Raw genomic sequence first — 57,671 nt, forward strand, 5'->3', positions numbered from 1 at the left:
TCGGCAGGAGCTATAAAACGCTGTGCGAGGGCGGGCGGCCGAAGTTCGCCATCGGCCAGGTCTCGTTCGAGAACCAGGGCCGCAGCCGCGTCATGTTGCAAAACAAGGGGATGCTGCGCGTGTACGCCGAATACGGCAGCTGCCGTTTCCTCGGTGCCGAGATGATCGGCCCGCGCGGCGAGCACCTCGCCCACCTGCTGGCCTGGGCCGTGCAGGCGAACCTGACGGTCCCGCAGCTGCTCGACATGCCGTTTTATCATCCGGTGATCGAGGAAGGCGTGCGCACCGCGCTGCGCGACCTGGCCGCCAACCTGGCCAAGGGCGCGAACCACACCGACCCGGCCGATTCCGAGCCGGGAACCTGAAAACGAACTTGTAGGGTGGGCGCCCCGGGTCCACGCGGTATCGCCGCTCGCGCAGAGGTATGGCGGGACAACGCGACCTTGAATGTGCTGCAAGAAAGCAGCCAATGAAACGCGTATTCCGGGTCCGCGTGGGCTCGGGGCGCCCACCCTTCCACAGCACGGTTCCGCTTCCGTCCACGCGTTCGACGCACCTCAGCGCACCTCAGCGCACCCGAGCCGTTCAGTTCAGATAACTCGCATCGAGCTTTCCGGCCGCCGCCATCTGGCGCAGGATGCGCACCGTGTCGAGGTCCGCTTCCTGGTAGGCTGATTTCTTGAATTCGTCGTACATCTTGTTGGCGGCGTCGACATGTTCGCCGGTGCCGTCGTCGTAGCTGAAGCGCACGTAGAGGCGGCCTTCGGCGGGGCACTCGATCGTCATGGTGAGGAGGGATGCCTGGATCTCGCCCTGGGCCGGCACCTCGTAGCGCACTTCCTGCAGCGGCGTGAGCAGGACCGTGTCGAGCACCACCAAATCGCCGTAGCGCAGGCGGCGCTGGAAACTGCCCGACTCGCGCTCGCCGATTTCGCATTCGTCAAGGTGCGGCACGAACAGCTTCGGCGATTCCGCGCGGATGACCAGGCCGCGCCACAGTTGCTCGCGGGTGATGGTGTCCATCAGCGGGTTGAGTGGGTCGTTAATTTCAATCAGGTGTTCAAATTTCATTGTTCGTGCTCGTGTTCGTGGGCGCGTGGCCGAAGGGGCGATGGTAACCGATCGAATCGGTGGGGGAAGTCTAGTTCGATAGCAGGATCGCGTTCTGCCGTCGTTGCAGGAAGGCGATCCCGACCAGTATGGCGAAGGAAATCGCCAGCAATACCAATGCATATGCGTGCGCAGCGCCATAATTCAACTTCTGCGCTTCATCGTAGAGCGCAATCGAGGCCACCCGCGTCTGGCCCGGGATATTCCCACCCAACATCAGCACGACGCCGAATTCGCCCATCGTGTGCGCAAAGCTGAGCGAGACGCCGGTGAGAATGCCGTGCTTCGACAGCGGCAGCACGATGGACCAGAAGGCCTGCCGGCGCGTCAGGCCCAGCGCCAGCGCCGACTGCACCATCTCGCGCCCGACGCCGCGAAACGCCGCCTGGAAGGGTTGCACCGCGAAGGGCAGGCTGTAGAGCACGGAGCCCGCCACCAGGCCGGCAAACGAAAACGGCAACGGATGGCCGAAGGCCTTCAGCCAGGCCGCACCGACGGGTTGCGTCGGCGCCATCAAGGTCAGCAAATAAAAGCCGATGACGGTGGGCGGCAGCACGATGGGCAGGCTGACCAGGGTTTCAATGAAGATGATCCCGCGCATCCGGCTGTTGTTGAGCCAATTGGCCAGCGGAATGCCAATCACCAGCAGCACAATGGAGGTAACGGCCGCCAGGCGCAGCGTCAGGCCAATCGCGTCCCACAGCTCGGGCGGGAACTGCCAGTCGGTCATTCGCGCGTGCCCGTCGACAAGGCGAAACCGTTGCGCGCCAGGATGGCACGTGCCGCGGGGGACCCGAGAAAGCGCACGAAGCCGAGCGCATGCGGATTGCCGGCGCCGGCCCGGGTGACGATGGCGCCTTGCTCGAGCGGGGCCAGGCCGTCTTGCGGCATCAGCGCAAAGCGGCCGACGCCCTTCAGTTTGGTGGCGTGCAGGGTGGCGTACGAGACGATGCCCACCTGCGCATTCCCCGTCTGGACGAACTGGGCCGTTTGCGCGATGTTTTCGCCAATCACGAGTTTCGGCTGCACCTTGTCCCAGAGGCCATCGAGCTCCAGTAAGGCCTTGGCGGCGCGGCCATACGGTGCCGTGGCAGGGTTGGCAATCGCAACGCGTTTTACACGGGCATCCGCCACCAGGGCGGCCAGGCCGCGGTGCGGGTCGACTTGCGGGTCGAGCGACCACAGTGCCAGGCGGCCGATCGCATAGGGGGTCAGCGTGGCGCCATCGGCGGCGCCGAGCTTGGCCAGTTCGCGCGGATAGTCCATGTCGGCCGAGAGCAAGACGTCGAACGGGGCACCGTTGCGAATTTGTGCAAAAAAGTTGCCAGACGCACCAAGCGATACCTTCGGCTCGACGTCGGGCGCGGTTTTGCGGTACGCGGCGACGAGTTCATCGATACAATAGCCGAGATCGCTGGCGGCAGCGACCAGTAGCGGGCGCGCCAGCGCCGGCAGGGTCAGCATGCTTGCAAGCAACAGAATAAGCACTTTTTTCATGCCGAACATTGTAGCGCGCAGCCCTGGCGGCTTCGCTACAATGCTCGGCTGCCTTCAAGAATATTTCCCATGTCCAATGCACCAAAGTTCGGCCTGAACGGGCCGCAAAGCGAAGCCGTGCTCTACCTCGACGGCCCCTGCCTGGTGCTGGCCGGTGCCGGCTCGGGCAAGACGCGGGTGATCACGCAAAAGATCGCGTACATGATCGAGCACTGCGGCTACGATCCGCGCACCATCGCCGCGCTGACGTTTACGAACAAAGCCGCGCTCGAGATGCAGGAGCGCATCGCCAAGCTGCTCAAGCAGCCCAAGCAGGCCAAGCAGTTGACGGTGTCCACCTTCCACTCGCTGGGCGTGAAAATCCTGCGCCAAGAAGCGGCTGGCGTCGGCCTGAAGGACAAGTTCTCCATCATGGACAGCGACGATTGCTACACCATCGTCTCCGACCTCGCGCTCACGACCGACAAGCAGGAAGTGCGCCGCATCCAGAATGCGATTTCGCTGTGGAAGAACGGCCTGGTGGATCCGGACGACGCGATCAAGCAGGCCAAGGACGAGGACGAAGCCCAGGCCGGGCGCGTCTACCGCAGCTATGTCGCCACCCTGCAGGCCTACCAGGCGGTCGACTTCGACGACTTGATCCGCCTGCCGGTGGAACTGTTCCGCAACAATGACCCGATCCGCGACCGCTGGCAGAGACGTTTGCGCTACCTGTTGATGGACGAGTACCAGGACACGAATACCTGCCAATATGAACTGGTGAAACTGCTGGTGACGGGCATCGGCAAGAAGCCGATGTTCACGGCCGTCGGCGACGACGACCAGGCCATCTACGCCTGGCGCGGCGCCTCTGTCGAAAACCTGAAAACGCTGCAGACCGATTTCCCCGACCTGCGCGTGATCAAACTCGAGCAGAATTATCGGTCGACCACGCGCATCCTGCAGGCGGCCAACGCCGTCATCGGCAACAACCCGAAGCTGTTCGAGAAGTCGCTCTGGTCCGAGCATGGCCTGGGCGAGCCGATCAAGGTACTCGGCATGCAGAACGACGACCAGGAAGCCGAGCAGGTTGCGATCATGATCTCGGCGGACCATTTCCAGCGCAAGAACAAGTGGTCGGACTACGCGATTCTTTATCGCGGCAACCACCAGGCACGCGTGATGGAGCAGGCCTTGCGCAAGGAGCGCATTCCCTACACCATGTCCGGCGGCCAGAGCTTTTTCGACAAGGCCGAAATCAAGGACATCATTGCCTACCTGCGCCTGATTGCGAACCAGGACGACGATCCTGCCTTCATCCGCGCCGTCACCACGCCCAAGCGCGGCGTCGGCATGGCGACCCTGGAAGTGCTGGGCGAAGTGTCGAAGCAGTGGAACTGTTCGCTGTTCGCCGCCGCCAGCAAGGGTGGCCTGGAAGCGCGATTGCAGGACCGACAATTGCACCCGCTGCGCGACTTCTGCCGCTTCATCGACGACCTGGAAAGCCGTGCCACGCGTCCCGGCCCGTCCGGCAGCGGCGACCATGCCGCCGAAGTGCTCGACGACATGATGAAAGAAATCAATTACGAGCACTACCTGTACGAGGGCTTCGATGACCGCGCGGCGCAAGCCAAGTGGCAGAACGTGATGGAGTTCACCAACTGGCTGAAGGAGCGCGGCCGCGGCGGGCGCGAGCGCGACGGCGAAGAGAAAAACCTGCTGGAACTGACGCAGATGGTGGCATTGATGTCGATGCTCGAGGGCCAGGACGAGGAGCAGGATGCGGTGCGCATGTCGACCCTGCACGCCTCGAAAGGGCTGGAATATCCGCACGTGTTCCTGGTGGGCGTGGAAGAGGGCATCCTGCCGCACAAGGGCGACCCGGACGATGCGGTCGAAAAGATCGCCGCGCGCATCCAGGAAGAGCGGCGCCTGATGTACGTCGGCATTACGCGCGCCCAGCGCACGCTGCAGATCACCTGGTGCAAGAAGCGGAAGCGCGCCGGCGAACTGGTGCACTGCGACCCTTCCCGCTTCATCAAGGAGATGGCCCTCGACGAGGGCATCGCCGCGCCCCAGGAATCGGAAATCATCAGCCCGAAGGACCGCCTGGCGAGTTTGAAGGCGCTGCTCAACACGCCGAAGCCGGACGCCACCAAGCTGATGTCATAATGCGGCCCACCTATTTGCCAGACATCTCAACAGGAAGCGCCGTGGAACACGAAGACCGTTTTGTCGATATCGAAATCAAGCTGGCGCACATGGAAGACCTGGTCGACACCTTGAACACCACCGTCTACCAGCAGGCGCGCCGCATCGACCAGCTCGAGGGCATCGTGCAGCAGCTGGCCGAGCATGTGCGCACCTTGCGCGAAGCGGGGCAGCAGATGCCGGTGAACGAAAGGCCGCCGCATTATTGATGGGGTTGTAGGGTGGGTGCGGCCGGCGAGGCACTCGTGCCCACGCTGTCGTACCGTCGTGCGCCGCATGGATAACCCAGGATCGGTGCGTCCGCGTTCAATGTTTCAATCGTTCCGATCCGCACGCGCTGTACCGCGTGGGCTCAAGAGCCCACCCTACCTAACCACCTGGCACCGTAGGGTGGAGTCCTGACTCCACGCGGTCGTACCGTAACGGGCCGCACCGTTAATTGACATCGGCACGTCTCCATCTCGATGCTTTTTATATGCATCGATACGCACGCCCCGTACCGCGTGGAGTCAGGAGCCTAGGCGGCCCCCTCCGCCCTACGTGTAGCGGCTAGCGAGCTTCCTAGCCGCTTGCCCAGGCACAGCAACGTGAGGGTGGGCGGCAAGCCCCAGGGCTCCGGAATCACGGACGCGTCGCACACGTACAGCCCGGGCGTGGACGTCTGCAAATCGGCGTCGACGCCTTCCCCGATGCGCACGCTGCCGCCCGGGTGTGCCGCGAAATGCCAGGATTTGAAGATGTGATGCGCGCCCGCTTCGCGCAGGATCGCCTTCGCCATGCCGACGCCATGGGCCAGCTTCTTGCGGTCGCTGTCCGCCAGGGTCTTGTCCGCCCAGCGCGGCCCGACGCCACCGCCGATCTCGTCGCGGATCTTGACCATCATCGACAGCGTCCGCTTGTGCGCGAACAGGCGGTCAACGCGGCCGACCTGCGCCGCGAAGGCCGCGTACATCGGTTGCGGCAAGGTCAGGTCGGCCAGCGCGATGCCTTCCTCATGCAGGGACAGGCCGGCCGCCATCGGCACTTCGGCACCGCCGTCGATGTCGTCGACGCTGCCCATCACCGCCACCACCGGGTCGCTGAAAAAGGGAGAGCAGCGCGGCCCCAGGCCGGAGGCATGCAGCAGGCGCGGGCTGCCCAGGCCACCTGCCGCAAGCACGACGACCGGCGCCCGCACCGCATGGACCTTCCCCTGCACCTCCACCTCGACGCCGGCCGCGCGGCCATTCTCCACCAGCACGCGCAGTACCCGCGCACGGTCGGCCAGATGCGCGCCATCGCGGCAGGCTTCAATGATGAAGTCGCGCGCCGTCCACTTGGCGCCGTACGGGCAGCCGTACAGCACAGCGCCAGCAGCCGGCGCGGCAGGACGCGGGCCGGATCATCTTGTCGAGCTTGCGCCACGCCAGGCCGAGCGCGCGGGCCGCCGCCATCATGCGCGCCGCCATCGGGCCGACCAGCTCGTCGGGCAGGGGCGCCAGCGGCAGGTCGGCGCGCAGTGCCGCCAGCGCCGGTTCCAGGTCGATGCCATGGCGGGCGAACAGCGCCTGCGGCGGTGGCGCGGCGGTGGCGAAGTTGATCGCCGAGCTGCCGCCCAGCGTGATGCCGGCCACCAGCAGCGAGGCATCGCGGTGCAGGTAGGCGCCCTTGCCGGGTACGGCGGACCATGGCCGCCATCTGCGTCACCGTGCCCGTCAAGGGGGCTCGGCGCCGCCACGCTCGAGCACCAGCACGCGCAGGCCGCCCCGTGCCAGTTCGCGCGCGGTGCTGGCGCCGCCCGGGCCGCTGCCGACGACGATGGCGTCACACGAGAGGGGGAGGGCGGCGGGCATGGCTGGTCACTTCTTCGAAGGCAGGACCGAACGCAGGCCGTGCGTCACCACGAGCGGGAACACGCTGGCATGGTCCTCGTCGGCAAACACCTTCATCTGCATGCGCAGGCCGGGATAGCGGTGCGATTTCAAGGTGCCGTGCAGGTCCTGCAGGTCGGCCACCATGTCGGCCTCTTCCTCGGCGCGCGAGCGCTTCTTGCCGGGCGCAAGCCGTTCGAGGCCGCCGATGCCGAAGAAGACGCTGGCCGGCAGGTCGCGGTGCCGCTCCGAATAGACGTTTTCGCGGTCGAACATCACGCCGCCGTCGTACCACAGCGAGGGGCTGCCGAGAATGTAGTGTTCGAAGGTGCGCGGCTCGGTGAGCAGGATCTGCAGGCCGAGCAGGCTGCCGTAGGAATGCCCGACGAAGAATTTGCGGCCCATGTCGGCGCGGTAGTGTTTCGCCACCAGCGGCAGGACCTGGTCCTTGAGGAAGCGCGCATAGGCGGCCGCTTCGCCCAGCGCGACTGGCCGGCCGGGCATGTCGGAGCGGTAGTCGTGCTTGCGCGGCACCGACGGCGTGTAGTCGCGGCGGCGGCTGTACACGCCGGTATCGCCCTGGGCATACGACAGGCCCACCACGATGGTCTCTTCCATGCCCGCGTGTTTGGTCAGGCGCTGGGCGATGCCGCGCACGATGGGAAACGCATAATTGGCGTCGGTGACGAAGACGACCGGATAGCGGCGCGTGGTATCGCGGTAGGAATCGGGCAACGCAACAAACACCTGGTAGTCGCGCTTGAGCGCCGGCGCGCGCACGTCGCGCACTTCCGTGTTCTCCGGGACGTAGGGGCCGGGGCGCGGCCGGGGCTGGCGGTGCGGATGCCGCGGCCGCCGCGCTACCAGCCCAGGACAAGACGATGGCAAAGCAAAGCGTTTTCAATGGTGACTCCGTGGTGGCGGCAAACCATGCCCGGAGCGTGGAACGGGGCTGGCGCACTGCGCCCGATTATAGCTTCGGGCTTCCTGTCCCTTCGTTCCGGAGGGTAGCCGTGCGTGCGGCCAGGCTGGTATGCGTGGCGCATCGGCGCAGATGACAGCATTGGCAGGAATTGACCGTTTTATGTCATTTCGCCACGCCTGCCGGCCCGGATAATCCCGATACGTCAACCCGAGGATCATCCCATGCGCCATCTGCTGTTCGTCCTGTTGCTATGTTGTCAGTTCGCCGCCGCCGCGGTCATTGCCCCCTACGAGGCGCGCCCGGGGCGCGAGCAACCCGTGGTCGCCGTCGTCGGTTTCAATGGCGGCACCGAGCTGACCGATTTCGTCGTCCCGTATGGCGTGCTGGCGTGGGCCGGGGTGGCGCAGGTGCTGGCCGTCGCCACCGGACCCGGCCCCCTCATGATGCGGCCGGCCTTGCGGCTCCAGCCCGACCTGACGACCGCGCAGTTCGACACCCGCTTTGCCGACGGTGCCGACTACGTGATCGTGCCCGCGGTGGTCAAGCCTGCGGACACGGTGCTGGTGGCCTGGATCGCGGCGCAGGCGGCCAAAGGCGCCACGGTGGTCAGCATTTGCGACGGCGCGCTGGTCGTGGCCAACGCCGGCCTGTTCAAGGGGCGCCATGCCACGGCCCACTGGGCGACCGCCTCCTACCGCAGGCAGCACTATCCGGATACGCACTGGGACGAGAATGTGCGCTATGTCGCCGACGGCAAACTCGTGTCCAGCGCCGGCATCAGCGCCGCGCTGCCAACGGCGCTGGCGCTGGTCGAAGCGATCGCCGGGCATGAACGCGCGGCCGGGTTGGCGCGCGAAATCGGCGCCGGCGACTGGAGTCCGGCGCACGACAGCGGCGTGTTCCGCCCGCGCTTCGGCGTCAATCTGAGCGCCTACCTGACCGGTTATGCCAACGGCTGGTTCCATACGCCCGAGCGGGTCGGCATCCGGGTGGCGGACGGCGTCGACGAAATCACGCTCGCCTTTACCGCCGATGCCCTGGGCGCGCTCGAAGCGTAGTCGGGTGCTGGCGGTGGCGAGCGCAAATGCGCCGCTGCGCTCACGTCATGGCTTGACGATCCTGCCCGACCTGGAGGCGGGGGCGGCGGACGCGCCGGAGATGCTGGACGCGAGCGCGTTGGCAGTTTCTCCAGGCCAGGCCCCGGCACGCGCCCTCGATGCGCTGGCCGGGCGCTATGGCCGGCAGACGGCGCGGCTGGTCGCGCTAGAATTCGAGTATCCACAATATCGCTAATGCGCCGCTGATGCGCCGGGCCTGCCTCATGTCATCGAAACCCACCCTGCGTGTCGTCCTGCTGGCCACGACGACATGAACCTGCTCGACCTCTGCGGCCCCCTGCAGGCGCTGGCCACCGCCAGCCGCCGCCATGCGGGAAGTGGCAAGCCGCTCTACGAGACGGTCGTCGCCTCCGCCGCCGGTGGCCTGATCACGACCAGCGCCGGCCTGCCACTGATGACGGCTGCCATAGCGGACCTGGATCACCTGGCCATCGACACCCTGATCGCGCCAGGAGGCTGCAAGGGCCGGGACTTCTATGCGCCGCCGGCGCTGGTCGACTGGATTGCCCGCCGTGCACCCGACGTGCGGCGCATCTGCTCGGTCTGCACCGGCGCCTTCCTGCTGGCCGCGGCCGGGCAGTTGCAGGGCCGGCGCGCCGCCACCCACTGGGAATGGGCCGAGCGCCTGCGCCGGCGCCATCCGCAGGTCGAGGTCGACGCCGACCGGATTTTCGTGCGCGATGGCGCAGTATGGACCTCCGCCGGCGTCAGCGCCGGCATCGACCTGACGCTGGCGCTGATCGAGGAGGACTACGGGCACCAGGTCGCCATCGAAACGGCGCGCCAGCTCGTCATGTTCGTCAAGCGCAGCGGCGGCCAGTCGCAGTTCAGCGTGCCGCTGGCGGCGCAGGCGCGCGAAGGCGGACGCTTCGACGCGCTGCACGCCTGGGTGGCCGCCAACCTGCGCGAACAGCTGACCGTGGAGCGCCTGGCCGAGCAGGCGGGCATGGGGGCGCGGACCTTTGCGCGCAGCTATGCCAGCCAGCTGGGACGCACCCCGGCCAAGATGGTGGAAGCGATGCGCCTGGAAGCGGCCTGCCGCGCACTCGAGAACACCGCGCTGCCGCTGAAAACGGTGGCTGCCAGTAGCGGCTACGGCAGCGAGCAGAACCTGCGGCGCGTGTTCCAGCGCCAGCTCGGCGTCAGCCCGGGGCAGTACCGCAGCCGCTTTTCCGGCCATGCCGGCACTGCCTAGCATCCGCCGCCCGCCCGCTGCGACAGACAGCAGGAGCCCCCGAGCAGGCGCGCCGGAGCTGTCTATACACTTTTGTATGCAGATTGTTTCATGGTGATTGCACGACAATAAAGCCTGCTATGATCTGGCGCGCACCTGTCGGCGGCGATCGTCGCGGACAGCCTTTTCGAGTTCGTGAGAGAGACCATGAAACGACCACAAATGCTCATCATCGCAGCCAGCCTGGCGTTCGCCGGCGCGGCCTTTGCGGCTACCCCCGCGGCACCTGCCGGCGCCACGCTGGACGCGTCCAACCCGTTCGCCAAGCCGAGCGCGCTGCCGTTCAACTACCCGGCCTTCGACAAGATCAAGGACGAGCACTTCCTGCCGGCCTATGCCGCGGGCATGCGCGAGCAGCTGCGCGAAGTGGCAGGCATTGCCAATAACCCGAAGGCGCCGACGTTCGACAACACCATCGTCGCGCTGGAGCGTTCGGGCCAGATGCTGTCGCGCGTGGGCGCCGTGTTCTCGAACCTGCAGACCGCCAACACGAATGACCGCCTGAATGCCATCGACAGCGAAATGTCGCCGAAACTGGCCGCCCACAACGACGCCATCTACCTGAACCCGAAACTGTTCAAGCGCGTCGAAACGCTGCACGCCAAGCGCGCCAAGCTGGGCCTGGACGCCGAGTCGACCTTCCTGCTCGAGCGCTACTACAAGGAATTCGTGCGCGCCGGTGCCAGGCTGTCGAACGCCGACAAGGAAAAGCTGAAAGCCTATAACGGCCAGATCGCCAGCCTGCAGTCGGAGTTCTCGCAGCGGGTGCTGAAGGAAGCGAATGCCTCGGCACTGGTGATCAACACCCGCGAAGAGCTGGCCGGCCTGTCGGACGCGGAAATCACGGCTGCCGCCACGGAAGCGAAGAAGCGTGGTTTGGACGGCAAGTACGTCCTGACGATCGCCAACACCACCATCCAGGCGCCGCTCGCGCAGCTGACCAATCGCGCCGTGCGCGAACGCCTGCAGGCGGCCTCGATGAACCGCGGCTCGCGCGGCGGCGAATTCGACACGCGCGAACTGGTGCTCAAGCTGGCCAAGCTGCGCGCCGAACGCGCCACCCTGCTCGGCTACCCGAACTACGCCGCCTATTCGCAGGAACTGGAAACGGCGAAGAACCCGGCCGCCGTCAACAAGCTGCTGGCCGAACTGGCCAAGCCCGCGATCGGCAACGCGAAAAAAGAAGCTGCCGAGATGCAGAAGATCGTCGATGCCGAGAAGGGAGGCTTCCAGATCGCCGCCCATGACTGGGCCTTCTACACCGACAAGGTGCGCGCGGCCCGCTACAACTTCGACGAAAACCAGCTGCGTCCGTATTTCGAACTGAATAACGTGCTGCTCAACGGCGTGTTCTTCGCGGCGAACAAGGAATTCGGCCTGTCGTTCAAGGAGCGCAAGGATCTGCCGGTCTACGACCCGGACGTGCGCACTTTCGATGTGATCGATGCCGACGGCAAGCAGCTGGCGATCTTCATCTTCGACCCGTATGCCCGCGCCAACAAGCAGGGCGGCGCCTGGATGAACGAATACGTGTCGCAGTCGCACCTGCTGGGCAAACACCCGGTGGTGGCCAACCACCTGAACATCCCGAAGCCGCCCGCTGGCGAGCCGACCCTGATGACCTATGACGAAGTGCGCACCGCCTTCCACGAATTCGGTCACGCGCTGCACGGCATGTTCTCGAACGTGAAGTATCCGCACTTCTCGGGTACGAACGTGCCGCGCGACTTCGTCGAGTACCCGTCGCAGGTCAACGAGATGTGGGCGATCTGGCCCGAGGTGCTGTCGAACTACGCCAAGCACCACAAGACCGGCGCGCCGATGCCGAAGGAATTGCTGGACAAGGTCGTCGCTTCCAAAAAATTCAACCAGGGCTTCATGACCAGCGAATACCTGGCCGCCTCGCTGCTCGACCAGCGCTGGCACCAGCTGACCCCGGCGCAGGTGCCGACCGACGTGCTGGCCTTCGAGGCGCAGGCGCTGAAGGAAGCCGGCGTCGACTACGCTCCGGTGCCGCCGCGCTACCGCACGACCTATTTCTCGCACTCGATGAACGGCGGCTACTCGGCCGGCTACTACGCCTACCTGTGGAGCGAAAAGCTCGACGCCGACACGGTCGAGTGGTTCAAGGAAAACGGCGGCCTGTCGCGCAAGAACGGCGACCACTTCCGCAAGACCCTGCTCTCGCGCGGTGGTACCACCGAGGCGATGAACCTGTTCCGCGATTTCCGCGGCCGCGATCCGATCATCGAGCCGCTGCTGGAACGGCGCGGGTTGACCGGGCAGTGATTGCCGGCGCGGGCTGCGGCCTGCGCCAACAATGATCATCGTTCCGCGTGGGGCGGAGCTGGGAATTCGGGCAGCATGCTGCCCGCCAGCGAAGCGCCCTGCCCGACAGGGCAGGGCCCGGAGTGCCCACCCTACAAATGCGACCGTAGGGTGCGCACCCCGTGCGCACGCGGAAGCCGGCATCATGCTGGCGCCTTTAGACACCGAAAACGGTCGCGCCTCGTTGGCGCTTCAAGAAGTGCACCCACGCCTCCGTAAGACATTCACTCTTCTGCAACATAAAACCACACGAGACACCATGAACCGTCCCCACATCCTCCTGATCGCCGCGGCCAGCGCCGCTGTCGCCAATTTCGCCGTCGCCGCCCCCACGGCCCCGGCCTCGCAACTGGAAGCCTCGAACCCCTTCGCCAAGGAGAGCGCGCTGCCTTTCCACTACCCGGCCTGGGACAAGATCAAGAACGAGCATTTCGCCCCGGCCTATGCCGAAGGCATGCGCCAGCAGGCCGCCGAGATCGAGAAGATCGCCGCTAACCGCGCCGCGCCAACCTTCGACAACACCATCGTCGCGATGGAGCGTTCCGGCCAGCTGCTCAACCGCGTCGGCAGCGTGTTCAACACGCTCACCGGTTCGTACACCAACGACACCCTGATCGCCCTCGACAAGGAACTGGCGCCGAAGCTGTCGGCCCACAGCGATGCGATCCGCCTGAACCCGAAACTGTACGCGCGCGTGAAAGCCCTGTACGACAAGCGCAACAAGTTGGGCCTGGACGCCGAATCGAAGTACCTGATCGAGCGCTACCACACCGATTTCGTGCGCGCCGGCGCCAAACTCTCAAGCGACGACAAGCAGAAGCTGAAAGCGATGAACGGTGAACTGGCCGCGCTGTCGACCCAGTTCGCGCAGAACGTGCTGAAGGAAGCGAATGCGTCGGCACTGGTCGTCGACACCCGCGCCGAGCTGGCCGGCATGTCGGACAAGCAGATCGACGTCGCCGCCCTTGAGGCAAAGAAGCGTGGCCTGGACGGCAAGTTCGTGCTGCCGGTCGTGAACACCACCCAGCAGGCGGCCCTGTCGGTATTGACCAACCGCGCCACCCGCGAAAAGCTGCTGGCTGCATCGCTGGCGCGCGGCTCGCGCGGCGGTGAATTCGACAACCGCGAGGTCGTGCTGAAAATCGCCCGCCTGCGCGCCGAACGCGCCACGCTGCTGGGCTACCCGAACCACGCCGCCTACAACCTGGAAGACCAGACCGCGAAGACCACTGGCGCCGTCAACAGCCTGCTGGCCGAATTCGCCAAGCCGGCCGTGAACAACGCGCGCAAGGAAGCGGCCGAAATCCAGAAAGTGATCGACGCCGAGAAGGGTGGCTTCCAGGCCGCCGCCCATGACTGGGCCTTTTACAGCGACAAGGTGCGCCAGCAGCGCTATGCCTTCGACGCCAGCCAGCTGCGTCCGTATTTCGAACTGAACCGCGTGCTGCAGGACGGCGTCTTCTTCGCCGCCAACAAGGAATTCGGCATCAGCTTCAAGGAACGCAAGGACTTGCCGACCTATGACGCCGATGTGCGCGTCTTCGACGTGTTCGACACCGACGGCAAACAGCTGGCGATCTTCACCTTCGACCCCTACGCGCGCCCGATCAAGCGCGGCGGCGCCTGGGCCAATGCCTGGGTGGCGCAATCGAAACTGCTGGGCACGAAGCCGGTCATCGCGAATAACCTGAATATTCCGAAGCCGGCCGCGGGCGAGCCGACCCTGCTGACCTACGACGAAGTGCGCACGATGTTCCACGAGTTCGGCCACGCCCTGCACGGCATGTTCTCGGACGTGAAATACCCGCGCTTCTCGGGCTCGCGCGTGCCACGCGACTACGTCGAATTCCCCTCGCAGGTGAACGAGATGTGGATGGCCTGGCCGGAAGTGCTGGCCAATTATGCGAAGCACTACCAGACCGGCGAGGCGATGCCGAAGGAGCTGCTCGACAAGGTGCAAGCCTCGCAGCAGTTCAACGAAGGCTTCCGCACCACCGAGTACCTGGCGGCGTCGCTGCTGGACCAGGCCTGGCACCAGCTGTCCCCTAACCAGATCCCGACCGACGTGCTGGCCTTCGAGGCTGAGGCACTGAAGAAGGCGGGTGTCGACTTCGCGCTGGTACCGCCGCGCTACCGCACCACCTACTTCTCGCACACCTTCTCGGGCGGCTACTCGGCCGGCTACTACGGCTACCTGTGGGCCGAGAAGCTCGACGCCGATACCGTGAACTGGTTCAAGGAACATGGCGGCCTGACCCGCAAGAATGGCGATCACTTCCGCAAGAGCCTGCTCTCGCGCGGCGGCACGCTCGATGCGATGCAGATGTACCGCAATTTCAGCGGGCGCGATGCGCAAGTGCAGCCGTTGCTGGAGCGTCGTGGGTTGACTGGTCAGTAATAGTTGCATGACGGTGGCGGATTGTTTGCCACCGTCGCGAATGCATTGATGTTGTACCGCGTGGGCACGGGTGCCCACCCTACGTTACGCGACGGCCAGTGGCTGCGGCATAACGTAGGGTGGGCTCTTGAGCCCACGCGTTTTTTCGTGTGCACGCATACCCCCACGAATCCGGTGTATAAATCACCGGGTTCCCACCATGAAAAACAAAGCCCAGCGATGAGTGTTCAATCCCTCCACGGTATTACCTTAGAATCCCTGTTAACCCGCCTGGTCGAGCACTATGGCTGGGAGGGACTCGGCCGCCGGATCGACATCAATTGCTTCCAGAAAGACCCGAGCATCAAGTCGAGCCTGAAGTTCCTGCGCCGCACGCCGTGGGCGCGCGAGCAGGTCGAGCAGCTGTACCTCGAGACCCGCTTCACCAACTAGAGCGAGAACGCCATGCTGAACGAGAACGATTCGAACCTGAAAGCGCACCTGAAAACCCTGCACCGCAGCCTGTCCGAGACCGACGAGGTCGACGAGGAGTTGCAGATGCTGCTGCGCCAGCTCGATGGCGATATCAAGCACGTGCTCGAGCGCCGCGCAGATGCCGACCTCGACGCCAACACCTATGGCCTCGGCACCCGCACCCAGGAACTGAGCGCCCGCTTCGCCGCGCGCCACCCGACCGTGTCCTCGGCCCTGAGCGAGCTTGGCAACATCCTGTCGAGCATGGGTATCTAGCCAACCGGCAAGGCAGCGCCACAACGCTGCTGCTGAGATGGCTTCTCAGCCACAAGTCATTGATATTCAAGCCATTTTTCGGACGGGAATGAGCCGGTAAAGCGGTTTTCCGGTAAAATACCGGCCAATGAACTCCCCAACCAATCTTTTCGCGAGCGTCCCGAAGCGCTCCAGCCGCGCACCTGCCGCGCCTTTCCTGCCGATGACCCGCGCCGAAATGGACGCGCTCGGCTGGGATTCGTGCGACGTGATCCTCGTCACCGGCGACGCCTACATCGACCATCCGAGCTTCGGCATGGCCCTCGTCGGCCGCCTGCTGGAAGCGCAGGGCTACCGGGTCGGCATCATCAGCCAGCCGGACTGGACCTCTGCCGAGCCCTTCCGCGCGCTGGGCAAGCCGAACCTGTACTGGGGCATTACCGCCGGCAACATGGATTCGATGGTCAACCGCTACACGGCCGACCGCAAGATCCGTTCCGACGATGCCTACACCCCGAACGCCGAACCGAACAAACGCCCGGACCGCGCGGTGACGGTGTACGCCCAGCGCGTGCGCGAGGCCTATCCGGGCGTGCCGGTCGTGATCGGCTCGATCGAAGCCTCGCTGCGCCGCATCGCCCACTACGATTACTGGTCGGACAAGGTGCGCCGCTCGGTGCTGTTCGAATCGAAGGCGGATCTGCTGATCTTCGGTAACGCCGAACGCGCACTGGTCGACGTCACGCGCCGCATCGCCGCCGGCGAAAGCATCAAATCCATCCGCGACATCCGCGGCACGGCCTTCCTGGTGCCGCAGGGCTGGCTGCCGGACGAAGAATGGAGCGTGCACAATTCCACTCGCGTGGATGTGCCGGGCCGCATCGACAAGCAGCCGAATCCGTATGCGATGGCGCTGGAAGACCCGAAAGCCTGCGCGCTCGACAACGCCGGGCCGGAGCCGGAAGTCAAGCCGATCATGATCATGACGCGCGAACAGCGGCAAGCCGCAGCGCGTGAAAAGGCGCTGAAGACGGTCGTGCGTTTGCCCTCATTCGACACCGTCAGCGAAGACCCGGTGATGTATGCGCACGCCTCGCGCGTGTTCCACCTGGAATCGAACCCGGGCAATGCACGGGCGCTGGTGCAGGCCCATGGCGACCGCGATGTCTGGCTGAACGCGCCGCCGCTGCCGCTGGCCATGGACGAGATGGACAATGTCTACGACCTGCCCTACGCACGCGCCCCGCACCCGAGCTACGGCAAGGCCCATATCCCGGCCTGGGAAATGATCCGCTATTCGGTCAACATCATGCGCGGGTGTTTTGGGGGCTGCACCTTCTGCTCGATCACCGAGCACGAGGGCCGCATCATCCAGAGCCGCTCGGAGCCGTCGATCCTGCGCGAGATCGAACTGATCCGCGACACGACCAAGAACTTCTCCGGCACGATTACCGACCTCGGCGGCCCGACGGCGAACATGTACCGCCTGGCCTGCAAAGAAAAAAGCATCGAGGAATCCTGCCGCCGCCTTTCCTGCGTGTACCCGACGATCTGCAGCAACCTCGGTACCGACCACAGCAAGCTGATCTCGCTGTACCGCAAGGCACGCGCGATTCCCGGCATCAAGAAGATCCTGATCGGTTCGGGCTTGCGCTACGACCTGGCAGTGCGCTCGCCGGAATACGTGAAGGAACTGGTGACCCACCACGTGGGCGGCCTGCTGAAAATCGCACCGGAGCACACCGAGCAGGGCACCCTGTCGAAGATGATGAAGCCGGGCATCGGCGCCTACGACGAATTCAAGCGCATGTTCGAGAAGTATTCGATCGAGGCCGGCAAGAAGCAGTACCTGATTCCATATTTTATTGCCGCGCACCCGGGCAGCACGGACGAAGACATGCTGAACCTGGCGCTGTGGCTGAAGAAAAACAACTTCAAGCTGGACCAGGTGCAGACCTTCACGCCGACGCCGATGGCGATGGCGACGACCATGTACCACAGCCGCAAGAATCCGCTGAAGAAAGTCACGGAGGATTCCGAAGTCGTGGAAACGGCGAAGAGCGGCAAGATGAGGAAAGCCCATAAAGCATTCCTGCGCTACCACCACCCGGAGAACTGGCCGATCCTGCGCGAGACCCTGGTCAAGATGGGCCGTGGCGACCTGATCGGCAATGGCGAGCGCCACCTGGTGCCCGCCTGGCATCCGTCGGAAGAGGGCGCCGCCCCCGCGGTGCGCGAAACCGGCGCACGCCAGGCACGCCAGCCGGGCGCGCCCGCCAAGCGCGGCAACGCCATGCCGGCGCCGGCGCCGGCGCCGCACCAGATCGCAGCCAACGCCCGCCGCCAGCCCGAGCGTGCGCCGGCAGGCCGCGCCCTGCCTGGCGCGCGCGTGGCCGCTCCCGTGGAAAAGACCCGGCCGTCGATCTTGGGAACCATCAAGACCAAGCCGAAAGCGGGACGCAAGTAAGCGGAGTCAAAGGGCGCGCTTCGCAGCGTCGCCCAAGCTGCGATCGATACGAAACCAGTGCCTGCGTTCACGCAGGCGCTGGTTTTTTTATGTCCGTTGCAGATTGACTACGTAACATTATCAAGCTTGCACCGTCGTGCTGCGATGCGGCTGAGGACCTCTTCTAAAGCCGCCAATCGTGCATACCTGATTCGTGAAACGGTGTAACATAATTCTTTTGGGAAACAAGAGTTACATTCCTGGCATGCATGCCAGGTGGATGGAGCAGTTGCAGTAGTCGCTCTGCCGTAACCTGCCCATGAGGATTCCAGTGATCGATCATCAAACTTATATGTTGGCAGTTGGCATCGGCAACCTGTCGTTTGCCCTGCTGTTGGCCGCCTATATACGCTGCACCGCCAATAGTCCGGCCCTGCCGGTATGGATGTGGGCACGCATGGCCTTCGGCCTGACCCAGCTGCTTGCCTATGCGCGTCCGCTGGAAGGCTCGCCCCTGCTGGCAGCAATGGAATCGGCCGGCTGGGTTGCCGGCCTGACCCTCGAGTCGACTGCCTATGCGATTTTCTTCGGCTACAAAAACTGGCGCCGTACCCTGGTACCGGTCTGGGGACTATGCCTGCTGCTGGCCTGTGCGGCGACACTGAACGGTTTCGCCTACGCGCAGCTGATCGGCGCCGTGTCGCTCGTCATGGGATGCGGCACCCTGCTGGCCGGCATGATGCTGGTGCATCCGCACCTGCATGGCATCACTCCACTGAAACGCCTGATCGGCGCGAGCGACCTCGTCTCCGGTGCCGGCCTTGCGTTGTGGGGCTGCATCGTCGCCGCCGGCATGCCCGAACCGGAGTGGGGCCGTACCGTGGCCTATATCTCGGGCTACCTGCTCATGCTGGTGAACGGCTTTGGTTTCATGTTGATGAGCAAGCAGCGCGACGATGCACGCATGGAGCGCCTGGCCACCACCGACGACCTGACCGGTTTACTGAACCGGCGCGCCTTCTATGCGCAGACCGAAGCGGCGCGCATGCTGGCGCTGCGCCAGGCCCAGCCGATGGCCCTGCTGATGCTCGACATCGACCATTTCAAGCAACTGAACGACCGCTTCGGCCACGCTACCGGCGACGAGGCCCTGGTCAAGTTCGCCGCCACTTGCCATGCCGCCTTGCGCGAGCACGACATCCTGGGTCGCATGGGCGGCGAGGAATTCGCGCTGGCACTGCCCGGCACCGACCTGGCGGGCGCCGTCAACGCGGCCGAGCGCCTGCGCCAGGCCGTGGTCGACACGCGCCTGCTCACCTGCGGCAACCAGTACACGATGACGGTCAGTATCGGCCTGGTCGTGATCGAGCCGGACGAAGCCCTGTCGGCGGCATTGGCGCGCGCCGACCAGGCCCTGTATGCGGCCAAGCGCGGCGGGCGCAACCGGGTGGAAGTCGGCCCGACGCGCCGCTGCGCTTAAGCTGATCCAGGCCCGTCGCTTGCCAGTGCAGCGAGCAGCTCCTGCACCACCTTCACCTGCACCGGCTTCGTGAGATGGTGATCGAAACCGGCCTCGGCTGAACGGAGGCGGTCGCTTTCGGTTCCCCATCCTGTCAGCGCCACCAGCGTCATGCCCGCCAGCCCGGGCGTGCGGCGAATGGCGCTGGCTGTCTGGTAGCCGTTCATGCCGGGCATGCCGATGTCGAGAAAGGCTACCTGCGGCAGGAATTCGCGGGCGGCGGCCAGGGCTTCGATGCCGTCGTGGGCGATGCGCGTCGTGTGCCCGCTGACCTCGAGGATCATCGACAGCGTCAGCGCGGCGTCGACGTTGTCGTCCACCACCAGCACGCGCACCGGTCCGGCGCCGGCGGCGGGCGTGTCAACCGTGTCCGGTGCACCTGCGCGTCTCCCCTGCCAGCGGCAGCCTGACGATAAACGTGCTGCCGCGGCCGGCGCCGGGGCTTCTTGCGCTGACACTGCCGCCGTGCATGTCGACGAGGCGGCGTACCAGCGACAAGCCGATGCCCAGGCCGCCCGGGCATGCTCGGCATGGTGGTCGACCTGCTTGAACATGTCGAAGACGCTGGCCAGGGCGTCAGGCGGGATGCCGACGCCGCTGTCGCTGACCTCGATGACGGCGGTGTCGCCGTCCCGGCTCACTTTCAGGTCGATGCGCCCACCCCCGGGCGTGTACTTGGCCGCGTTGTTGAGCAGGTTGGCCACCACCTGGGCGATGCGGGTGACGTCGGCATCGACCATCAGCGGGGCCTCGGGGAGGTCGACATGCAGGCGGTGGCGGCTGGCCTCGATCAGGGACAGGCTCGTTTCCAGCGCGCTCGACAGGATGTGCTGCAGTTCCGCCCGTTCGCGCTTGAGTTCCAGCTTGCCACCGCTGATGCGGGCGACGTCGAGCAGGTCGTCGATCAGGTGCACCATGTGGCCGACCTGGCGTTCCATCATTTCCCTGACCTTGCGCACGGCCGCGGCATCGTCGCCAGTGAGGCGCAGCACGCCCAGCCCGCTGCGGATCGGTGCCAGCGGGTTGCGCAGCTCATGGGCCAGCGTCGCCGGGGAATTCGGTCTTGCGGCGATCGGCATCGGACAGGTCGTCGGCCAGCTGGCGCAGCCGGGCTTCCGAGCGCTTGCGCTCGGTGATGTCGGAAAACAGGATCGCGACCTTGCGGCTGTCGGCATCGCCCATCCGTGTGGCGTACACGTCGAACCAGCGCCCGACCGCGGGCGCCTCGCGTTCGAAGCGTACCGCCTCGCCCGTCAGCCCCACGCGGCCATAGGTGTCGAACCAGAAGGGGTCGAGTTCCGGCACGAGTTCCCTGGCGGTCTTGCCGGTCGCCCCGGTCACGCCGGTATGGCGCGCAAACATCGCGTTCATTTCGAGGAAACGGTAGTCGGCCGGCTGCCCGCCGGCATCGAAGATGAGGTCGAGGATGGCGAAGCCCTGGTCGACCGATTCGAACAGGGTGCGGTAGCGTTCCTCGCTGGCGCGCAGCTTTTCCGCCGCCCGGCGGCTCTCGGTGGTATCGAGCACGATCGCCACGAAGCCCTGGAATTCGCCCTCGGCGCTGCGCAGCGCGCTGACGCTGCTGGTGGCCGGCTGCAGCGAGCCGTCCTTGCGCAGGTAGTGTTTGTCGATGACGAAATCCGGACCGCCTGCGACCAGCTTCTCTATCGCCGCCAAGGTCGCCGCCAGCGAGTCGGGCGCCGTCACGTTGGCCGCGCTTTTGCCGAGCAGCTCGGTCTCGGTGTATCCCAGCATGCCGCAATACTTCTGGTTCGCCAGCGTGATGCGGCCCTGCTGGTCCATCTGCACCACGCCGGTCGCGGCCTGGTGGACGATCTTCGCGAAGCGCTCGCGGCTTTCCAGCAGCGCGCTTTCGGCACGCTTGCGGTGGGTCTGGTCGACGCCATGGACGAGCAGTCCAGTGATGCGGCCGTCCCCATTGCGCAGGGCAGTGAAGACCAGGTCGATGAAGCGCTGCTCGAGCGGGGCACCGGGCTGGCGCTGCAGCATGACGGGCAGGTCGGTACCGAAGAAGGGTTCCCCGGTCAGGTAGACCTGGTCGAGCAGTTCCAGGTAGCCTTGCGCGGCGATTTCCGGCAGCGCGTCGCGCATTGCCTGGCCCGCCAGGTTGCGGTTGCCAACCAGTTGCAGGTAGTGTTCGTTGATGAGTTCGAAGACATGGTCCGGCCCGGCCAGCACGCACATGAAGGCCGGGGTCTGGCGAAAGATGTCTTCCATGCGCGCATTGGCGGCCTGCACTTCGCGCAGCAGGCGTTCGCGTTCGGCCTCGGCCTCGACCTGGCCGGTGACATTGCGCGAGACTGCCAGCAGGTGACGCAGCTGGCCATCGTCTCCATGCACCGGCGTCACCATCACTTCCCACCAGCGCGGCGCGCCTTTGGCGGTCGGGCAGAAGGCCTTGAAATGGCCGGTCGTGCCGATCCTGGCCTGGGCCATGGCGGCATGGAGCTGTCCCTGGCTGTCGCGCGGCCAGAGCGATTCCCAGCGCGCACCGGCAACGATGCCGAAGTCGTCGATCTCCATGGCGCACATCCCGTTGCGGTTCATCGCCAGGAGGTGCCCTTCATTGCTGAGCAACTTCACGCAATCCGGGCTGCTTTCGAAAAGCTGCAGGCCCAGGGCGTTCGTGTCGAGAGGGGAGGAGTGGTGGCTGTCGTCCTGCATTCGCTGGTTCCAGTGTGCATTCGCTCATGGGGAAAACGCCGTGGCGCAGGGGCTATCTATAGCACGGGCGGAAGAGCGGAACTGTTCGTTCGATAACCCATGGCGGGTATGGGAAGAGTCTGCAGGAAGATAAAAGCAGGATGAAAATGAAACCGTCGCGTAAACGAAAAAAGGAACCTTGCGGTTCCCTTTTTCTTGATGCTGGCGGAGCGGACGGGGCTCGAACCCGCGACCCCCGGCGTGACAGGCCGGTATTCTAACCAACTGAACTACCGCTCCGTTTTTACTGATCGGTTCCTCGTTGAAACGATATCTGGTGGGCGCTGAGAGGCTCGAACTCCCGACCTAATCCTTGTAAGGGATCCGCTCTACCAACTGAGCTAAGCGCCCCGCTCACCGTATTCGTTTCGTCTGACACTTGTCATCGCGTCTGAAGAGGCCCGAATCATAGCGTATGGGTTCGCGAATGTGCAAGGGTTTTTCCGAAAAAATGTCGAGGCAGCGTTTTTCGATGGCGGACGCGTGCCGGCCGCTTCGTACCAGTTTCATGCCAAACTGGGTCGCATTTCACGCAACGAGGAGCACACATGCCCGTCCCCGATCCCCGCCAGTTCCTGACCCGGCTGTTCGACAGCGCGCTCGTGGCGGTCGACGCCGGCGCCCCGGTGGCGCGCCACCTGCCGCCGCCGCCACGGGGACGCACGGTCGTGGTCGGCGCCGGCAAGGCGGCCGCGCGCATGGCAGAGGGCGTCGAGCGTGCGTGGCGGGGGGCGCCGTCGGCGCTGTCGGGCCTGGTGGTGACGCGCTACGGACACGGCGCGCCGACGCGGCATATCGAGGTGGTCGAGGCCGGCCATCCGGTGCCGGACGAGAACCGGGCTGGCGGCAGCCGAGCGCATGCTGGCGCTGGTGTCCAGCCTAAGCGCGGACGACCTGGTGCTGTGCCTGGTTTCCGGCGGCGGCTCGGCCCTGCTGTCGCTGCCCGCGCCCGGCATCACGGTCGAGGAGAAGCGCGCGATCCACCGGGCCCTGCTGCGTAGCGGCGCGCCCATCGGCGAGATGAATTGCGTGCGCCGGCACCTGTCCGCCATCAAGGGCGGGCGCCTGGCGCTGGCTTGCCACCCGGCGCGCGTCGTCACCCTGATCGTGTCGGACGTGCCTGGCGACGATCCGGCAACGGTCGCCTCCGGCCCGACCGTACCCGACAGCAGCCGTCCGGCCGATGCGCTGGCCATCCTCGAACGCTACGCTATCGCGGTGCCCGACGCGGGTGCGCGCACCTGGCGAACCCGTCCCACGCCGCCCCCCTGCCGGACGATCCTCGCCTGGCAGGCAACGAAGTGCGCGTCATCGCCACCCCAGGACGCGCTGGAAGCGGCGGCGGCCACGGCGCGTGCCGCCGGCGTCACGCCGCTGATCCTGTCGAACAGCGTCGAAGGGGAAGCGCGCGATGTCGCCAGCATGCACGCGGCGATCGCCAGGCAGGTGCTGGAGCACGGGCAGCCGCTGGCCGCGCCCTGCGTGCTGCTGTCCGGCGGCGAAACCTCGGTTACCGTGCGCGGCAGCGGACGGGGCGGGCGCAATGCGGAGTTCCTGCTGGCGCTGGCGCTCGCGCTGGGCGGCCGCCCCGGCATCCACGCGCTGGCGGTCGACACCGACGGCATCGACGGCACCGAAGACAATGCCGGCGCCATCGTGACCCCCGATACGCTCGCACGCGCCGCGGCCGCCGGCCTCGATGCCCGTGCCCTGCTGGCGAACAACGATGGCTACAGCCTGTTCGCGGCTCTGGGCGACCTGGTCGTGACCGGGCCAACCCGCACCAACGTCAACGATTTACGGGCCATCCTGATCGGCGCCTAGACCCTGCCCTGTTGTTAGTCAGTCCCGCCATCGATGTCCCCTTGCGATCGACCATGGCATCGCCAACAATATCGCCTTGCAAGGACGGCAACCTTGAGACATCGTCAAGATGCGGGTGCCGGGCGACATGTGCCCACGCCGCTCGCGGCGCAGGAGGAGAGGTAACGGCTTTTCGACCTCAAGGAAAAACTCATGGCCAAGATGTCCAGGATGCACCGCCGCGTCCTGCAGGCAGAGCTGGCGGCGCTCGCGCTGGCGGCCCTGCCCGCCGTGCCGGCCCTGGCCCAGAGCAGCGATGGCGCCGCGCTGCAGACCGTCACCGTGACGGCCCAGCGCCGCACCGAAAACATCCGCGACGTGCCGCTGGCCGTCAGCGCGCTGCGCGGCGAAAAGCTCGACGTGCTCACGTCCGGTGGCCAGGGCATCCGCCTGCTGGCCGGCAAACTGCCGAGCCTGAATGTCGAATCCTCGAATGGCCGCACCTTCCCGCGCTTCTATATTCGCGGCTACGGCAATACCGATTTCAATACCTTCGCTTCGCAGCCGGTCTCGCTGATCCATGACGAAGTGGTGCAGGAAAACCCGATCCTGAAAGGCTTCCCGATCTTCGACGTCGCCAACGTCGAGGTGCTGCGCGGCCCGCAGGGCACCCTGTTCGGCCGCAATACCCCGGCCGGCGTGGTGAAGTTCGAGTCGGAAAAGCCGAACACGAGCAAGGTCGAGGGTAACTGCAATGCCTCGGTCGCCACCCACAACACGATCAAGGTCGAAGGCGCGGTCAACGTGCCGCTGTCGCAGGACTGGGCGATGCGCGTGTCGACCCTGCGCCAGCACCGCGACGACTACGTTGAGAACTACAGCGACCTGGCCATGACCCAGCGCCGTGGCGACCTCGACGGCGTACCCCGGCCGGTCCCGGCTTCATTCGACAAGAAGCATTTCAATCCCGTCATCGCCGAGAACGTGACCCAGATCGGCAACCCGTCGGTCGACACCAGCAAGGCCAAGTTCAGCTGGGACCTGAGCGGCACCTATAAGCTCACCCCGAGCGCCAACCTGTACGGCCGCGTGGCAACGGGTTTCCGCGCGCCGAGCATCGCGGCTGCCTCGGCTTCGGTGCCGATCACCGTGGCCGACGCCGAGACCATCACCTCGTATGAGGCCTGCATCAAGGCCGACCTGTTCGAACGCCGCGGCCGGGTTGCCTTCTCGGTCTATGACTACACGGTGAAGGACCAGCAGCTGAAGCGGCGGATTCACCGGCAAGCCGCTGACGGAAGGTGGCCTGCGCCTGGGCTACACCTGGGCCGACGGCAGGTACGAAGCGGCCCTGTTCGGCCGCAACATCCTCGACGAGCGCCGCATTACCGGTGCCATCGACTTCAACAACTGACGGGATTTACCAACGAACCGCGTACCTGGGGTGTGCAGTTCAAGGGCAATTTCTGATGACAGCGTGATGACAATTCACACAACTGAACGCTAGTTTGTGTGAGTTTTCTCGAAAGGCCGTGCTCTGCACGGCCTTTTTGCATGGATTCGCATCACACAAACTCTCATTCATTGCAGTCGAGAATTGGTTTTGTGATGAAAGTAACGAATTTCCACCGTATGTTATTTGGCACACATTATGTATTGGCAAATAAATCATGTTTTTGTTAATTCAAGCGTGTAAACCGTTGCGAAAGTGCCGCACGCGCTTCGAAATTCCCGGCGCACATGTTTACTCCGCAGTACATTTCTTGAGCCGCCAGCAGAGGGCACTTCGGAATCAACGCCGGAGATCATAAAACAGGGCATTTTGCCTTGACGGAAAACTACACATCAAAGGACTCAACATGAAGTCGACGCATTCGATTTACCCGTTGTTGAAGGTCGCTGTAGCTGTCTCCATCGCCACCGGTTCGCTGTGCGCCGGTTCGGCCATCGCCGCTGTGAACCTGGACGCCCAGGCCGCCGGCACCACGCAATACATCACGAACACCGATCGCCTGATCGTGAAATACAAGGCTGCCCAGGGCGGCAGTGTCGCTGCCCAACTCGGCGCCAACATGAGCACTGCGCGCCAGGCAGTGGCCGACCGTGCCGGCCAGCAGTTCGGCATGAAGCTGCAAGCCCTGCGCACGACCGCCAACGGTGCCCACGTGTTCAAGATCGACCGCAAGGTCTCGCTGAAAGAAGCCGACGCGCTGGCCAAGGAAATGATGGCGCGCGACAGCTCGATCGAGTACGCGGAACCAGACCGCATCATGACCAAGATGGCCACCGCCAGCGATCCGCGCTACTCGGAGCAGTGGGACTTCTTCGACACCACCGGCGGCCTGCGCGTGCCTGGCGCCTGGGACCTGTCGACCGGTACCGGCGTGCGCGTTGCCGTCATCGACACCGGTATCCGTCCTCACGCCGACCTCTCCGGCCAGTATGTCGGCGGCTACGACTTCATTTCCGACGCGACGATGGGCAACGACGGCAACGGCCGCGATAGCGACCCGTCCGATCCGGGCGACTGGATCGTTGCCAACGAGTGCTACGCCGGCAGCCCGGCATCGAACTCGAGCTGGCACGGTACCCACGTGGCCGGCACCATCGCCGCCAAGACCAACAACGGTGTCGGCGTCGCCGGCGTCGCCTACAACGCGCGTGTCGTGCCTGTCCGCGTGCTCGGCAAATGCGGTGGCTACACCTCCGACATCGCCGACGCCATCATCTGGGCTTCGGGCGGCACCGTGAGCGGCGTGCCGGCAAATGCCTATCCTGCCAAGGTCATCAACATGTCGCTCGGCGGCGGTGGCGCTTGCGACACCACGACCCAGAACGCGATCAACAGCGCCCGTTCGCGCGGCACCGTGGTCGTCGTCGCGGCCGGTAACGAAAACCAGAACGCCAGCAACTCGAATCCGGCCAACTGCGCCGGCGTCGTGACCGTGGCGGCAACCGGCAAGACCGGCGCCCGCGCTTCGTACTCGAACTACGGCACCGTGGTCGACGTCGCTGCACCAGGCGGCGACGGTTCCTACGGCATCCTGTCGACGCTCAACAGCGGCACCCGTGCTCCAGGCTCGGACAGCTACGCCGCCTACCAGGGCACCTCGATGGCGACCCCGCACGTCGCCGCCGTCGCTGCGCTGATGCTGGCGAAGAACTCGGCCCTGACGCCTGACCAGATCGAAGCCAAGCTCAAGAGCACCGCACGCGCCTTCCCGGGCACCTGCTCGGGCTGCGGCACCGGCATCGTCGACGCGGCAGCAGCCGTGGTCTCGGCCGGCGGCGGTACCACCGGCACGACGATCAACGAAACCGAGTCGAACGGCTCGATCTCGACCGCGAACGCCGTCAGCACCAGCGGCACCACCGTCAACGGCACCATGGGCAGCTCGACCGACAGCGACTACTTCGTGGTCCAGCTGCCGGCCGGTAAGTCCCTGTCGGCATCGCTGAGCATGGGTTCGACCGCGGACTACGACCTGTATGTCTACAACTCGTCGGGCACCCAGCTGGCCGCCAGCGAGAACGGCGCCGGCGCAACCGACAGCACCTCGGTGTCGAACACGGGCACGTCGACCGTGGCACGTTATGTGCGCGTGAAGTACTACAGCGGCCCAACCGGCAGCACCGGCACCTACTCGCTGAAACTGACCTGGTAAGCGCTGGTTAGTCAGCAAGGCAAAAAACGCGCGGCTTGCCGCGCGTTTTTTTTGCCTGCAGGCGGCGTCATTCTAAGTGCCCGCCCTACGGGCCCTTGCAACTCTCCTCAATTGACGAGATACTGTACAGAATTACAGTAGTGGCCCTGTCGCCCGAGTGAACGCCCCCGCCCGTAAAATCATCCATTGCGATTGCGACTGCTTCTATGCGTCGGTCGAGATGCGCGACGATCCGTCCCTGCGCGGGCGTCCGCTCGCCGTCGGCGGCCGTCCTGACCAGCGCGGCGTGGTGGCGACCTGCAACTACGAGGCCCGGCGCTTCGGCATCCATTCGGCCATGGCCACGGCCCAGGCGATGAAACTGTGCCCGGACTTGCTCGTCATTCCGCCGGCGATGGAAAAATACCGCATTGCCTCGCGCCAGATCATGGAGATCTACAGCGACTACACCGACCTGGTCGAACCGCTGTCGCTCGACGAAGCCTATCTGGATGTCTCGAATTCACCGCACTGCAAGGGCAGTGCGACCCTGATCGCGCAGGAAATCAGGCGCCGCATCTTCGAGACTGTCGGCATCACCGCCTCGGCGGGCGTCGCACCGAATAAATTCGTGGCGAAGATCGCCAGCGACTGGAACAAGCCCGACGGCCTGTTCCTCGTGCGTCCCGAAGAGGTCGATGCTTTCGTCGCGGCCCTGCCTGTGAAAAAACTGCACGGGGTCGGGAAAGTGACCGCCGCCAAGCTGAACAAACTCGGCGTGCAGACCTGCCTCGACATGCGCGGCTGGACGCTGCAGGAGCTGCAGCATCATTTCGGCAGTTTTGGCGCGCGCCTGTACGACCTGTGCCGCGGCATCGATTACCGCGAAGTCAGCCCCGAGCGCGAGCGCAAGTCGATCAGCACCGAGGAAACCTATACGCCGGACGTGCCCGACCTGCCAGCCTGCCTGGCGCTGCTGCCGGATTTATACGAGCACCTGCTGGGGCGCATCAAGCGCAACGCTGCCGAAAAATTCATCAACAAGCTATTTGTAAAAATCAAATTCTCCGACTTCCAGCAGACCACGGTCGAGTGCGTGGGCTTTTCGCCACACCTGCCCACCTTCGCCCGCCTGATGGAAATCGGCTGGCAACGCGCCAGCCGCCCTGTGCGCCTGCTGGGTGTCGGGGTGCGCCTGGGCGAGACCGAAAACGTCGAGCAGCTCAGTCTGTTTGACGAACGCACAACACATTAAAACGATATTGTTGCCCGCTGAAAATACGCGGACATCAGCGTGTAAAATGTCGTTCCCCTGAAATACTGAGACAACAGAAAGCAACTATGTGGTTCAAGAATCTTCAGATTTACCGTCTTCCCGCCAACTGGGCGTTTGCCCCCGAGCAGATGGAAGAGGCGCTGCAGACGCAGGCATTCTCGCCGGCCAGCAGCAACGAATTGCTGCGCCAGGGCTGGGATTCGCCACGCGGCAATGGCAAGCTGGTCCACGTCGTCAACAAGCAGATGCTGATGATGCTGGGCACCGAAAAGAAGCTGCTGCCGAGCTCGGTCATCAACCAGGTCGCCAAGGCCAAGGCGGCCGAACTGGAAGAGCAGCAGGGCTTCCCGCCAGGCAAGAAGGCGATGAAGGAACTGAAGGAACGTGTGGCCGACGAACTGCTGCCGCGCGCATTCACGATCCGCAGCAACACCTGGACCTGGATCGACCCGGTCAACGGCTGGCTGGTCGTCGATGCCGCCAGCCCGGCGAAAGCCGATGACGTCATCAAGCTGCTGCTCAAAGCCGTCGACCGCCTGCCGCTCGAATCGCTGCGCGTGCAGCGCTCGCCGGTGGCCGTGATGACGGGCTGGCTGGAATCGGACGAAGCGCCATACAACTTCACGATCGACCAGGACACGGAACTGCGTGCCACCGGCGAAAGCCGCGCCGCCGTGCGTTACGTGAAGCATTCGCTCGACCCGGAAGACATCCGCCGCCACATCGCGTCGGGTAAACAGTGCACGCGCCTGGCCATGACCTGGAACAGCCGCGTGTCGTTTGTCCTGACCGAAGCGCTGGCCATCAAGGGCGTGAAACCGCTGGACGTGATCAAGGAAGGCGAAACCGTCACCTACAGCGACGACGAGCGCTTTGACAACGACATCATGCTGATGACGGGCGAGCTGTCCAAGATGCTGACCGACGTGGTGGAAGCGCTGGGCGGTGAAGCGAAGGCGTAAGCGTTTGTAGGATGGGCACTCCGTGCCCACGCGAAAGCGTGAATAGTGTTAACGCTAACCACATGCATTTGTTGGCCAGTTGCTCCCTCGGTTAACTCTGCGCAGCAATGCCGCCAACAATGATCACAGTTCCGCGTGGGCACGAGTGCCCACCCTACGTTAAAACGGACCCATTTGGGTCCGTTTTGCTTTGCTGCTTACTTCGCCCCCGCCACCTCGTCGCTCGTCGCCGGCTCGGCACTTGTCCCATCCGTCAACGTCGCTCCCTGGCGATTCGCGTGCGGCATCGGCTTGCCCGGCAACGGCGCCAGCGCCTTGGCCTTCTCGAGGTCGATGCCGGCCACTTGCGCCACGCGGCGGCCGTAGTCCTCGTCGCAATGCCACAGGTGCCACACCATGCGCAGCTGTACCGGCTCCGGGCAGGCTTTCAAGTCGCCGCCAACATTGTTCACCAGCTCGTCACGCTCCCAGTCCGCGAACGTGCGGTAGCGGTCGCCCGCCTGTTTGTAGTCGCTGCGGGTATTCGTGGTCTGGTAGCGGCCGAGATACCCTTCCACGTGCTGGTGGTACTCGCGCTGCGGCTTGGGCGCTTCCTGGGTGCCGCCCAGCAGGCTCGGCTCGTAGTTGATGTGCTTGTTCGCGCCGCTGTCGTCGACGACATAGGTCATCTGGCCGTCGCGCTGGTTGGTGCGCGGGCGTGCCCGCTCCTGGGGTGCGTTGATTGGCAGTTGCAGGTAGTTGGGCCCGACGCGGTAGCGCTGCGTGTCGGAATAGGAGAGGGTGCGGCCCTGCAGCATCTTGTCGTCCGAAAAGTCGATGCCGTCGACCAGCACGCCGGTGCCGAAGGCGGACTGTTCAGTCTCGGCAAAGACATTCTCGGGATTACGGTCGAGCACCATGCGGCCGACCGGCAACAGCGGGAACTGGTCTTCCGGCCAGCGCTTGGTATCGTCCAGCGGGTCGAAGTCGAGTTCGGGATGCTCGCCGTCGGCCATGATCTGTACGCAGAATTCCCATTCCGGATAGTCGCCGCGTTCGATCGCCTGATACAGGTCGCGGGTGGCGTGGCTGGTGTCGTGCGCCTGGATCTCGGCGGCCTGGGCCGCGGTCAGGTTGCGCACGCCCTGCCGTGGCTGCCAGTGGAATTTCACCAGGTGGGCCACGCCCTGGTCATTCACCAGCTTATAGGTGTTGACGCCCGAACCTTCCATCTCGCGGTAGTTCGCCGGGATGCCCCATGGACTCTTGACCCAGGTGACCATGTGCAGGGCTTCGGGAGAATTGGCGACGAAGTCGTAGAAGCGCCAGGCTTCCTGCTGGTTGGTGACGGGGTCGGGTTTAAAAGCGTGGATCATGTCCGGGAACTTGATGGCATCGCGGATGAAGAAGACCTTCAGGTTATTGCCGACCAGGTCCCAGTTGCCCTCGACTGTTTTCAGTTTGACCGCAAAGCCGCGCGGGTCGCGGGCCGTTTCCGGTGAATCCTTGCCGCCGATAACGGTCGAGAAGCGCACGAAGACGGGCGTCTGCACCCCGGTTTCATTCAGTACGCGCGCGCGCGTGTACTTGCTGGCGGGCTCGTCGCCGATCTTGCCGTAGGCTTCGAAATAGCCGTGGGCACCGGTGCCGCGTGCATGCACGACGCGCTCGGGGATGCGTTCGCGGTCGAAATGGGTGATCTTTTCAATGAACTGGTAGTTCTCGAGCGTCGCCGGACCGCGCTCGCCGACGGAACGCAGCGACTGGTTGTCGCGCACGGGGTGGCCCTGGCGCGTGGTCAGGATGGGACGGTCGGACATGGCACTCTCCTCGCGGTTCATAGGAGAGAAAAGTATAGGAAGTTTGCCGATGGGGCAGCGCTCTGCTGCCCCGTGGAATATCTATTTGTGTGTTTGAGTCCGCTTGCTAGAGCGGCTGGAAGACGCCGGCCGCACGGTTCTTCGTCACGTTGTCCCAAGTAAACACCTGGCCGTTCATGCCGACGTATACACCCGGCGGCAGGGTCTGGGCGACGCCGCAGGCGAAACCGAGGTTGAAGAGGGCGTCGGAATTGGCGATTTCATAGGGAATCATGGCGCCGGTCAGCACGATCGTCTTGCCGAGGCTGGCAGCGCCGAGCACGGCGGCCGTTTGCGGCATGGTGTCGGTGCCGTGCACGATGACGATGGCTTTTTCGGTTGCCGCCTGGCAGGCTGCCAGTACGCGCTCGCGGTCGGCATCCTGCATGTCGAGCGAATCGAGCAGGGGCAGCACTTCCAGCGCGACAGGAATCGTCATGCGCGCACGCTGCAGGACGGCCGGCATGTGGCTGTCTGCAAAGCCGAGCACACCGTTGAGTTCATTGTAGTGTTTGTCGAACGTGCCGCCGGTGGCGATGAGTCGCAAAGTCATATCGGTTTATAAACGCAGTAAAAAAAGGTGGGTAATGATAGCCGCAAATGGGTGTGTATCCATATGTGACTAGGCTAGAATCAACCGGATCGGATGAGTAGACTCCTCTTTTCTCCAGGCATTGCCCTACCTAATTTCCCATGAAAGCCGTTGCTCCAGGTACCGTTATTTTCCACCGACATCGCGGGTATGGCGTGATCACCCACGTCAACCTGCTGACCGGCTGGATCTCCGCACGCTTCGGCAACGAAGCGCGTGCGCTCGATTTGAACCTGTCGACCGATGAAGTCCAGCACGCCGACGGCGAAGCGATCCTGTTCCGCCGTACGCCGCCGGACCGCATGCCCCATGCGCGCCTGATGGCTGTCGTGCGCGAACTGCACAAGGCTGGCTACCAGAAGCTGTACCTGTATTCCTGGCCCAAACCGTCGGGCCTGCACTGGCGCTGGCATCTGTTTACCGGGCAGCGCAACTGGATGCAGCGTTCCTGGCGCGAAGGCTGGTACGGTTCCGGCGCCGAATACAACAATAACCCGGTGATGGGCTGGGGCGATTTGCCCGGCGCCAGCACCGATGAACTGATCCATGCACTGGCGAAGTTCGACCCGCAGGGTCTGGCCCAGGCCCTGGGCCGCGACGAAGACCACACTGCCTGGTTTGCCGATGTTTGCGAGCAACTGCTGCCGGGCTACATGTATAGCCTGAACATGGAAAGGCCACCTGGTGGCGGCCTGATCGAGGCGCCACCGGTGCCGGTGGTGCCGGTACGCGCCGGCGTGAAGCCGTATGCCGGTCCCGCCATCGGTTGGCCGCCAGGCTGGGCGGGGCTGTGGACGGGTACCCACGTGATGCCGGCGCGGCGCATCAACCTGACGGGCGAGCCGGAGCTGCGCTGAACCGTAGGGTAGGCGGGGAGAACAGTCCAGCGGACTGTTCTCCCCGCCTACGCGTTCAACGCGAGTTGATCGGGCAGCGACCCATTTGATTACCGGCTCTGCAAACGCCCGTTGAACGCGTGGGCAGAATCTGCCCACCCTACGTCCTACCTCAACGCCTCGGGATTCAATATGTTGCTTGGTTCGCCCGCGGCAAAATTCACGATATTCTCGAACGCCGCCCTGAAATACATCTCGTAACTATCCTGCTCGACATAACCCAGGTGCGGCGTGGCCAGTACGGTCGGGATGCGCAGGATGGGCGCATCCGCGGCCAGCGGCTCGTTGGCGAACACGTCCACCGCCGCGCTGCCGGGTATGCCGCGATGTAAGGCTTCCTCGAGCGCGCCCTCTTCCACCAGTTCCGCCCGGCTCGTGTTGACGAACAGCGCGTCCGGCTTCATGCGCGCCAGGTCGGCCGCCGTGACGAGGCCGCGGGTGGCTTCCGCCAGCCGCAGGTGCAGCGTCAACACGTCGGCCTCGGCGAAGAATGCTTCCCGTGATGCAGCCGCCTCGAAACCATCGGCCACCGCCGCCTGACGGCTTGCTTCGCTTCCCCACACCAGCACGCGCATGCCGAAGGCCTTGCCATACCCGGCTACCAGGCGCCCGATCTTGCCGTAGCTCCAGATCGCGAGCGTGCGTCCCTTGAGCACCCGTCCCAGGCCGTTCAGCGCGGCATTGAAGGAGGCGCTCTGCCAGGTGCCTTCCTTCAGGTTATTCGCATAAGGCACGATCTTGCGGCTGGCTGCCATGATCAGCGCCCAGGTGAGCTCGGCCGGGGCCGTTGGCGAGCCGACGCCTTCGGCAATGGCGATGCCACGCGCCGTCGCGGTGGCCACATCCACATGCCCGCTGACCTTGCCGGTCTGCGAAATCAGCCTCAGGTTCGGCAATTTGTTCAGCAGCGCGGCCGGGAAGGCAGTGCGCTCGCGGATCAGCACCAGGGCATCGAACGGTGCCAGGCGGATGGCCAGCTGGCCGAGGCCGCGCGTCGAATTGTTGAACACCTTGACCTCGTGGCCGTCCAATATTTTGTAACAGTCGAGACCGGGCACAGCGTTCTGGTAGTCGTCAAGAATGGCTATTTTCATGGAAATTGAGCGAAGTTATGGATGAGCGCGTAAAGGAATAACGGGTTCGCGCGGAATCGAAGTAGCCCACTACAAAAGTCAACTATATTTCCTACATTTTTCGATCGGAACAGCTTGAATCGCCGTTTTACAGGTGTACAATCGGCCGAATCTTAAGGGTTTGACACCATCAAAGTGTATATCAACCCCCGCTGTATCGTTCCACCCAGCCTCGCCCGCGAGGCCATCGACATGACCGCCGTACCGCCGCTTCCGCTGGCGAACCTGGGATGCCGTAGCCATCCCCGCAGACGACGATCCTGCCGTGCCGGGACAAGAAAGAATTCTTAATTGGCATTGGAGGTACCACATGAACCAGCCCGTGATGGGCGGCGTCGCCGCACTGAACGCCCCTGCTTACATCAAACACCAGAAGCTCCTCAATTGGGTCGCGGAAATCGCCACCCTGACGAAGCCTGACGCCATCTACTGGTGCGACGGCTCCGAGGAAGAGTACGACCGCCTGTGCGCACAGATGGTCGAAGCCGGTACGATGAAGCGCCTGAACCCGGCAAAACGCCCGAATTCCTACCTGGCGCATTCCGATCCGTCGGATGTGGCACGTGTCGAAGACCGTACCTATATTTGCTCGGCAACGAAGGAGCAGGCTGGCCCGACCAACAACTGGATGGACCCGGCCGAAATGCGCACCACCCTGAACGGCCTGTTCGACGGCTGCATGGCTGGCCGCACGCTGTACGTCGTGCCGTTCTCGATGGGCCCGCTCGGTTCGCCGATCGCCCACATCGGCGTCGAACTGTCCGATTCGCCCTATGTCGCGGTGAACATGCGCATCATGACGCGCATGGGCAAGGCCGTGTACGACGTGCTGGGCGAAAGCGGCGAGTTCGTGCCCTGCGTGCACACCGTCGGCATGCCGCTGTCTGCCGGCCAGCAAGACGTGCCATGGCCATGCAACAGCACCAAGTACATTGTCCACTATCCGGAAACCCGCGAAATCTGGTCCTTCGGCTCGGGCTACGGCGGCAATGCGCTGCTCGGTAAAAAATGCTTCGCGCTGCGCATCGCCTCGAACATGGGCTACCAGGAAGCGCAAGCCGGCGGCACCGGCTGGCTGGCCGAACACATGCTGATCCTGGGCGTGGAATCGCCGCAAGGCGAGAAGAAATACGTCGCCGCCGCCTTCCCTTCGGCCTGCGGCAAGACCAACTTCGCCATGCTGATCCCACCGAACTCGTTCAATGGCTGGAAAGTCACCACCATCGGCGACGACATCGCCTGGATCAAGCCGGGCGCCGACGGCAAGCTGTACGCGATCAATCCGGAAGCCGGCTACTTTGGCGTGGCCCCGGGCACCAATGACAAGACCAACTCGAACTGCATGCTGTCGCTGCGCGAGAACGTCATCTTCACCAACGTCGCGCTGACCGATGATGGCGACGTCTGGTGGGAAGGCATGACCAAGGAAGCGCCAGCCCACCTGATCGACTGGCAGGGCAAGGACTGGACCCCGGCCTCGGGCACCAAGGCTGCCCACCCGAACGCGCGCTTCACCGTCGCCGCGACGCAGAACCCGGTGATCGATCCGGCCTGGGACGATCCGGCCGGCGTGCCGATCTCGGCCTTCATCTTCGGCGGCCGCCGTTCCACCACCGTGCCGCTGGTGACCGAAGCGCGCGACTGGGTCGAAGGCGTCTACATGGCAGCAACCATGGGCTCCGAGACCACCGCCGCTGCTGCTGGCCAGATGGGTGTCGTGCGCCGCGATCCGCTCGCGATGCTGCCGTTCATCGGCTACAACATGAGCGATTATTTCCAGCACTGGCTCGATCTCGGACGGAAAGTCGCGGAGAAGAACCCGGCCGCGCTGCCGAAGATCTTCTGCGTCAACTGGTTCCGTACCGACGAGTCCGGCAACTTCGTGTGGCCGGGCTATGGCGAGAACATGCGCGTACTGAAGTGGATCCTCGACCGTGCCCAGGGCCAGGCCGAAGGCGGCACCCAGCACCTGTTCGGCACCTCGCCGAACTATGGCGACCTGAACTGGGACGGCGTCGACTTCACCCAGGAGCAGTTCAACCAGATCACCTCGATCGACAGGGACGCCTGGCGCGAAGAGCTGAAACTGCACACCGAACTGTTCGAGAAGCTGGCTTACCACCTGCCGCAAGAGCTGGTGGCGACCAAGCAGAAGCTGGAACAGCAGCTGGCGCAATAAAATTTCTGAGGAGGGCGGCCGTGTCATGCGGCCGCACATAAAAAAGGCAGTGCCATATGGCGCTGCCTTTTTTTATGGGCGGGCGCCGGCATGGCCGCAGGGACATCCTTGCGCGTTTTTCATGCAAGGTGGATGGATCGAGACATTTTTCCAAATTCATGTTGAGCCTGCAACAGAACATGCATTACATTTGGAAATAGTTAAAAGAATTGCACGAAAGCACTGCGAACAGAGACACGTCGAGAACAATCCTGCGCCACCACCTGAGGGAGCAATGCATGAGCAAGCAACAATCGAATACCTTGCGGCCAACCATCCTGGCCTCGAGCATTGTCGCCGCACTGGTTTTGTTGGCGAACCAGGCGGTTGCACAGACGGAGACGACAGGGCAGGCCGCGCCGGCGGAACCGAAAATACAGCGGGTGCTGGTCACGGGCTCCTCGATCAAGCGGCTCGACAGCGAAGCGGCGCTGCCGGTGGAAGTGATTTCGCGCGAAACCATCGACAAGATGGGCGTCACCACCGCGGCCGAACTGGTGCGCAACATCAGCGCCAACACGGCGCCCCTGACGGACGGTCCCAGCATTTCGGACAGCACCTCGGGCCAGCGCGGCATGAACAGCGCCAACATGCGCGGCCTGGGCGTGTCGTCGACACTGGTACTGCTCAACGGCCGCCGCCTGGCCAACTTCGCCTCCCCCGGCGACAATGCCGGCGTCGACCTGAACAACATCCCCGCCGGGGCGATCCAGCGTGTCGAGGTATTGAAGGACGGCGCCTCGGCGATCTACGGCACCGACGCCATCGGCGGCGTGATCAATTTCATCACCCGCAAGGACTATACGGGCATCGACCTGGCCGCCTCCGCCGCGGGCACCCAGCATGGCGGCGCCGGCAAACGCACCGCCAGCCTCAGCGCCGGCTTCGGCGACCTCACGACCGATCGTTTTAACGTGTTCGGCGTGCTCGACTTCCAGCAGCTCGACCGCCTGCGTTCGCGCCAGCGCAGCTTCATCGCTGAGCGTGCCCTGGCCACCACGCTGCCGGCGCAAATGTCGAGCAATACCTTCCCGGTCAACGTCGATATCTCGAGCGCCCAGCGCGCCGCGCTGATAGCCGCGGGCCTGCTGCCGGCGGGCAGCACGGTCAGCCGGATCAACCCGAGCGCACCTGGATGCAATCCGCCCGCCACCGTGTATGCCGAGAAGGGACCAGGCGGGGCGGCGGGCTGCAGCTACGACTACATGGAAGACACCGAGATCTATCCGGACTCGCGCAAGATCGGTTTCATCGGCCGCGCGACTTACCAGCTCGACGCCAACAACCAGCTCTTCGCCGAGCTGGTGCAGACCGAAGCGAAGAGCAAGTACGTGCTGTCGCCGAACCCGGTCCGCATCCGCAACCTGCCGGTGAGTATCCTGCCCGAGGCCTATCGCCGTGCGTTGACGGGCCCAGGCCTGCCCGACACCTTCAGCGGCATCCGCTACCGCATGCAGGAAGCCGGCAACCGCAGCAACGAGGTCAGCAGCGAAGGCCAGCGCCTCGTGCTCGGTGCCAGCGGCAACCTGGCCGGCTGGGACTACGACCTGGCGCTGGCGCGCGCCGAAAACCGCAGCACCGACAAGTATGTCGATGGCTACGTGCTGTTCGACCAGTTTGACGCCGCCGTGCGCAACGGCACGATCAACCCCTTCGCACCCTCGTCCCAGGCGGGCATCGACCTGATCAACAGCATCAAGATCAACGACGAAGCGCGCAAGGCGAAAGGCATCTCGACCTCGATCGACGGCAAGATGTCGCGTGCGCTGGCCACGCTGCCCGGCGGCGAGCTGGCCATCGCCATCGGCGGCGAATTCCGGCGCGAGCACCAACTCTTCACGCCATCAAGCCTGCTGCAGTCGAACAACATCGCCGGCGACCGCGACAGCACGGTGCCGGCCGGCGAGCTGCTCGAAGTCGAGACGGCGGACAACAGGCGCCGTGTGGGCTCGGTCTTCACCGAACTGAATGCGCCCTTCACGAAGGAACTGGAAATGCAGTTCGCGCTGCGCCATGACCGCTACAGCGAAGTGGGCGGCACCACCAATCCGAAGATCGGCCTGCGCTGGCAGCCGAACGCGGACCCTGCTGCTGCGCGCCTCGGCCGGCACGGGTTTTCGCGCGCCGTCGCTGTCCGACCTGAAGCGTCCGACCATCTTCGGCACCTCGGCCGGCATCCTGACCGACCCGCAATGCGTGGCGCAGGAAGGCAGCATCGATACCTGCACCGATCAGTGGAACGTCGAGCGCCGCTCGAACCCGGATTTGAAGCCGGAGAAATCGCGCCAGTTCACGCTTGGCACCGTGGTCGAACTGAACAAGCGCAGCAACTTCTCGATCGACTACTGGAACATCGAAAAGCGCGACGTCATCAGCACCCTGGGCGAACAGGTCATCATCGAGAACCCGGCCGCCTACAACGGCAAGTACATCGAACGCGACGAGGACGGCTTCATCTCGAACATCCTCCTGATGAAGGAAAACCAGGGCCGCCTGAAGACCTCGGGCATCGACCTGGCCGCCGACTGGCGCAGCGAGCGCGGACCCTGGGGACGCTTTGGCCTGAGCCTGTCGGGCACCCGCATCCTGCGCTACGACCGCCAGTTCGGCCCAGCCGAGCCCTACCGCAGCAACCTCGGCGTCTTCCTGAACGACCAGGCGATCCAGAAGTGGCGCCACCGGATCAACCTCGAGTGGGACAGCGGTCCGGTCAGCCTGACCCTGGCGAACCAGTATTCGTCCAGCTATACCGACCAGAACACGACCTACGACCCCTACACCGACGAGCTGCTGGCGCCGAACAAGGTGAAGTCGTATTCGCTGTGGGACCTGACCGGCAGCTGGGCCATCAGCAAGCACCTCAAACTCCGCGCCGGCGTGCTGAACCTGCTCGACAAGGATCCGCCGTTCTCGAACCAGGCCTATTTCTTCCTGGCCGGGTACGACCCGAGCTATACGGATCCGCGCGGGCGCAGCGGCTTCGTCAGCCTGAACTATTCGTTCCGCTAGGGAGCCGGGGGATGTTCAGGGGAGTTGCTTTTTCGCTGGCGCTGGCGCTGGCCGGCCTGGGTGGCACGACGGGAGCCGCGGACCGCGGAAGCGCCCAAGGGTTCGCTGGTCATCATCGGCGGCGGCTTGCGTGCCGAGAACGCCGCGGTCTGGGACAAGATCGTGGTACTGGCCGGCGGCAGGGGCGCGCATCGCGGTGTTCCCGACCGCCGCCGAAAATCCCGAGCGCGAAGGCGCCCTGACTGTTGCCAACCTGAACCGCCACGGCGCGCAAGCCGTCGTGGTGCCGATCGCACCGCGCCTGGCGGGGCGCTATGTGCGCAAGGTGGCCGAGGACCCGGCGCTGGCGGCCTTCGTACGCAGCGCCGGCGGTGCCTTCTTCACCGGCGGCGACCAGGCGCGCATCACCGGCGCGCTGCGGCGCCCGGACGGCAGCAACAGCGCGGTACTCGACGCGCTGTGGAGCATGTACCGGCGCGGCGGCGTCATCGCCGGCACCAGCGCGGGCGCGGCCATCATGAGCAGCACCATGTTCTTCGATCCGCCCCCCGATGTCGCGCCGCTGTTGAAGCATGGCGTGGTCGAGGGCAAGGACATCGCCCCGGGGCTGGGCTTCATCGGCGACGATATCTTCATCGACCAGCACCTGCTGGCACGCGGCCGCTTCGCGCGCATGCTGCCGGCGATGCTGAACAAAGGCTACACGCTGGGCCTCGGCATCGACGAGGACACGGCCGCGGTGGTGGCGCCTGACCGCCAGGTGACAATGATCGGCCGCACCGGCGCCATCGTGCTCGACCTGAAGGGCGCCACGACGGACAAGGCGCAGCCGCAGTTCAACCTGTCGAATGCGCGCATCAGCTACCTGGACAACGGCGACCGCTTCGATCTGGTCAAGCGCAGTTTCCAGCATGGTACCGGCAAGGAAGCGGTCGACAAGACCCGCCCCGAACATCGCGCTGCGCTGTTCTATCCCGATATCCTCGGCAATACCGCGGTGCTCGACCTGCTCGTCAAACTGGTCGACAGCGACTTGCAGCGCGCCGTCGGCCTGGCCTTCGAGGGGCCGGCCAGCGCCGCGCCGGAACGCGGTTTCGAATTCACCTTCACTCGCATGCCCGACAGCGGGGAATACGTCGCGAACCGCGAGGACGCCTATTCCATCTACCGCATCCGGATGGACGTGCGGCCGGTGCGCATGGCGCAGCCCTTGTATACCGCCGAATAGCGGCGGCGCTCCTCAGAGCGCGGTCACCTCGGTCTTGTTGCCGTCGAAGCGGTCGAACAAGTGCCGGTGGCAGGCATACGACATCGCATCGTCGCGCTCGTAATAGCCCGCCACCCAGTCCAGCAGGAAAGGCAGTTTGCTCTGCTGCGCTTCCATCGAGTCGTACTTGTGCGGCTCCCACGGACGGCGGCGGTTGTTCTCCAGGTAGATTTCTCGCCCCGGGTTCATGAACACCAGTTCGGAACACCAGGGCAGCGCCGCTTCGACCAGGTCGCCGTAGCAGCCTTCCGCCACCCAGCTGCCGTGCGCGTGGACGAAGGCCAGCAGGTCGGCCTGTACCTGCTGCGGCGCGCGCGGCACGGCGATCTGCCCCGGCTCCCACACGATGGTGTCCAGGTCCAGGTGCGCCAGATCGTGCTGGGCGGCCAGTGCTTTCGCCCGGTACGAGTTGCCCGAGCCCGAGTTGCCAATAATGAGTAAGCGCATATCGTCGTGTATGTGATTTCCGTCGGGTATTAATATTACTTGTTTCAGGGAGTGCTTGACCCTCACGCGGCGTGAGGCCCGAGCATGGTTGCACGCATGAAGAGGAGAGACCGATGCTGTTGAAAATTGGCGAACTGGCAAAACGCACCGGCCTGACGGTGCGCACGCTGCACCATTACGACGACATCAAACTGCTGTCCCCTTCGGCGCGTTCCGATGCCGGCTACCGGCTGTATAACGAGGCCGACCTCGCCCGGCTGCACCGCATCCTGGCATTGCGCGGCTTCGGCATGGCGCTGGCCGACATCGCGAGCTATCTCACCGGAACCGACCTGCCGCTGGCTGCCATCGTCGATCGCCAGATCGCCGTATTGAGCAGCCAGATCGACGGCGCCAGCCGCCTGCGTATGCGTTTGCAACGCCTGCGAGGGCAGCTCGCCGACCGGCAGGAACCGGATCCGGCCGACTGGTTGACAACCCTGGAGCAGATGACGATGTACGACAACTATTTTACGAAGGACGAACTGGAGCAATTGCCGCTGTATCAGCGGCTCGATGAGGTCGAGGGCGAATGGAAGGCGCTCGTGGCCGAGGTGCGCGGCTTGCTCGATGGCGGCGTGGCACCAAACGACCCTCGCGCAAGGGAACTGGCGCAACGCTGGATGGCGATGGTCAACCGCGACACGGCGGCCAATCCGGTCCTGTTCGCCAAACTGAATGCGATGCACGAGCAGGAAGCCGCGGTGCAGGAGCGTACCGGGATCACGCCTGCCGTGATGGCTTTCGTGCAAGCGGCCTCCAAGGAGAACCAGCTGGCTGTCTTCGCTCGCTATCTGGATGAGGAAGAGCTGGCCTTCATGCGCGCCAACTTTGGCAAACGCGCCAGCGAGTGGCCGCCGCTGTTCGCCCGCGTGCGCACGGCGATGGATGCGGGATGTGCACCCGACTCGCCGGAAGGGCAGGCGCTGGCACGGGAGTGGTATGGCCTGTTCCGCTCGTTTGCGGGAGACGATCCGGCAACGCAACGCAAGATTCGCCAGGCGCTGGAGAACGAGCCGGCGCTGCAGGTGGGCGGGATGGTGGATGCGCGCATGCGCGGGTTTATCCGGGCGGGGCTGGAGTCCTTGCGGGCAAGTTAGCAGCTGTAACGAGGTCAAAAAAAAGCAGAGCCGCAGCTCTGCTTTTTCATTTCCTGGCTCTGCTTACTGCTTCAGCAACGGCCCCAGGTATTTGCCGGTGACGCTGGCTGGATTCTTCGCCACCTGTTCCGGCGTGCCCGTCGCGACGATCTTGCCGCCGCCGGCGCCACCTTCCGGACCCAAATCGACGATCCAGTCCGCCGTCTTGATCACGTCGAGGTTGTGCTCGATGATCGCCAGCGTATTGCCCTGGTCGCGCAGGCGGTGGATCACTTTCAGCAGCAAGTCGATGTCGGCAAAGTGCAGGCCCGTGGTCGGCTCGTCCAGGATGTACAGGGTACGTCCCGTATCGCGCTTGGACAACTCCAGCGACAGTTTTACGCGCTGCGCCTCGCCACCGGACAAGGTCGTGGCGCTCTGCCCCAGCTTGATGTAGCCGAGGCCGACATCGAGCAGGGTCTGGAGTTTACGGGCAATCACCGGCACCGGCTTGAAGAACTCGTGCGCGTCTTCGACCGTCATCTCCAGCACTTCGGTGATGCTCTTGCCCTTGTAGTGCACTTCGAGCGTTTCGCGGTTGTAGCGCTTGCCGTGGCAGACGTCGCAAGGCACGTACACGTCCGGCAGGAAGTGCATCTCGACCTTGATGACGCCATCGCCCTGGCAGGCTTCGCAGCGGCCGCCCTTCACGTTGAACGAGAAGCGTCCGGCCGAGTAGCCGCGTTCCTTGGCCGTCGGCACCGTCGCGAACAGGTCGCGGATCGGGGTGAACACGCCGGTATAGGTGGCCGGGTTCGAGCGCGGGGTGCGGCCGATCGGTGCCTGGTCGACGGAAATGACCTTGTCGAAGTGTTCTAATCCAAAAATCGCGTCGTGCGGCGCCGGTTCCGTCTGCGCGCCGTACAGGTGGCGCGACAGGGCCGGATACAGCGTGTCGTTGATCAGCGTCGATTTGCCCGAACCGGACACGCCCGTCACGCAGGTCATCAGGCCGACCGGCAGCGTCAGGGTTTCGCCTTTGAGGTTGTTGCCGGTCGCATTCGTGATCACCAGCTGGCGCTCCGGATTGGCCGGGGTACGCTTTTTCGGCACGGCGATCTTGCGGCGGCCGTCCAGGTACTGGGCCGTCACCGAATGCTCGTTCCGCATGATCTCTTCGAGCGTACCCTCGGCGATGATCCGGCCGCCGTGCACGCCCGCCCCGGGACCCATGTCGACGATGTAGTCGGCGGTACGGATCGCATCTTCGTCGTGCTCGACCACGAGCACGCTGTTGCCGATGTCGCGCAGGTGTTTCAGGGTCGCGATCAGGCGGTCGTTGTCGCGCTGGTGCAGGCCGATCGACGGCTCGTCGAGCACGTACATGACGCCGGTCAGGCCGGAACCGATCTGCGAGGCCAGGCGAATGCGCTGGGCTTCGCCGCCCGAGAGGGTATCGGCACTGCGGTCGAGCGACAGGTAATCGAGGCCGACATTGTTCAGGAACTTCAGGCGCGCCGTGATTTCCTTGATGACGCGCTCGGCGATGTCCTTCTTGGCGCCGGTCAGGACCAGCGTTTCGAAGAACTCCAGCGTTTCGCGCAGCGGACGGTCCGACACCTCATAGATCGCGCGCTGCTGGGCGCCCTGGCCGATCTTGACGAAACGTGCTTCCGTGCGCAGGCGCGCGCCGTCGCAGGCCGGGCATTTCTTTTCGTTGATGAATTTGGCAAGTTCTTCCTTCACCGCCATCGAATCGGTTTCGCGATAACGGCGCTGCAGGTTGTTCACCACGCCTTCGAAGGTGTGCTCGCGGATCACGGTGCGGCCGCGCTCGTTCACATAGGTGAACGGAATCGCGGTCTTGCCGGAACCGAACAGGACCGCGTCCTGCGCCGTCTTCGGCAGTTTGTCGTAGGGCGTGTCGAGGTCGAATTCGTAATAGGCCGCCAGGTTCGACAGCATCTGGAAATAGAACTGGTTGCGGCGGTCCCAGCCTTTCACTGCACCCGAGGCCAGCGACAGGTTGGGGAAGGCGACGATGCGCTTCGGATCGAAGAACTCGATGTGGCCCAGGCCGTCGCACTGCGAGCAGGCGCCCATCGGGTTGTTGAACGAGAACAGGCGCGGCTCGAGTTCCTGCAGCGAATAGCCGCAGACATTGCACGCGAACTTGTTGGAGAACACGGTCGACTGCTCGGTGTCCATCTCGTAGGCGACGGCGCGGCCGTCGGCCAGGCGCAGCGCGGTCTCGAAGCTCTCGGCCAGGCGCTGCTTGATTTCCGGGTTCACCTTCACGCGGTCAATGACGACGTCGATCGAGTGCTTTTCGGTTTTTTTCAGCTTCGGCAGCTCGTCGATCTCGTAGATCTTGGCCGGGTTGACGCCGCTCTGGATGCGGAAACGCACGAAGCCTTGCGCCTGCATGCCCGCGAACAGATCGCTGTGCTCGCCCTTGCGGCCGGCCACGACCGGCGCCAGGATCATCAGCTTGGTGCCTTCCGGCATGGCCAGCACGGAATCGACCATCTGCGACACGGTCTGCGCCGCCAGCGGCTCGTGCGGGTGGTCCGGGCAATACGGGGTGCCCACGCGTGCGTACAGCAGGCGCAGGTAGTCGTGGATTTCGGTGACGGTACCGACGGTGGAACGCGGATTGTGCGAAGTCGCCTTCTGCTCGATGGAAATCGCCGGCGACAGGCCCTCGATCAGGTCGACATCCGGCTTTTCCATCAACTGCAGGAACTGGCGCGCGTAGGCCGACAGCGACTCGACATAGCGGCGCTGGCCTTCGGCATACAGGGTGTCGAAAGCGAGGGAAGACTTGCCCGAACCCGACAGGCCCGTGATGACGATCAGCTTGTTGCGGGGCAGGTCAAGGTTGATGTTCTTCAGGTTGTGCGTACGGGCACCGCGGATTCGAATTTCTTCCATTAAGTTTTGGCAGGCTTTCAATAAGTTGTGCGGACCGCGCAAGACGCCTTGATGAGCGGCGTTGTCGCGACCGGCGGGCCAGTCTGGGGAATCTGTTAGTTTAACGCTTTTTCGCACTGGCTGTACATGCATCCAGTACTATTCGGGTAGCATGTGTACCAGCGATGCCAGCCTGGCATGCCCATGCGACATGCCGGGCGCAGGCTGGAACGAACCGGTCTGGCCTATGTGGGCCGATCGGCGTGCGCTTCAATGACAAACTGTTCAGGAACTGAAAATAATTCTAGGGGGACGCAGCGTAGCGTGGCGTTCGGTAGCCAGGCGGCATGTCCCTTTGTGCATGGATCAGGTCGCAAAAGAAGCTTGGCTGGACCATGCGCGCGGCATAAAAATGCTTGATTCAACGCAAAAAATCCACTTTAAGAAGTGGGCGGCTGGCCTCATAATAGCGTGCTGAAACACCCGGAGCGTCTAACAAAACCTTCATGGCTGCATGAACGTTCTGTTAGGCGCTCCCCGTTCCCTGGCGCTTAGTCAAGTTGCAGAGCCAGGGCTCACATCATCCTGAAGGAGTCTTACCATGGCATCAGTCAACAAAGTCATCATCGTCGGCAACCTCGGCCGCGATCCGGAAATCCGCTACATGCCGAGCGGCGACGCCATCGCGAACATCGCGGTCGCTACCTCGTTCAAGTCGAAGGACAAGAACACCGGCGAGCAGAAAGAGCTGACCGAATGGCACCGCATCTCCTTCTTCGGCCGTCTCGCTGAAATCGTCGGCCAGTACCTCAAAAAAGGTTCGTCGGTCTACGTCGAAGGCCGCCTGCAGACCCGCAAGTACACGGATAAAGACGGCATCGAGCGTTACGCTACCGACATCATCGCCGAGAACATGCAGATGCTGGGCGGCCGCCAGGGCATGGGCGGCGGCAACGACATGGGCATGGACGACGGCGGCGGCTACGACGCGCCGCCACAGCGTTCTGCCCCGCGCCAGGCCCCGCCGGCCCCGGCAGCCCGTCCGCAGCCACAGCGTCCGGCACCGAACTTCTCGGACATGGACGACGACATTCCGTTCTGATCGGATTGCGCATCGCCTGAACAAAAACGAAGCCTGCGGGCTTCGTTTTTTTTTCGCCTGTGCCTGCGGGCGTGCGGCGTTTGCGGAAGGTGCCCGCCTGCGCCCGCCTGTCAGCGCGCTAACTGGCCGACCCGACGAGCGTATCGCGCCGCAAGCGCAGCGGCGCATGCGGCGTGCGGATGCCCGACGCCATGCCCCAGGCCGTCGCCCAGCGCAGCGCCTTGTCGGTTGCCGGGCCGAAAGGCCTGGCAGCGGCAGCACGGGCAAGTGCCAGCGACATGCGCTTCATCGCGTACAGCTTTCGTGGGGAGGCCTTCTTCAACATGAGGCCAGCTTACTGCGCGCGGCCGTCCCTCACCGTGCCCTGCCTAACCCTCATCGATGCTCTATCCGATGCGCATAGCCATGTTCCCTGCCGCAGCCCTCAGGCGTCCACCACCATCTCGAAGCCGCCGATCATCATGCGCTTGCCGTCGAAGGGTATGTTTTCGGGTTTCATGAACTCGGCCATGCGCGGGTCGTCCATGACTTTCGCGTTGACCTCATCGCGCCTGGCGCGCGAGGGATAGACGATCCAGGAAAAGACCACGAGTTCGCCATCGCGCAAATCGACGCTCTGCGGGAACGAGGTCAGCTTGCCCGGCTTGACGTCGTCGGCGACGCACTCGCGGAACTCCTGGGCGCCGAACTCGCGCCAGATCGCGGCGCAGCGTCTGGACATGTCCAGGTAGGCGTCGAGCTTGTCTTTCGGAACGGAACCACGAAACCATCGACATAGGCCATGACGTTCTCCTTTTATAAGGGTGTTCGTCAGACCTCATCGGCCGCGATCCATTCCGTGATGCCCTTTGTGGCGCCACAAAGGGCGTGATGCCCTTTGTGGAAGCGTTGCGCTCAGCCCAGTGCCGCCTCGATCGCCGCCACCAGCGCCGGATCGTCCGGTTTCACGTCCGGCGCGAAGCGGGCCAGCACCTGGCCGTCGCGGCCGACGAGGAATTTCTCGAAGTTCCACATGATGTCGGTTGGATTCTTCGGGCTCAGGCCGTGCTGGGCCAGTTTGGCGCCGAAAGTACTTCCTTCCGCCTGGCGTGCCTGCGGCTGGGCCGCAACGAGTTCCTGGTAGAGCGGGTGGCGTGCCTCGCGGTTCACCTCCACCTTTTCGAACATCGGGAAGCGTACGCCGTAGTTGCGCTGGCAAAAGTCTGCAATCTCGGCCTCGGAGCCCGGTTCCTGGGCGCCGAAATCGTTGCACGGAAAGCCGAGCACGACCAGGCCGCGTTCCTCGTAGCCCTCGAACAATTTTTCCAGGCCGGCGTACTGCGGCGTCAGGCCGCATTGCGATGCAACGTTGACAATCAACATGACCTTGCCGCGGTAGTCGCCCAGGGTCGCCGGCTGGCCTTCGAGGCGGCGCAGCGGGATGTCGAACAAAGTGGTGCTCATGTGGTCGGTCCTCATTATGCAGAACGCCTATCCTACCGCGTGATGGAAAACCGTGCCGGCGGCGCCACGCCCGGCCCTGAAGCTGCTTGACGGCAGCGCACGCGGCATCTTATAAGCCTCCGTGTGAAACAGGACGCCAGCACATCGCCGCAGCAGGAAGACAAAAAAGCCGCACAGGGCGCCGCACGTGCACGCCGCTACGCGCGCCTGCTTGACGGCCTGCGCGGTTTTTGGCGCGCGAGCGCGCCGCGGCCCAGGACAGGCTGGTCGAGGCCTGGCGCCAGCCGCTGGCCGACCGCCTGGCGAAGGGCGCGTCGCAACGCTTCCTGCGCCTGGAAGCGGGTCCGGTGAGTGGCACCGTGTGGGCCTATCCCGATGAGGGCGAATCGCGCTTTCGCGAAGGCGACTTGGTGTGCCTGCACGGCGGCTCACCGCTGGTGGACATGCTGGCGCGCGAAGCGGCTTTCGAGATGGAAGAGGAGGGCCGCTGGCTGCTGCGGCTGCGCCATGCCGGCAGCGTGCTGAAAGCGGTCGGCGAACAATCCTGCTATGCCGACCCGGACGATTATGACCTGTCGCGCTATTACGACGAGGTGCTGGACGATATCGGCGAAACCCTCCCGCCCTCGCGCGCACACCGCCACCTCATGCCTCTGCTTGATGGGCGCATCAACAGTGCATTCGACCCGCGCGACTTCGAGGAAGCGGAAAGCATCGCGCTGGCGGAGGGCCTGAACGCGGCCCAGGCCGAGGCGGTCGGCAAGATCGCCGCGGCCGAGCAGGTCGCCTGCGTGCAGGGCCCGCCCGGCACCGGCAAGACCCGGGTACTGGCGCTGGCCGTACGCCTGCTGGCCGCGCGCGGCGAGCGGGTGCTGGTCACCTCGCACACCCACATGGCAATCAACAACGCGCTGAACAAGATCGCCGCCCCGGGCGTACCGACGGCGAAAATCGGCCGCGAGACCCGGGGCACGGCGCTGGAACCCGGCGTGACCAGCGTCGACAGCTTCGCCGCCTGGCATGGCCGGCCGATGGATGGCGGCTACGTGGTCGGCGCCACGCCCTTCGCCACCTGCGGCTACCGCCTGGAGAATTGCGAGTTCGACACCGTCGTGTTCGACGAAGCGAGCCAGGTGACGCTGCCGCTGGCGCTGATGGCGATGCGGCGCGGCGCACGCTTTGTCTTCATCGGCGACCAGAAGCAGCTGCCGCCGGTGCTGCTGGCGCGCTCGATCCTGGACGATATTCCCGGCTCGATCTTCGCCAAGCTCACCCTGCACAACGTCGACAGCGTGATGCTGACCGATACCTATCGCCTGAACCGCGAATTGACGGCCTGGCCGAGCGCCTCCTTCTATGGTGGGCGCCTGCGCGCGGCCGGTCCGAACCGCGAACGCAAGCTGGCCTTGCACCCGCGCAGCGACGGCGACCCGTACGACGCGGTGCTGCGCGATCCGGCCAGCCTGGTGTTCATCCCGACGCTCGACGACGCAGCGCGCAGCCGCAACCCGCTTGATGCGCAACTGGTCGCCGGCCTGTGCGCGGCCGCCCTGGAGGGTGGCTTGCAGCCGCACGAGATCGGCATCGTCACGCCCTTCCGTGCGCACGGCCGCACGTTGCGCAACGCCCTTGTCGAGCAGTTCGGCTGGCACACGGCGCGCGCGATCGTGGCCGACACCGTCGAGCGCATGCAGGGCCAGGAACGCGAATTGATCATCCTGTCGCTGGCGACGGGCAGCCTGCGCTTCCTGGCGGCGATCGCCGGGTTCTTTTTCCAGCCGGAGCGCCTGAACGTGTCGGTCACGCGCGCGATGACGAAACTGGTGATCGTCGGTCCCGAGCTGCCGCCGGATTTCGTCGCGGTCGACGAGCACCTGGCGCGCCACCTCGCGCTGTATCGCGGGCTGCTCAAGCAAGCGCGCCACATCGGCATCTAGCGATGGCCCTTTTCATTCCGGAATGGACCCGCGCCAGCGGGCGCCAGTTGCAGATCAAGCGTGTATTGAACGGGCTGGACGACGCGACCAGCGTGCGCAAGGTGCTGCGCGAGGGCAGCGCCGCGCCCGAGCTGTTTATCGAGCACCTTGAGCGCGGCTGGCTGGCGCTGGCTACTGTGGACACTCCCTTCGACGCGCTCGACGCCGGCCAGCTGTTCGCCCCGGAAGCCCGTGCGGCTTTCGACGCCCAGCTGGCCGCCTGGCGCGCCGCCTTGCCCGCCGGCTTGCCGCAGCTGGTGATCCTGTGGGCCTGCAGCGAAGACGACACCATGCTGCTGGCGCGCCAGCTGGGCGACCTGCCCGGGCTGCGCCTGCTGTCACGCGAACGTTTTATTGAACGCGGCGCGCCGGGGCTGGCGGCGCTGCAGCGGCCACTCGACCCGCAAGACGAGGACGCCTTGCGCACGCGCCTGTTCCCCGAGTCGGCGCTGCCGCTGGTGCCGGTGGCGCGGCGCCGCTTCCGGCGCGACAACCTGGCCAGCCTGGGCGGGCTGTTCCTCGATCCGCAGCAGGAATGGGCAAGCAAACTCGACCTGGAGCTTCCGCAAGAGCAGGCGCAGGCGGCAAGCGATTTGCACGTGCGCCGGTGAACGGCGTCGCCGGTTCCGGCAAGACCCTGATTGCACTCAGCCGGGCCTTGCTGCTGGCCGAGATGCGCCCGCACGAGCGCATCCTGGTCCTGATCCACAACACGCCGATCGTGGCGGATGTGCGCGAGCGCCTGCACCGCAGCCGTGGCGGCTTGCCCGCCAACCTCGAGATCGCGACCTATTCCGCCTGGGTGCACCGCCAGTGGCGCCGCCTGTACCGCGCGCCGCTGCAGATGCCGGGCGATCCGCAGCATCTACCCGGCCTGGTGCGCAGCTTGCGCGTGCGCTGGCCCGAACTGAAATTGAGTGAAGCCCAACTGATCGAGGAGTTCGACTTCCTCAACGAGTTGCTCGTCGCCAGCGAAGCCGAGTACATGGACACCAGCCGCGCCGGCCGCGGGTTTTCGCTGCGGGCGAAGGAGCGCGCCGAGGTCTGGCAGCTGTTCGCGGCGGTCACCGGCGCGCTGCGCGCCGACGGCTTGCGCATGTGGAGCGCGGTTGCCACCGAGGTGTGCCGCGCCGGCTCGCATGCGGCGCTCGAGCGCTATGCCCATATCCTGGTCGACGAGGCGCAGTTCTTCGCGCCCTCCTGGTTCCACACGGTGAAACTGGCGCTGGCGCCAGGCGGGCGCCTGTTCCTCTGCGCCGATCCGAACCAGGGCTTCATGAAAAGCCGCCTCAGCTGGCGCAACGCCGGGCTGGACGTGAGTGGGCGCACCAAGAAGCTGCTGCGTTCCTACCGCACCACCCAGGCCATCCTGCACACGGCGGGGACCTTGCTGGCGCGCGCGGTACAAGCCGACCCGGAACATTACCTGGAGCCGGATTTTACGGACATGGAGGAGGGCGCCGCGCCGATCCTGCTGCGCGTGGACAGCCCGCAGGACGCGGTCGACCGCGCCGTCAACGAGATCGTCAGCCTGGCGCAGACCCACGGCTTGCCGCTGTCGGCCTTCCTCGTCATCTATGGCGGCGACACGCCGAAGCACCTGCTGTACAAACGGCTGTGCCGTGCGCTCGGGGTGGAGCGGATCTGGTGGCTGAACAAGGACAAGAAGCAGCCGCCTGGCGGCTATGGTCCCGATTACCTGCGCCTGGCGAACCTGGAGACGGCGACGGGCCTGGAAGGTGGCGCCGTATTCCTGCTGGGGATGGAGAGTCTGCTGGCCGGAGGAGGGGAGAGCGAAAGCGATGCGCGCAAACTCTATATGGCGATGACGCGCGCCAGCCACCGCCTGGTGGTGCTCAGCACGGAAGAGCTGCCGCTCGAATCGCGCGCGCTCTTCCGGGTTGGGGATTAGCGCCCGGCGGCGGCGTTGTCGAGCTCGGTCAGCTGCTCCATGCGGCGTGCGGTCAGCATGGCGCGCCAGGTGGCACCCGGTACCTGCGGATGGCGAATCGAGCCGAACAGTTCGAAGGCGTCGCGGTAGGCCAGCCAGGCACGATGGGTCTTCTCGACGCCGGTCTTGCGGATGCTGCCGAGGTAGGAATTGCCGGCCGGCCGGGTCAGCATGAACTGGCGGTAGGTCGCGTTCATCTTCTCGTCCAGACTGGCGAACTCGGCTTCCGAAAAACGCTGCAGCTTGCCGGCCTCGGCAGCCAGGACGTCGGCGGCGAACATGTCCAGTTCGGCGGCCTGGGCGTCGAGCTGCAGCGAGCGGGTGGCACCGCTGCTGCTGTCGGTCTCGTAGTCGACCCGGTGCTGGGCGAAATAATGCACGGCCTTGGTCGCCATCTCCAGGCCCAGCTGCTCCTTGGCGTTCCAGTTGCGGCTGAGGGCGGCCAGCTGGGCGCCGCGCGACTTGTCGCGCTGGCGCTCGCGCATGGCGGCGCAGTGTCCGCGGCTGTCGGCGCTGGCGACGTCGTCGCAGACGTCGAGCGGGGCGCCGTCTTCTCCGCTGGCGCGCCGCCGCAGGTGCTGCACCCGGCTCTTCATCTCGTCGACCGGACTCTGGATGCTGCAGGCGTATTTCAAGGCCAGGTCGAAGCGCGGCGTCATGGCCACGCCGTTGGCATACAACATCATCAAGACCCCATTCGCATTGGTGCGGGCCGCGCAGGCATGTACGCGTTCCCAGTCGGCCTTGCCGGGTTCAGGCATGTTCAGCGTGTCGTAATAGAGAGAAGCGGCATCGCAACGCTTGCCGTCGGCTTGCCCCCTTGGTGCATGTTCGCGCGGCATGCTCAGCGCACGCACGCGCATGCACTGGCGGTACCAGTCGGCACCCCGCATGACTTCCGGCGGCGCGCCATAGACGTTGGGATAGGGCGCCGCCAGGGCCGGATCGGCCAGCAGGCTTGCCAGGACGCTGACCAGCAGCGGCAAACGGTACGCACGGGACATCGCGCTCTCCTCGAAAAAGTTTCCGTGTGGAAGCTTTAACGCTACCGCGTGCATGGATTGAGGATGGTGACATTACGCAATGGCGCGGGTTTGCTGACCTGGCACAAGGTTATTGCCGCGTTCGCCAAGTACATGCGCGATGCGAACTGCTCTTTCCTTCCGCCTTGTGAAATATTTTGGTGCTCTGCAATAAGAAAACCTTCCCGGCTTAACTGTTATTCGGTTTTCTTATTACCGTTATATGGCGTTGAATTGCACAGCGTGCGGGGCTATTGGCAAGGCCTGGCAACAGTCTTTTACACTCAAACGCACAAAAATGGATCGTCTGCATTCAATAGTTTTAACAGGTGGTGATGCCCTGTTAATTGTTAATTCCTTGAGTGTGAACGTGACGCAACGCGTATAAATTTTTTCCGCATGGAAAATGAAAAACCGCGTCAGACCCCGTAAAATTGCCTCCCATCAGCTTCCTGACGCCAACTTTTTTTCGGTTGGCGTTTGTTTTTTCTGCCCCAGTTAGCAGTCAGTTACGAACGGCAGAGCAGCAAAAAATAATTTCTTCCGGTTAGAAACTTTTCTGACGAGAACGAACTCTTAAGAAACATCTGCCGCACAAGCACTTACAAATAATTTCATACCAAATGCAAACTTCTGTTCCAGCCGTTTCCGCTCCGACCACCGCCACTGCCGCCGTATCGCGCCGCAGCAAAGTTGTCGCACAAGTTCAGCAACTGTCGCTGCCGGTGATGTTCGCCGTGTTCGGCGTGATCATGGGTTCGTGGGCCGGCCGCATCCCGGCCATGGCGTCGCGTCTGAATATTTCGCACGCATCGCTGTCGATGGTGCTGCTGTGCGGCGGTGTCGGCGCACTGCTGTCCTTCCCGGTCTCGTCCTTCCTGATGGGCAAGTTTGGCGCCCGTAAATCGCTGCTGATGTCGGGCCTGGCCCTGCTGGCCGTGCTGGTGGCAATTGGTATCGCCCCGACCGTAGAGACCCTGATGGGTGCGGTGCTGATGCTGGGCGTTACCGCCAGCACCTATGACGTCGCCATGAACTCGGCCGCGAGCAAGCGCGAAAAAGCCACTGGCAAGTCGGAAATGTCGATGCTGCACGGCCTGGCCTGCGCCGGCGGCCTGGCGGGCGCGACCCTGGGCAGCCTGATGGCCGGCCTGAAAGTCGCTCCGGCGATTCACTTCATGATGGTTGCCGGTCCGATGGCCGCGATCCTGTTCGGTGCCTACCAGGTGCTCGATATCAGCGACGACATCGAAAAGGTCGAAAAGAAGAAGTTCGCCCTGCCGCGCGGTCCGCTGGCACTGCTGGGTCTGCTGGGTTTCCTGGGCTCGATGTCGGAAGGCAGCATCGCCGACTGGAGCGGCGTGTTCCTGAAAGAACACTTCAAGGCCACCGACGGCCTGGCGCCGCTGGCCCTGTCGTGCTTCTCGGTGATGATGCTGGTCTCGCGCCTGGTTGGCGACAAGCTGAAGGCCCGCTTTGGTGCCCAGCGCCTGATCGCCACCGGTGCTCTGGTCTCGGCTGCCGGCCTGTTCTTCGCCGTACTGGCACCGAATGCGCACTTCGCACTGGGCGGTTTCGCTGTCGCCGGCCTCGGCCTGTCGCTGCTGTTCCCGTTCGTGTTCAGCGCCGCCGGTGCCCAGGGCCCGGTCGCCCTGGCCGGCGTGGCCAGCATGGCCTACAGCGGCACCCTGATGGGCCCGCCAGTCATCGGCGCCATCGCCCAGCACGTGGGCATGCAGATGGCCATTGGTTATGTCGGCGTGCTGTCGCTGGTGATCGCTTTCGTGGCCAGCCGTACCCGCCTGTTGAAATAAGCTGCTTCGCGAGCGTCCCGCAGCACCTGTGACGCTCTCCCCGCCTTCAGCGCCGGATCACGTATCCGGCGTTGCCTCTTTCAGCCACTGCCGTGGCGACCTTCCCACCAGTCCGGTGAACGCCCGCGTGAACGCGGGCGCACTCGTATAACCGGCTTCGCTGCTGACCACCTTGACCGGCATGCCCTGGCGCAGCAGCTCCTGCGCCAGGCCGATGCGCCAGCGCGTCAGGTATTCGCCCGGCGGCATCCCCACCACGTTGCGGAAGTGTTCGGTAAAGCGGGCACGCGACATGCAGGCTTCGCGGGCCAGGGTTTCGAGTTGCCAGGGTTCGTTCGGGCGGGCATGGATCGCGCCCAGCGCCAGCGCCAGCTGGCGGTCCGCCAGGCCGGCCAGCAGGCCGATCGACAGCTGGCCGTGCTCGAATTCGTGGCGCAGCACCTGGATCATCAGCACGTCGCACAGGCGGTCGAGGATGACCTCGCGCCCCTGGCTGTTGGCGGAGGCTTCGGCGAACAGCAGTTCCAGCGTGTGGTGCAGGGCCGGCATGCCTGCCAGCGGCACGTGCAGGCGTTCCGGCAAGGCGCGCGCGAGCGGATTGTCGCCGCCGTCGGCAAAGCTGATGTCGGCGCACAGCAGGCCGGCGCTGGCGCCATCGGCCACTTCCAGCGAGTGCGCACTGCCGCGCGGGTAGAACACCATGGCGGGTGTGTCCACACGGAGGGGCGGCAAGCCATCCTGGCGGAAGATCACCGGGCCGCTGCGCACCAGGTGCAGCTGCCCGGACGCCGGGTTCTCCGCAAAGGTGTTGGCGTCGCAGAAGACGCCATTGAAGAACACCCGGGCATGAAACGAATAGCGGCCGACCAGCGACGAAATCTTGTCCATAAGCTCCATTCAGACTATTGGCAGCCTATTCTGGACGATCCGCTATCCTTTGCAAAGTGATAAAGCGAAATCAGCGTTTGTCGTGAAGGGCAGGCACGTCACCCATCCGGCCACAGCCTGCGGTGCAGGTCGGCCAGTTGTTCCGGCGGCAGGCGCGGCACGCGTTGCGCGCTCAGGAGCCCGTTCTGCTCGTGCTCGACGTCGGTCAGCTGGGTGTAGCACAGGCCGGCAAGGAAGGGCAGCGAGGCCAGCCCTTCCATCAAGGTGCGGTAGCGCTGCGCCAGTTCGTCCTCGTTGCGCACGTTGCCGTACTGGTCGTACAGGCGGTCGCGCCGCCGTTCCGGCCCCTCGGGCACCAGCAGGTAGCCGCCGACCTCGGAAAACACGATCGGCTGGCCGCGGTACTGTGTCCCCTCGAGGAACAGCCTGCGGCCCTTGACCCAGGTGGCGTCCGGCGGCAGTCCGGTCTGCAGGGTGCCTGCGTAGCGTTCCAGCAGTTTCTCGACCGGGTGAGAGTAATCGTGGATGGTGCAGATGTCGGTCACGTCGGTATGCTGCCAGCCGTCGTTGTCGATCACGGGCCGCGTCGTATCGACCAGGCGCGTGCGCGCCACCATCCGTTCCAGGAAATCGTGCTGGTGCGGATGGCGCACCAGTTCCGGAAAGCCGAAGCTTTCCACCACCGGCACCCAGGCGACGATCGACGGGTGATTCGCGTCGCGCATGACGGCGCGCAGCCATTCGGCCTCGAGATGCTCTTCGGAGGCCTCGGACCACGAGCGCGCATTCGGCATTTCTTCCCACACCATCAGGCCGAGCCGGTCGCACCAGTAGAGCCAGCGCTCGTGCTCGATCTTCTGGTGCTTGCGCACGCCGTTGAAACCGAAGCGTTTGGCCCAGGCGACGTCTTCGCGCAGGGCGTCGTCCGAGGGAGCGGCCAGCAGCGTGTCCGGCCAGTAGCCCTGGTCGAGCGCCATCAGCAGGAAGCAGCGCTTGCCGTTCAGGTGGAATTGTCCGTCCTTGAGTTCGATCGAGCGCAGGCCGGCATAGGATTCCACCGTGTCGACCAGCTCGCCACGGCGCAGCAGGCGCACGCGCAATCCGTACAGGTGGGGGCTCGCCGGCGACCAGGCCTTCGGATCGGGAATCTGCAGGCGCAGCTCCAGGCTGGCGCCGTTGCTGGTACTGCGCGTGCCGGTCACCAGGCGGGCGCAGTCGGGGCTTTCCAGCACGTCGAGCTCGGCTTCCCATTCGCCCGCCGGGCCGTGGACCTGCACCGCCAGCGCCAGCCTGCCGTCGGGATGCGCCTCGAGCACGCGCAGGTGGTCGATGCGCAGCGGCGCGACCGGCTCGAGCCAGACGTTCTGCCAGATCCCGCTGGTGCAGTAATAGTAGATCCGCACCGGGGTGCCGGATGCCGACTGCTTGCCGCGCGGTTGATAGGGGTCCTGGCGGTCCTCGACGCGCAGCGTCACGCGGTTGCTGCCGGGGCGCAGGTGGGGCGCGATATCGAAGGAGAAGGGCACGTGGCCGCCGCGGTTGCGTCCGGCGACACGGCCGTTCACCCAGACGTCGGCGCGGTAGTCGACCGCGCCGAAATGGAGCAGCAGGGCGCCGCTGTCCCAGTCCTCGGGTAATGCGAAACCGCGGCTGTACCACATGATTTCGTGGATCTCGCGGCTGCCGATGCCGGAGGCCTGCGACTGGTAGGGGAAGGGAACCAGGATGCGCTCGGGCAGCGTGCGGCCGTCGAACCAGCGCTGTGCCAATCCGTGGTCGCCATCGTCGAAAGCGAATTCCCACCAGCCGTCGAGGCTGGACCATTCCTGGCGCACCATCTGCGGTCGCGGATAGGGCGCGCTGGGGCTGTCGTTGCTGCGCATGATATGGGTGAAACCGTGGTGGGGAAACCGGGACTGCCTGGATTTGCGCTTGAATAAAGTACACCTGAAAGCGGTCGAACTTACAAGCCCCCCGTGGCCTCCAACATGCGCTCACATCCCACTCATCAACCGGTATGGAACGATAGCTCACGGCGGAGGCAACGATGGTCCAAGGTCTCGATGCACGCGCGATTACCCAGTATCACGATGCTGTCCTGGGCCTGCCGGCACACGCCGACGCGCCTTCCGTCGACGCCGCCGGCGCCTGGCCGGCAATCGCCGCGAACCACCAATTTAATGGTTTGCTGTGGCGTGAAGAAGACAAAGCGCGCCGGCAGGATGTACCCGCCACCGAGATCGCGGCCGGCAAACGCCGCATCGACAGCTACAACCAGCAGCGCAACGACGCCGTCGAAGCCATCGACGAAG

At 64.6% G+C, this 57,671-nt stretch carries 47 protein-coding genes, 2 tRNA genes and 4 pseudogenes (2 of these 53 only partly in view); 29 read left to right on the top strand and 24 right to left on the bottom strand.

What is annotated here, in order from left to right:
- On the top strand, positions 1-365 hold the final stretch of the coding sequence (locus tag G4G31_RS04795) for a dihydrolipoyl dehydrogenase (RefSeq protein ID WP_182990523.1). 1,075 nt of this gene lie to the left of the window's left edge; the window shows 365 of its 1,440 coding nt (coding positions 1,076-1,440); its start codon lies off the left edge, out of view; its stop codon occupies positions 363-365.
- A 220-nt stretch (positions 366-585) separates the two neighbouring features.
- Here the strand turns inward: G4G31_RS04795 and G4G31_RS04800 are convergent, their stop codons facing one another.
- The 3 genes from G4G31_RS04800 to modA all read right to left on the bottom strand — a co-directional run bounded on the left by G4G31_RS04800 (position 586) and on the right by modA (position 2,607).
- On the bottom strand, positions 586-1,071 hold the full coding sequence (locus tag G4G31_RS04800; RefSeq protein ID WP_182990524.1) for an SRPBCC family protein: 486 nt from the start codon (positions 1,069-1,071) through the stop codon (positions 586-588).
- A gap of 70 nt (positions 1,072-1,141) precedes the next feature.
- Positions 1,142-1,840 carry a molybdate ABC transporter permease subunit gene (gene modB / locus G4G31_RS04805; RefSeq protein WP_182990525.1) on the bottom strand — a complete coding sequence of 233 codons (699 nt, stop codon included), beginning with the start codon at positions 1,838-1,840 and terminating at the stop codon, positions 1,142-1,144.
- Positions 1,837-2,607 carry a molybdate ABC transporter substrate-binding protein gene (gene modA, locus G4G31_RS04810; protein WP_182990526.1) on the bottom strand — a complete coding sequence of 257 codons (771 nt, stop codon included), beginning with the start codon at positions 2,605-2,607 and terminating at the stop codon, positions 1,837-1,839. The genes modB and modA overlap by 4 nt, the downstream gene beginning before the upstream one ends.
- A gap of 69 nt (positions 2,608-2,676) precedes the next feature.
- Between modA and G4G31_RS04815 the strand changes: the two genes are divergently transcribed.
- Entirely contained in the window at positions 2,677-4,758 is a 2,082-nt protein-coding gene (locus tag G4G31_RS04815) for a UvrD-helicase domain-containing protein (RefSeq protein WP_182990527.1), read from the top strand.
- 41 nt (positions 4,759-4,799) lie between these two features.
- A complete protein-coding gene (locus G4G31_RS04820; protein WP_182990528.1) occupies positions 4,800-5,006 on the top strand; it encodes a SlyX family protein in 207 nt (68 codons plus the stop codon).
- A 308-nt stretch (positions 5,007-5,314) separates the two neighbouring features.
- Here the strand turns inward: G4G31_RS04820 and G4G31_RS25205 are convergent, their stop codons facing one another.
- From G4G31_RS25205 to G4G31_RS04830, 4 genes are all read right to left on the bottom strand, one after another.
- Positions 5,315-6,142 carry a GMC family oxidoreductase N-terminal domain-containing protein gene (locus G4G31_RS25205; RefSeq protein WP_229425358.1) on the bottom strand — a complete coding sequence of 276 codons (828 nt, stop codon included), beginning with the start codon at positions 6,140-6,142 and terminating at the stop codon, positions 5,315-5,317.
- Positions 6,087-6,410, bottom strand: a complete 324-nt coding sequence (locus tag G4G31_RS25210; RefSeq protein WP_229425359.1) for a hypothetical protein — start codon at positions 6,408-6,410, stop codon at positions 6,087-6,089. The genes G4G31_RS25205 and G4G31_RS25210 overlap by 56 nt, the downstream gene beginning before the upstream one ends.
- Positions 6,411-6,491: 81 nt before the next feature.
- Positions 6,492-6,629: an FAD-dependent oxidoreductase gene (locus tag G4G31_RS25215; protein WP_229425360.1), complete on the bottom strand. Its 138-nt coding sequence runs from the start codon at positions 6,627-6,629 to the stop codon at positions 6,492-6,494.
- A 6-nt stretch (positions 6,630-6,635) separates the two neighbouring features.
- A complete protein-coding gene (locus G4G31_RS04830; protein ID WP_182990529.1) occupies positions 6,636-7,436 on the bottom strand; it encodes an alpha/beta hydrolase in 801 nt (266 codons plus the stop codon).
- Between the two features lie 357 nt (positions 7,437-7,793).
- Here G4G31_RS04830 and G4G31_RS04835 point away from each other — a divergent pair, with 357 nt between their 5' ends.
- From G4G31_RS04835 to G4G31_RS04870, 9 genes are all read left to right on the top strand, one after another.
- On the top strand, positions 7,794-8,630 hold the full coding sequence (locus G4G31_RS04835; protein ID WP_229425361.1) for a DJ-1/PfpI family protein: 837 nt from the start codon (positions 7,794-7,796) through the stop codon (positions 8,628-8,630).
- A gap of 13 nt (positions 8,631-8,643) precedes the next feature.
- Complete coding sequence (locus tag G4G31_RS25220; RefSeq protein WP_229425362.1) at positions 8,644-8,865, top strand: hypothetical protein; 222 nt, start codon at positions 8,644-8,646, stop codon at positions 8,863-8,865.
- Between the two features lie 75 nt (positions 8,866-8,940).
- On the top strand, positions 8,941-9,885 hold the full coding sequence (locus G4G31_RS04840) for a GlxA family transcriptional regulator (RefSeq protein ID WP_182990530.1): 945 nt from the start codon (positions 8,941-8,943) through the stop codon (positions 9,883-9,885).
- A 186-nt stretch (positions 9,886-10,071) separates the two neighbouring features.
- Positions 10,072-12,213 carry a M3 family metallopeptidase gene (locus G4G31_RS04845; RefSeq protein ID WP_229425363.1) on the top strand — a complete coding sequence of 714 codons (2,142 nt, stop codon included), beginning with the start codon at positions 10,072-10,074 and terminating at the stop codon, positions 12,211-12,213.
- Between the two features lie 298 nt (positions 12,214-12,511).
- On the top strand, positions 12,512-14,650 hold the full coding sequence (locus G4G31_RS04850) for a M3 family metallopeptidase (RefSeq protein ID WP_182990531.1): 2,139 nt from the start codon (positions 12,512-12,514) through the stop codon (positions 14,648-14,650).
- Positions 14,651-14,869: 219 nt separating this feature from the next.
- Positions 14,870-15,082: a VF530 family DNA-binding protein gene (locus G4G31_RS04855; protein ID WP_182990532.1), complete on the top strand. Its 213-nt coding sequence runs from the start codon at positions 14,870-14,872 to the stop codon at positions 15,080-15,082.
- A 12-nt stretch (positions 15,083-15,094) separates the two neighbouring features.
- On the top strand, positions 15,095-15,379 hold the full coding sequence (locus G4G31_RS04860) for a DUF4404 family protein (RefSeq protein ID WP_182990533.1): 285 nt from the start codon (positions 15,095-15,097) through the stop codon (positions 15,377-15,379).
- Between the two features lie 202 nt (positions 15,380-15,581).
- Entirely contained in the window at positions 15,582-17,825 is a 2,244-nt protein-coding gene (locus G4G31_RS04865; RefSeq protein ID WP_374011342.1) for a YgiQ family radical SAM protein, read from the top strand.
- Positions 17,826-18,156: 331 nt separating this feature from the next.
- On the top strand, positions 18,157-19,284 hold the full coding sequence (locus G4G31_RS04870; RefSeq protein ID WP_229425364.1) for a diguanylate cyclase: 1,128 nt from the start codon (positions 18,157-18,159) through the stop codon (positions 19,282-19,284).
- Here the strand turns inward: G4G31_RS04870 and G4G31_RS25225 are convergent.
- From G4G31_RS25225 to G4G31_RS04885, 6 genes and pseudogenes are all read right to left on the bottom strand, one after another.
- The gene (locus G4G31_RS25225; RefSeq protein ID WP_229425690.1) at positions 19,281-19,607 is read right to left on the bottom strand and encodes a response regulator; all 327 of its coding nucleotides are present in this window, start codon (positions 19,605-19,607) and stop codon (positions 19,281-19,283) included. The genes G4G31_RS04870 and G4G31_RS25225 overlap by 4 nt on opposite strands.
- A gap of 76 nt (positions 19,608-19,683) precedes the next feature.
- Entirely contained in the window at positions 19,684-19,794 is a 111-nt protein-coding gene (locus tag G4G31_RS27430; RefSeq protein WP_267873685.1) for a hypothetical protein, read from the bottom strand.
- A 125-nt stretch (positions 19,795-19,919) separates the two neighbouring features.
- Positions 19,920-20,402, bottom strand: a pseudogene (locus tag G4G31_RS25230) (sensor histidine kinase); the annotation flags it as partial.
- Positions 20,356-22,008 carry a PAS domain-containing protein gene (locus G4G31_RS25235; protein ID WP_229425365.1) on the bottom strand — a complete coding sequence of 551 codons (1,653 nt, stop codon included), beginning with the start codon at positions 22,006-22,008 and terminating at the stop codon, positions 20,356-20,358. The pseudogene G4G31_RS25230 and the gene G4G31_RS25235, both read right to left, overlap by 47 nt.
- Before the next feature lie 202 nt (positions 22,009-22,210).
- Positions 22,211-22,287: transfer RNA gene (locus tag G4G31_RS04880), tRNA-Asp, on the bottom strand.
- A gap of 35 nt (positions 22,288-22,322) precedes the next feature.
- Positions 22,323-22,398, bottom strand: a tRNA-Val gene (locus tag G4G31_RS04885).
- A gap of 197 nt (positions 22,399-22,595) precedes the next feature.
- Between G4G31_RS04885 and G4G31_RS04890 the strand changes: the two are divergent.
- The 5 genes and pseudogenes from G4G31_RS04890 to G4G31_RS04910 all read left to right on the top strand — a co-directional run bounded on the left by G4G31_RS04890 (position 22,596) and on the right by G4G31_RS04910 (position 29,732).
- Positions 22,596-23,871 (top strand): annotated as a pseudogene (locus G4G31_RS04890) (glycerate kinase).
- Positions 23,872-24,063: 192 nt separating this feature from the next.
- The gene (locus tag G4G31_RS04895; protein WP_374011274.1) at positions 24,064-25,320 is read left to right on the top strand and encodes a TonB-dependent receptor domain-containing protein; all 1,257 of its coding nucleotides are present in this window, start codon (positions 24,064-24,066) and stop codon (positions 25,318-25,320) included.
- A 389-nt stretch (positions 25,321-25,709) separates the two neighbouring features.
- Complete coding sequence (locus G4G31_RS04900; protein ID WP_182990536.1) at positions 25,710-27,515, top strand: S8 family peptidase; 1,806 nt, start codon at positions 25,710-25,712, stop codon at positions 27,513-27,515.
- Positions 27,516-27,735: 220 nt separating this feature from the next.
- Positions 27,736-28,749, top strand: coding sequence for a DNA polymerase IV (dinB, locus tag G4G31_RS04905; RefSeq protein ID WP_229425691.1), 1,014 nt, complete (start codon positions 27,736-27,738; stop codon positions 28,747-28,749).
- 86 nt (positions 28,750-28,835) lie between these two features.
- Complete coding sequence (locus tag G4G31_RS04910) at positions 28,836-29,732, top strand: recombination-associated protein RdgC (protein WP_182990538.1); 897 nt, start codon at positions 28,836-28,838, stop codon at positions 29,730-29,732.
- Between the two features lie 197 nt (positions 29,733-29,929).
- On the opposite strand, the gene G4G31_RS04915 is transcribed toward G4G31_RS04910, so the two are convergent.
- On the bottom strand, positions 29,930-31,531 hold the full coding sequence (locus G4G31_RS04915; RefSeq protein WP_182990539.1) for a catalase: 1,602 nt from the start codon (positions 31,529-31,531) through the stop codon (positions 29,930-29,932).
- 106 nt (positions 31,532-31,637) lie between these two features.
- The gene (locus tag G4G31_RS04920) at positions 31,638-32,123 is read right to left on the bottom strand and encodes an asparaginase domain-containing protein (protein WP_182990540.1); all 486 of its coding nucleotides are present in this window, start codon (positions 32,121-32,123) and stop codon (positions 31,638-31,640) included.
- A gap of 140 nt (positions 32,124-32,263) precedes the next feature.
- Here G4G31_RS04920 and G4G31_RS04925 point away from each other — a divergent pair, with 140 nt between their 5' ends.
- Complete coding sequence (locus G4G31_RS04925) at positions 32,264-33,019, top strand: L-asparaginase (protein WP_182990541.1); 756 nt, start codon at positions 32,264-32,266, stop codon at positions 33,017-33,019.
- A gap of 146 nt (positions 33,020-33,165) precedes the next feature.
- On the opposite strand, the gene G4G31_RS04930 is transcribed toward G4G31_RS04925, so the two are convergent.
- Complete coding sequence (locus G4G31_RS04930) at positions 33,166-34,152, bottom strand: D-2-hydroxyacid dehydrogenase family protein (RefSeq protein WP_182990542.1); 987 nt, start codon at positions 34,150-34,152, stop codon at positions 33,166-33,168.
- A gap of 349 nt (positions 34,153-34,501) precedes the next feature.
- Here G4G31_RS04930 and G4G31_RS04935 point away from each other — a divergent pair, with 349 nt between their 5' ends.
- The 4 genes and pseudogenes from G4G31_RS04935 (at position 34,502) to G4G31_RS04955 (ending at position 40,646) form a co-directional block, all read left to right on the top strand.
- On the top strand, positions 34,502-36,370 hold the full coding sequence (locus tag G4G31_RS04935) for a phosphoenolpyruvate carboxykinase (GTP) (RefSeq protein ID WP_182990543.1): 1,869 nt from the start codon (positions 34,502-34,504) through the stop codon (positions 36,368-36,370).
- Positions 36,371-36,879: 509 nt separating this feature from the next.
- Positions 36,880-38,430: pseudogene (locus tag G4G31_RS28855) on the top strand (TonB-dependent receptor); the annotation flags it as partial.
- A complete protein-coding gene (locus tag G4G31_RS04950; RefSeq protein ID WP_182990544.1) occupies positions 38,423-39,418 on the top strand; it encodes a TonB-dependent receptor domain-containing protein in 996 nt (331 codons plus the stop codon). The pseudogene G4G31_RS28855 and the gene G4G31_RS04950, both read left to right, overlap by 8 nt.
- Before the next feature lie 130 nt (positions 39,419-39,548).
- Complete coding sequence (locus tag G4G31_RS04955; protein WP_229425368.1) at positions 39,549-40,646, top strand: cyanophycinase; 1,098 nt, start codon at positions 39,549-39,551, stop codon at positions 40,644-40,646.
- A gap of 12 nt (positions 40,647-40,658) precedes the next feature.
- Here the strand turns inward: G4G31_RS04955 and G4G31_RS04960 are convergent, their stop codons facing one another.
- Positions 40,659-41,132, bottom strand: a complete 474-nt coding sequence (locus G4G31_RS04960) for a shikimate kinase (RefSeq protein ID WP_182990545.1) — start codon at positions 41,130-41,132, stop codon at positions 40,659-40,661.
- A gap of 113 nt (positions 41,133-41,245) precedes the next feature.
- Here G4G31_RS04960 and G4G31_RS04965 point away from each other — a divergent pair, with 113 nt between their 5' ends.
- Positions 41,246-42,271, top strand: coding sequence for a MerR family transcriptional regulator (locus tag G4G31_RS04965; RefSeq protein ID WP_182991678.1), 1,026 nt, complete (start codon positions 41,246-41,248; stop codon positions 42,269-42,271).
- Between the two features lie 63 nt (positions 42,272-42,334).
- Here the strand turns inward: G4G31_RS04965 and uvrA are convergent, their stop codons facing one another.
- Positions 42,335-45,184, bottom strand: a complete 2,850-nt coding sequence (gene uvrA, locus G4G31_RS04970; protein WP_182990546.1) for an excinuclease ABC subunit UvrA — start codon at positions 45,182-45,184, stop codon at positions 42,335-42,337.
- Positions 45,185-45,764: 580 nt separating this feature from the next.
- On the opposite strand from uvrA, the gene ssb reads away from it, so the two are divergent.
- The gene (gene ssb, locus G4G31_RS04975) at positions 45,765-46,265 is read left to right on the top strand and encodes a single-stranded DNA-binding protein (RefSeq protein ID WP_182990547.1); all 501 of its coding nucleotides are present in this window, start codon (positions 45,765-45,767) and stop codon (positions 46,263-46,265) included.
- A gap of 118 nt (positions 46,266-46,383) precedes the next feature.
- Here ssb and G4G31_RS04980 read toward each other — a convergent pair whose 3' ends face one another.
- From G4G31_RS04980 to G4G31_RS04990, 3 genes are all read right to left on the bottom strand, one after another.
- On the bottom strand, positions 46,384-46,590 hold the full coding sequence (locus G4G31_RS04980) for a hypothetical protein (RefSeq protein WP_182990548.1): 207 nt from the start codon (positions 46,588-46,590) through the stop codon (positions 46,384-46,386).
- Positions 46,591-46,689: 99 nt separating this feature from the next.
- Positions 46,690-46,986, bottom strand: a complete 297-nt coding sequence (locus tag G4G31_RS04985; RefSeq protein WP_182990549.1) for a DUF1428 domain-containing protein — start codon at positions 46,984-46,986, stop codon at positions 46,690-46,692.
- Positions 46,987-47,159: 173 nt separating this feature from the next.
- Positions 47,160-47,708, bottom strand: coding sequence for a glutathione peroxidase (locus G4G31_RS04990; protein WP_182990550.1), 549 nt, complete (start codon positions 47,706-47,708; stop codon positions 47,160-47,162).
- A gap of 230 nt (positions 47,709-47,938) precedes the next feature.
- Between G4G31_RS04990 and G4G31_RS04995 the strand changes: the two genes are divergently transcribed.
- From G4G31_RS04995 to G4G31_RS05005, 3 genes are read left to right on the top strand one after another with little or no spacing between them, the layout of a single operon-like run.
- Complete coding sequence (locus G4G31_RS04995; protein ID WP_182990551.1) at positions 47,939-49,645, top strand: ATP-binding protein; 1,707 nt, start codon at positions 47,939-47,941, stop codon at positions 49,643-49,645.
- A gap of 2 nt (positions 49,646-49,647) precedes the next feature.
- On the top strand, positions 49,648-50,295 hold the full coding sequence (locus G4G31_RS05000; protein WP_182990552.1) for a hypothetical protein: 648 nt from the start codon (positions 49,648-49,650) through the stop codon (positions 50,293-50,295).
- On the top strand, positions 50,292-51,596 hold the full coding sequence (locus G4G31_RS05005; protein ID WP_182990553.1) for a hypothetical protein: 1,305 nt from the start codon (positions 50,292-50,294) through the stop codon (positions 51,594-51,596). Before G4G31_RS05000 ends, G4G31_RS05005 begins: the two co-directional genes overlap by 4 nt.
- Here G4G31_RS05005 and G4G31_RS05010 read toward each other — a convergent pair.
- Positions 51,593-52,639 (bottom strand): lysozyme inhibitor LprI family protein, encoded by a 1,047-nt coding sequence (locus G4G31_RS05010; RefSeq protein WP_182990554.1) that lies wholly within the window; start codon positions 52,637-52,639, stop codon positions 51,593-51,595. The two genes, G4G31_RS05005 and G4G31_RS05010, sit on opposite strands and share 4 nt — an antisense overlap.
- Before the next feature lie 641 nt (positions 52,640-53,280).
- Between G4G31_RS05010 and G4G31_RS05015 the strand changes: the two genes are divergently transcribed.
- Positions 53,281-54,471, top strand: a complete 1,191-nt coding sequence (locus tag G4G31_RS05015) for an MFS transporter (RefSeq protein WP_229425370.1) — start codon at positions 53,281-53,283, stop codon at positions 54,469-54,471.
- 57 nt (positions 54,472-54,528) lie between these two features.
- On the opposite strand, the gene G4G31_RS05020 is transcribed toward G4G31_RS05015, so the two are convergent.
- Together G4G31_RS05020 and G4G31_RS05025 are read right to left on the bottom strand one after the other, a co-directional pair.
- Entirely contained in the window at positions 54,529-55,359 is an 831-nt protein-coding gene (locus G4G31_RS05020) for an AraC family transcriptional regulator (protein ID WP_182990555.1), read from the bottom strand.
- A gap of 98 nt (positions 55,360-55,457) precedes the next feature.
- Complete coding sequence (locus G4G31_RS05025) at positions 55,458-57,242, bottom strand: glycoside hydrolase family 2 protein (protein WP_182990556.1); 1,785 nt, start codon at positions 57,240-57,242, stop codon at positions 55,458-55,460.
- 164 nt (positions 57,243-57,406) lie between these two features.
- Here G4G31_RS05025 and G4G31_RS25250 point away from each other — a divergent pair.
- Positions 57,407-57,671: pseudogene (locus G4G31_RS25250) on the top strand (DUF4254 domain-containing protein); its annotated part runs 209 nt beyond the window's last position; the annotation flags it as partial.

It is taken from the genome of Massilia sp. Se16.2.3, from assembly GCF_014171595.1.
Taxonomy (GTDB): domain Bacteria; phylum Pseudomonadota; class Gammaproteobacteria; order Burkholderiales; family Burkholderiaceae_D; genus Telluria.

Bases quoted from the DNA above. Each gene is read 5' to 3' on its own strand.
- G4G31_RS04865 (WP_374011342.1), top strand. From the start codon at position 15,582: ATGACCCGCGCCGAAATGGACGCGCTCGGCTGGGATTCGTGCGACGTG.
- G4G31_RS05025 (WP_182990556.1), bottom strand. From the start codon at position 57,242: ATGCGCAGCAACGACAGCCCCAGCGCGCCCTATCCGCGACCGCAGATG.
- G4G31_RS25225 (WP_229425690.1), bottom strand. From the start codon at position 19,607: ATGATCCTCGAGGTCAGCGGGCACACGACGCGCATCGCCCACGACGGC.
- G4G31_RS04870 (WP_229425364.1), top strand. From the start codon at position 18,157: ATGTTGGCAGTTGGCATCGGCAACCTGTCGTTTGCCCTGCTGTTGGCC.
- G4G31_RS04925 (WP_182990541.1), top strand. From the start codon at position 32,264: ATGAAAGCCGTTGCTCCAGGTACCGTTATTTTCCACCGACATCGCGGG.
- G4G31_RS04985 (WP_182990549.1), bottom strand. From the start codon at position 46,986: ATGTCCAGACGCTGCGCCGCGATCTGGCGCGAGTTCGGCGCCCAGGAG.
- G4G31_RS04930 (WP_182990542.1), bottom strand. From the start codon at position 34,152: ATGAAAATAGCCATTCTTGACGACTACCAGAACGCTGTGCCCGGTCTC.
- G4G31_RS04990 (WP_182990550.1), bottom strand. From the start codon at position 47,708: ATGAGCACCACTTTGTTCGACATCCCGCTGCGCCGCCTCGAAGGCCAG.
- G4G31_RS04900 (WP_182990536.1), top strand. From the start codon at position 25,710: ATGAAGTCGACGCATTCGATTTACCCGTTGTTGAAGGTCGCTGTAGCT.
- G4G31_RS04965 (WP_182991678.1), top strand. From the start codon at position 41,246: ATGCTGTTGAAAATTGGCGAACTGGCAAAACGCACCGGCCTGACGGTG.
- G4G31_RS04800 (WP_182990524.1), bottom strand. From the start codon at position 1,071: ATGAAATTTGAACACCTGATTGAAATTAACGACCCACTCAACCCGCTG.
- G4G31_RS05000 (WP_182990552.1), top strand. From the start codon at position 49,648: ATGGCCCTTTTCATTCCGGAATGGACCCGCGCCAGCGGGCGCCAGTTG.
- G4G31_RS05015 (WP_229425370.1), top strand. From the start codon at position 53,281: ATGCAAACTTCTGTTCCAGCCGTTTCCGCTCCGACCACCGCCACTGCC.
- G4G31_RS04860 (WP_182990533.1), top strand. From the start codon at position 15,095: ATGCTGAACGAGAACGATTCGAACCTGAAAGCGCACCTGAAAACCCTG.
- G4G31_RS04840 (WP_182990530.1), top strand. From the start codon at position 8,941: ATGAACCTGCTCGACCTCTGCGGCCCCCTGCAGGCGCTGGCCACCGCC.
- G4G31_RS27430 (WP_267873685.1), bottom strand. From the start codon at position 19,794: ATGCACGGCGGCAGTGTCAGCGCAAGAAGCCCCGGCGCCGGCCGCGGC.
- G4G31_RS04935 (WP_182990543.1), top strand. From the start codon at position 34,502: ATGAACCAGCCCGTGATGGGCGGCGTCGCCGCACTGAACGCCCCTGCT.
- G4G31_RS04815 (WP_182990527.1), top strand. From the start codon at position 2,677: ATGTCCAATGCACCAAAGTTCGGCCTGAACGGGCCGCAAAGCGAAGCC.
- G4G31_RS04910 (WP_182990538.1), top strand. From the start codon at position 28,836: ATGTGGTTCAAGAATCTTCAGATTTACCGTCTTCCCGCCAACTGGGCG.
- G4G31_RS04980 (WP_182990548.1), bottom strand. From the start codon at position 46,590: ATGTTGAAGAAGGCCTCCCCACGAAAGCTGTACGCGATGAAGCGCATG.
- dinB (WP_229425691.1), top strand. From the start codon at position 27,736: ATGCGCGACGATCCGTCCCTGCGCGGGCGTCCGCTCGCCGTCGGCGGC.
- G4G31_RS04835 (WP_229425361.1), top strand. From the start codon at position 7,794: ATGCGCCATCTGCTGTTCGTCCTGTTGCTATGTTGTCAGTTCGCCGCC.
- uvrA (WP_182990546.1), bottom strand. From the start codon at position 45,184: ATGGAAGAAATTCGAATCCGCGGTGCCCGTACGCACAACCTGAAGAAC.
- G4G31_RS04920 (WP_182990540.1), bottom strand. From the start codon at position 32,123: ATGACTTTGCGACTCATCGCCACCGGCGGCACGTTCGACAAACACTAC.
- ssb (WP_182990547.1), top strand. From the start codon at position 45,765: ATGGCATCAGTCAACAAAGTCATCATCGTCGGCAACCTCGGCCGCGAT.
- G4G31_RS04895 (WP_374011274.1), top strand. From the start codon at position 24,064: ATGGCCAAGATGTCCAGGATGCACCGCCGCGTCCTGCAGGCAGAGCTG.
- G4G31_RS05020 (WP_182990555.1), bottom strand. From the start codon at position 55,359: ATGGACAAGATTTCGTCGCTGGTCGGCCGCTATTCGTTTCATGCCCGG.
- modB (WP_182990525.1), bottom strand. From the start codon at position 1,840: ATGACCGACTGGCAGTTCCCGCCCGAGCTGTGGGACGCGATTGGCCTG.
- G4G31_RS25215 (WP_229425360.1), bottom strand. From the start codon at position 6,629: ATGCCCGCCGCCCTCCCCCTCTCGTGTGACGCCATCGTCGTCGGCAGC.
- G4G31_RS05010 (WP_182990554.1), bottom strand. From the start codon at position 52,639: ATGTCCCGTGCGTACCGTTTGCCGCTGCTGGTCAGCGTCCTGGCAAGC.
- modA (WP_182990526.1), bottom strand. From the start codon at position 2,607: ATGAAAAAAGTGCTTATTCTGTTGCTTGCAAGCATGCTGACCCTGCCG.
- G4G31_RS25235 (WP_229425365.1), bottom strand. From the start codon at position 22,008: ATGCAGGACGACAGCCACCACTCCTCCCCTCTCGACACGAACGCCCTG.
- G4G31_RS04845 (WP_229425363.1), top strand. From the start codon at position 10,072: ATGAAACGACCACAAATGCTCATCATCGCAGCCAGCCTGGCGTTCGCC.
- G4G31_RS04855 (WP_182990532.1), top strand. From the start codon at position 14,870: ATGAGTGTTCAATCCCTCCACGGTATTACCTTAGAATCCCTGTTAACC.
- G4G31_RS04850 (WP_182990531.1), top strand. From the start codon at position 12,512: ATGAACCGTCCCCACATCCTCCTGATCGCCGCGGCCAGCGCCGCTGTC.
- G4G31_RS04960 (WP_182990545.1), bottom strand. From the start codon at position 41,132: ATGCGCTTACTCATTATTGGCAACTCGGGCTCGGGCAACTCGTACCGG.
- G4G31_RS04915 (WP_182990539.1), bottom strand. From the start codon at position 31,531: ATGTCCGACCGTCCCATCCTGACCACGCGCCAGGGCCACCCCGTGCGC.
- G4G31_RS04950 (WP_182990544.1), top strand. From the start codon at position 38,423: ATGACCGCTACAGCGAAGTGGGCGGCACCACCAATCCGAAGATCGGCC.